At 62.4% G+C, this 53180-nt stretch carries 58 protein-coding genes and 2 tRNA genes (1 of these 60 running past the window's edge); 9 read left to right on the top strand and 51 right to left on the bottom strand.

The annotated features are described in order from the left end of the window. The 3 genes in view from GVL12_RS08865 to GVL12_RS08875 are tightly spaced (each overlapping or abutting the next) and all read right to left on the bottom strand, a layout consistent with a single transcriptional unit that may run on beyond the window. Positions 1-1638: the 5' portion of a cbb3-type cytochrome c oxidase subunit I gene (locus GVL12_RS08865; RefSeq protein WP_159912956.1), read on the bottom strand. The gene continues 870 nt to the left of window position 1, outside the view; only the first 1638 of its 2508 coding nucleotides appear in the window; it begins with the start codon at positions 1636-1638; the stop codon falls past the left edge of the window. Continuing rightward, the gene (locus GVL12_RS08870) at positions 1635-2558 is read right to left on the bottom strand and encodes a cytochrome c oxidase subunit II (protein WP_159912958.1); all 924 of its coding nucleotides are present in this window, start codon (positions 2556-2558) and stop codon (positions 1635-1637) included. Before GVL12_RS08870 ends, GVL12_RS08865 begins: the two co-directional genes overlap by 4 nt. Beyond that, positions 2555-2953: a cytochrome c family protein gene (locus GVL12_RS08875; protein ID WP_159912960.1), complete on the bottom strand. Its 399-nt coding sequence runs from the start codon at positions 2951-2953 to the stop codon at positions 2555-2557. The genes GVL12_RS08870 and GVL12_RS08875 overlap by 4 nt, the downstream gene beginning before the upstream one ends. A gap of 50 nt (positions 2954-3003) precedes the next feature. Between GVL12_RS08875 and GVL12_RS08880 the strand changes: the two genes are divergently transcribed. Beyond that, positions 3004-3858: a c-type cytochrome gene (locus tag GVL12_RS08880; RefSeq protein WP_159912962.1), complete on the top strand. Its 855-nt coding sequence runs from the start codon at positions 3004-3006 to the stop codon at positions 3856-3858. A 99-nt stretch (positions 3859-3957) separates the two neighbouring features. Here GVL12_RS08880 and GVL12_RS08885 read toward each other — a convergent pair whose 3' ends face one another. After that, positions 3958-4848: an AraC family transcriptional regulator gene (locus tag GVL12_RS08885; protein WP_159912964.1), complete on the bottom strand. Its 891-nt coding sequence runs from the start codon at positions 4846-4848 to the stop codon at positions 3958-3960. 180 nt (positions 4849-5028) lie between these two features. Here GVL12_RS08885 and GVL12_RS08890 point away from each other — a divergent pair, with 180 nt between their 5' ends. Continuing rightward, entirely contained in the window at positions 5029-7032 is a 2004-nt protein-coding gene (locus tag GVL12_RS08890; protein ID WP_200843612.1) for a tannase/feruloyl esterase family alpha/beta hydrolase, read from the top strand. A gap of 252 nt (positions 7033-7284) precedes the next feature. On the opposite strand, the gene GVL12_RS08895 is transcribed toward GVL12_RS08890, so the two are convergent. The 6 genes from GVL12_RS08895 to uvrC form a co-directional block, all read right to left on the bottom strand. Then, positions 7285-7360: transfer RNA gene (locus GVL12_RS08895), tRNA-His, on the bottom strand. A gap of 71 nt (positions 7361-7431) precedes the next feature. Next, positions 7432-9327, bottom strand: coding sequence for a SurA N-terminal domain-containing protein (locus tag GVL12_RS08900; RefSeq protein WP_159912966.1), 1896 nt, complete (start codon positions 9325-9327; stop codon positions 7432-7434). A 280-nt stretch (positions 9328-9607) separates the two neighbouring features. Continuing rightward, positions 9608-9683 (bottom strand) — tRNA-Val (locus tag GVL12_RS08905). A 15-nt stretch (positions 9684-9698) separates the two neighbouring features. Next, positions 9699-10094 carry an HU family DNA-binding protein gene (locus tag GVL12_RS08910; RefSeq protein WP_306770586.1) on the bottom strand — a complete coding sequence of 132 codons (396 nt, stop codon included), beginning with the start codon at positions 10092-10094 and terminating at the stop codon, positions 9699-9701. A gap of 164 nt (positions 10095-10258) precedes the next feature. Then, positions 10259-10828, bottom strand: a complete 570-nt coding sequence (pgsA, locus tag GVL12_RS08915; RefSeq protein ID WP_159912968.1) for a CDP-diacylglycerol--glycerol-3-phosphate 3-phosphatidyltransferase — start codon at positions 10826-10828, stop codon at positions 10259-10261. Between the two features lie 53 nt (positions 10829-10881). Then, positions 10882-12846: an excinuclease ABC subunit UvrC gene (gene uvrC / locus GVL12_RS08920; RefSeq protein WP_159912970.1), complete on the bottom strand. Its 1965-nt coding sequence runs from the start codon at positions 12844-12846 to the stop codon at positions 10882-10884. A 117-nt stretch (positions 12847-12963) separates the two neighbouring features. Between uvrC and earP the strand changes: the two genes are divergently transcribed. The 5 genes from earP to GVL12_RS08945 all read left to right on the top strand — a co-directional run bounded on the left by earP (position 12964) and on the right by GVL12_RS08945 (position 17702). Further along, complete coding sequence (gene earP, locus GVL12_RS08925) at positions 12964-14067, top strand: elongation factor P maturation arginine rhamnosyltransferase EarP (protein WP_159912972.1); 1104 nt, start codon at positions 12964-12966, stop codon at positions 14065-14067. Positions 14068-14201: 134 nt separating this feature from the next. After that, the gene (gene efp / locus GVL12_RS08930) at positions 14202-14756 is read left to right on the top strand and encodes an elongation factor P (protein WP_159912974.1); all 555 of its coding nucleotides are present in this window, start codon (positions 14202-14204) and stop codon (positions 14754-14756) included. 189 nt (positions 14757-14945) lie between these two features. Next, positions 14946-15152, top strand: a complete 207-nt coding sequence (locus GVL12_RS08935) for a hypothetical protein (protein WP_159912976.1) — start codon at positions 14946-14948, stop codon at positions 15150-15152. 68 nt (positions 15153-15220) lie between these two features. Next, on the top strand, positions 15221-16255 hold the full coding sequence (locus GVL12_RS08940; protein ID WP_159912977.1) for a phosphatidylinositol-specific phospholipase C domain-containing protein: 1035 nt from the start codon (positions 15221-15223) through the stop codon (positions 16253-16255). A 304-nt stretch (positions 16256-16559) separates the two neighbouring features. Further along, the gene (locus GVL12_RS08945) at positions 16560-17702 is read left to right on the top strand and encodes an esterase-like activity of phytase family protein (protein WP_200843613.1); all 1143 of its coding nucleotides are present in this window, start codon (positions 16560-16562) and stop codon (positions 17700-17702) included. Positions 17703-17712: 10 nt separating this feature from the next. Here the strand turns inward: GVL12_RS08945 and GVL12_RS08950 are convergent, their stop codons facing one another. From GVL12_RS08950 to rimO, 5 genes are all read right to left on the bottom strand, one after another. Further along, a complete protein-coding gene (locus GVL12_RS08950) occupies positions 17713-18084 on the bottom strand; it encodes a response regulator (RefSeq protein ID WP_159912979.1) in 372 nt (123 codons plus the stop codon). Positions 18085-18098: 14 nt separating this feature from the next. Further along, positions 18099-18647 (bottom strand): hypothetical protein, encoded by a 549-nt coding sequence (locus GVL12_RS08955; protein WP_159912981.1) that lies wholly within the window; start codon positions 18645-18647, stop codon positions 18099-18101. Then, positions 18644-19375 carry a methyl-accepting chemotaxis protein gene (locus tag GVL12_RS08960; RefSeq protein ID WP_159912983.1) on the bottom strand — a complete coding sequence of 244 codons (732 nt, stop codon included), beginning with the start codon at positions 19373-19375 and terminating at the stop codon, positions 18644-18646. Before GVL12_RS08960 ends, GVL12_RS08955 begins: the two co-directional genes overlap by 4 nt. Then, complete coding sequence (locus GVL12_RS08965) at positions 19372-21723, bottom strand: ATP-binding protein (RefSeq protein WP_159912985.1); 2352 nt, start codon at positions 21721-21723, stop codon at positions 19372-19374. The genes GVL12_RS08960 and GVL12_RS08965 overlap by 4 nt, the downstream gene beginning before the upstream one ends. Before the next feature lie 193 nt (positions 21724-21916). Continuing rightward, complete coding sequence (rimO, locus tag GVL12_RS08970; RefSeq protein ID WP_159912987.1) at positions 21917-23317, bottom strand: 30S ribosomal protein S12 methylthiotransferase RimO; 1401 nt, start codon at positions 23315-23317, stop codon at positions 21917-21919. Between rimO and GVL12_RS08975 the strand changes: the two genes are divergently transcribed. Beyond that, positions 23316-24959, top strand: a complete 1644-nt coding sequence (locus GVL12_RS08975; protein ID WP_159912989.1) for a recombinase family protein — start codon at positions 23316-23318, stop codon at positions 24957-24959. The two genes, rimO and GVL12_RS08975, sit on opposite strands and share 2 nt — an antisense overlap. 1 nt (position 24960) lies before the next feature. On the opposite strand, the gene GVL12_RS08980 is transcribed toward GVL12_RS08975, so the two are convergent. The 36 genes from GVL12_RS08980 to GVL12_RS09150 form a co-directional block, all read right to left on the bottom strand. Then, positions 24961-25476, bottom strand: coding sequence for a hypothetical protein (locus GVL12_RS08980; protein WP_159912991.1), 516 nt, complete (start codon positions 25474-25476; stop codon positions 24961-24963). 87 nt (positions 25477-25563) lie between these two features. After that, positions 25564-26319, bottom strand: a complete 756-nt coding sequence (locus GVL12_RS08985; RefSeq protein WP_159912993.1) for a hypothetical protein — start codon at positions 26317-26319, stop codon at positions 25564-25566. Between the two features lie 13 nt (positions 26320-26332). Next, a complete protein-coding gene (locus tag GVL12_RS08990) occupies positions 26333-26752 on the bottom strand; it encodes a hypothetical protein (protein WP_159912995.1) in 420 nt (139 codons plus the stop codon). Positions 26753-26853: 101 nt separating this feature from the next. Beyond that, positions 26854-27375, bottom strand: a complete 522-nt coding sequence (locus tag GVL12_RS08995) for a hypothetical protein (RefSeq protein WP_159912997.1) — start codon at positions 27373-27375, stop codon at positions 26854-26856. Continuing rightward, on the bottom strand, positions 27372-27980 hold the full coding sequence (locus GVL12_RS09000) for a lysozyme (protein ID WP_159912999.1): 609 nt from the start codon (positions 27978-27980) through the stop codon (positions 27372-27374). The genes GVL12_RS08995 and GVL12_RS09000 overlap by 4 nt, the downstream gene beginning before the upstream one ends. Continuing rightward, positions 27977-28267 (bottom strand): hypothetical protein, encoded by a 291-nt coding sequence (locus GVL12_RS09005; RefSeq protein WP_159913001.1) that lies wholly within the window; start codon positions 28265-28267, stop codon positions 27977-27979. The genes GVL12_RS09000 and GVL12_RS09005 overlap by 4 nt, the downstream gene beginning before the upstream one ends. Positions 28268-28334: 67 nt before the next feature. Continuing rightward, a complete protein-coding gene (locus tag GVL12_RS09010; RefSeq protein ID WP_159913003.1) occupies positions 28335-28628 on the bottom strand; it encodes a hypothetical protein in 294 nt (97 codons plus the stop codon). A 1-nt stretch (position 28629) separates the two neighbouring features. After that, positions 28630-29145 (bottom strand): hypothetical protein, encoded by a 516-nt coding sequence (locus GVL12_RS09015; RefSeq protein WP_159913005.1) that lies wholly within the window; start codon positions 29143-29145, stop codon positions 28630-28632. Further along, entirely contained in the window at positions 29142-30089 is a 948-nt protein-coding gene (locus GVL12_RS09020) for a hypothetical protein (protein WP_235033832.1), read from the bottom strand. Before GVL12_RS09020 ends, GVL12_RS09015 begins: the two co-directional genes overlap by 4 nt. Before the next feature lie 246 nt (positions 30090-30335). Then, entirely contained in the window at positions 30336-31055 is a 720-nt protein-coding gene (locus tag GVL12_RS09025; protein ID WP_159913009.1) for a hypothetical protein, read from the bottom strand. A 30-nt stretch (positions 31056-31085) separates the two neighbouring features. After that, positions 31086-31532 (bottom strand): tail fiber assembly protein, encoded by a 447-nt coding sequence (locus GVL12_RS09030; protein WP_159913011.1) that lies wholly within the window; start codon positions 31530-31532, stop codon positions 31086-31088. 10 nt (positions 31533-31542) lie between these two features. Beyond that, entirely contained in the window at positions 31543-37539 is a 5997-nt protein-coding gene (locus tag GVL12_RS09035) for a phage tail protein (protein WP_159913013.1), read from the bottom strand. 161 nt (positions 37540-37700) lie between these two features. Then, a complete protein-coding gene (locus GVL12_RS09040; RefSeq protein WP_159913015.1) occupies positions 37701-38093 on the bottom strand; it encodes a hypothetical protein in 393 nt (130 codons plus the stop codon). Beyond that, positions 38090-38554: a DUF1833 family protein gene (locus tag GVL12_RS09045; protein ID WP_159913017.1), complete on the bottom strand. Its 465-nt coding sequence runs from the start codon at positions 38552-38554 to the stop codon at positions 38090-38092. Before GVL12_RS09045 ends, GVL12_RS09040 begins: the two co-directional genes overlap by 4 nt. Continuing rightward, the gene (locus tag GVL12_RS09050) at positions 38551-38907 is read right to left on the bottom strand and encodes a hypothetical protein (protein WP_200843614.1); all 357 of its coding nucleotides are present in this window, start codon (positions 38905-38907) and stop codon (positions 38551-38553) included. The genes GVL12_RS09045 and GVL12_RS09050 overlap by 4 nt, the downstream gene beginning before the upstream one ends. Beyond that, on the bottom strand, positions 38908-41589 hold the full coding sequence (locus GVL12_RS09055) for a phage tail tape measure protein (protein ID WP_159913019.1): 2682 nt from the start codon (positions 41587-41589) through the stop codon (positions 38908-38910). It abuts the gene before it with no gap. A gap of 75 nt (positions 41590-41664) precedes the next feature. After that, the gene (locus GVL12_RS09060) at positions 41665-41907 is read right to left on the bottom strand and encodes a hypothetical protein (protein ID WP_159913021.1); all 243 of its coding nucleotides are present in this window, start codon (positions 41905-41907) and stop codon (positions 41665-41667) included. Positions 41908-41940: 33 nt separating this feature from the next. After that, positions 41941-42126 carry a hypothetical protein gene (locus GVL12_RS09065; protein ID WP_159913023.1) on the bottom strand — a complete coding sequence of 62 codons (186 nt, stop codon included), beginning with the start codon at positions 42124-42126 and terminating at the stop codon, positions 41941-41943. Between the two features lie 57 nt (positions 42127-42183). Next, positions 42184-42441, bottom strand: a complete 258-nt coding sequence (locus GVL12_RS09070; protein ID WP_159913025.1) for a hypothetical protein — start codon at positions 42439-42441, stop codon at positions 42184-42186. 29 nt (positions 42442-42470) lie between these two features. After that, positions 42471-42797 (bottom strand): phage tail assembly chaperone family protein, TAC, encoded by a 327-nt coding sequence (locus GVL12_RS09075; protein ID WP_159913027.1) that lies wholly within the window; start codon positions 42795-42797, stop codon positions 42471-42473. Further along, on the bottom strand, positions 42794-43288 hold the full coding sequence (locus GVL12_RS09080) for a phage tail tube protein (RefSeq protein ID WP_159913029.1): 495 nt from the start codon (positions 43286-43288) through the stop codon (positions 42794-42796). The genes GVL12_RS09075 and GVL12_RS09080 overlap by 4 nt, the downstream gene beginning before the upstream one ends. 64 nt (positions 43289-43352) lie before the next feature. Next, the gene (locus GVL12_RS09085) at positions 43353-43718 is read right to left on the bottom strand and encodes a DUF3168 domain-containing protein (RefSeq protein ID WP_159913031.1); all 366 of its coding nucleotides are present in this window, start codon (positions 43716-43718) and stop codon (positions 43353-43355) included. Beyond that, positions 43715-44164: an HK97-gp10 family putative phage morphogenesis protein gene (locus GVL12_RS09090; protein ID WP_159913033.1), complete on the bottom strand. Its 450-nt coding sequence runs from the start codon at positions 44162-44164 to the stop codon at positions 43715-43717. The genes GVL12_RS09085 and GVL12_RS09090 overlap by 4 nt, the downstream gene beginning before the upstream one ends. Beyond that, the gene (locus GVL12_RS09095; RefSeq protein ID WP_159913035.1) at positions 44161-44487 is read right to left on the bottom strand and encodes a phage head closure protein; all 327 of its coding nucleotides are present in this window, start codon (positions 44485-44487) and stop codon (positions 44161-44163) included. Before GVL12_RS09095 ends, GVL12_RS09090 begins: the two co-directional genes overlap by 4 nt. Before the next feature lies 1 nt (position 44488). Beyond that, positions 44489-44827 (bottom strand): head-tail connector protein, encoded by a 339-nt coding sequence (locus tag GVL12_RS09100; protein ID WP_159913037.1) that lies wholly within the window; start codon positions 44825-44827, stop codon positions 44489-44491. 7 nt (positions 44828-44834) lie between these two features. Further along, a complete protein-coding gene (locus GVL12_RS09105) occupies positions 44835-45056 on the bottom strand; it encodes a hypothetical protein (protein ID WP_159913039.1) in 222 nt (73 codons plus the stop codon). A gap of 35 nt (positions 45057-45091) precedes the next feature. After that, positions 45092-46270: a phage major capsid protein gene (locus GVL12_RS09110; protein WP_235033833.1), complete on the bottom strand. Its 1179-nt coding sequence runs from the start codon at positions 46268-46270 to the stop codon at positions 45092-45094. An 87-nt stretch (positions 46271-46357) separates the two neighbouring features. Then, on the bottom strand, positions 46358-47233 hold the full coding sequence (locus GVL12_RS09115; protein WP_159913043.1) for a head maturation protease, ClpP-related: 876 nt from the start codon (positions 47231-47233) through the stop codon (positions 46358-46360). Next, positions 47230-48486, bottom strand: a complete 1257-nt coding sequence (locus GVL12_RS09120) for a phage portal protein (RefSeq protein WP_159913045.1) — start codon at positions 48484-48486, stop codon at positions 47230-47232. Before GVL12_RS09120 ends, GVL12_RS09115 begins: the two co-directional genes overlap by 4 nt. After that, positions 48479-48643 (bottom strand): hypothetical protein, encoded by a 165-nt coding sequence (locus tag GVL12_RS26265; RefSeq protein WP_200843615.1) that lies wholly within the window; start codon positions 48641-48643, stop codon positions 48479-48481. The genes GVL12_RS09120 and GVL12_RS26265 overlap by 8 nt, the downstream gene beginning before the upstream one ends. 3 nt (positions 48644-48646) lie before the next feature. Beyond that, positions 48647-50365, bottom strand: coding sequence for a terminase large subunit (locus GVL12_RS09125; RefSeq protein ID WP_159913047.1), 1719 nt, complete (start codon positions 50363-50365; stop codon positions 48647-48649). Continuing rightward, a complete protein-coding gene (locus tag GVL12_RS09130) occupies positions 50358-50837 on the bottom strand; it encodes a phage terminase small subunit P27 family (RefSeq protein ID WP_159913049.1) in 480 nt (159 codons plus the stop codon). Before GVL12_RS09130 ends, GVL12_RS09125 begins: the two co-directional genes overlap by 8 nt. A 221-nt stretch (positions 50838-51058) precedes the next feature. Beyond that, positions 51059-51259, bottom strand: a complete 201-nt coding sequence (locus GVL12_RS09135; RefSeq protein ID WP_159913051.1) for a hypothetical protein — start codon at positions 51257-51259, stop codon at positions 51059-51061. A 360-nt stretch (positions 51260-51619) separates the two neighbouring features. Continuing rightward, the gene (locus GVL12_RS09140; protein ID WP_159913053.1) at positions 51620-51853 is read right to left on the bottom strand and encodes a hypothetical protein; all 234 of its coding nucleotides are present in this window, start codon (positions 51851-51853) and stop codon (positions 51620-51622) included. Positions 51854-52227: 374 nt separating this feature from the next. After that, positions 52228-52593, bottom strand: a complete 366-nt coding sequence (locus GVL12_RS09145; RefSeq protein WP_159913055.1) for a Gp49 family protein — start codon at positions 52591-52593, stop codon at positions 52228-52230. Between the two features lie 82 nt (positions 52594-52675). Continuing rightward, complete coding sequence (locus tag GVL12_RS09150) at positions 52676-52864, bottom strand: hypothetical protein (protein WP_159913057.1); 189 nt, start codon at positions 52862-52864, stop codon at positions 52676-52678. Positions 52865-52893: 29 nt separating this feature from the next. Between GVL12_RS09150 and GVL12_RS09155 the strand changes: the two genes are divergently transcribed. Next, on the top strand, positions 52894-53091 hold the full coding sequence (locus GVL12_RS09155) for a hypothetical protein (protein WP_159913059.1): 198 nt from the start codon (positions 52894-52896) through the stop codon (positions 53089-53091). Positions 53092-53180: the final 89 nt, after the last annotated feature.

Genomic DNA, 53180 nt, shown 5'->3' on the forward strand with positions numbered 1-53180 from the left:
GACGAGCGCCGGCCTGTGCCACAGGGGCGCGCGGGCTTCGATCTGCGGAATGCTGCGCACGCCATAGTCGCCCTGGGGCAGCCATTCGAGCGAGTCGGCGTTCCACGGGTTGCCGGGCTCGCGTTCGGGGCGCATGAGCGTGCGCACCAGATCGACCAGGCACAGCAACACACCGAGCGCGAAGAGATACGCGCCCGCGGTGGACAGCAGGTTCCATAACGTCCACCCGAGCCCGTCGGCATAGGTGTAGACGCGCCGCGGCATGCCCGCCAGGCCCGCGATGTGCATGGGGAAAAAAGCCAGGTTGAAGCCACCGAACATCAGCGCGAAACTCCAGCGCGCCACGCGTTCGGACAGCCGCTGGCCGTTGTACAGCGGCGCCCAATAATAGATGCCCGCGAACAGCGGAAACACCAGTCCGCCGACGAGCACGTAATGCAGATGGGCGACGACGAAATAGCTGTCGTGCGCCTGCCAGTCGAACGGCAGCACCGCGAGCATCACGCCCGTGAGTCCGCCGAGCACGAAGACGAAGTGAAAGCCCAGCAGGAACAGCGAGGGCGCAAGCATCTGTACGCGGCCTTTCCAGAACGTCGCGATCCAGGCGAACACCTGCACGCCGCTGGGGATGGCCACGGCAAAGCTCGCGACCGAAGTCACATGCAGCGCCAACGGCCCCAGGCCCGCGGTGAACATGTGGTGCATCCACAGCAAAAAGCTGATCACGCCGACGCCGGCCAGCGCCCAGACGATCGCGCGGTAGCCCACGAGCGGCGTGCGCGCCATCACCGGCACCATCATCGTCACCATGCCTGCGGCCGGCAGGAAGATGATGTAGACCTCGGGATGGCCGAAGAACCAGAACAGGTGCTGCCACAGCAGCGGGTCGCCGCCGCGCGCGGCAATGAAGAATGGCCAATCGAACGCACGCTCGAGTTCGAGCAGCAGCGTGCCCGCGATCAGCGCCGGGAACGCGAAGATCACCATCAGCGCCGCGACCAGCACCGCCCAGGCGAACAGCGGCATCTTCATCAGCGACATGCCGGGCGCGCGCGTGAACAGGATGCCTATGATCAGCTCGATCGCGCCCGCGATTGCCGAGATCTCGATGAAGCCAATGCCCAGCAGCCACCAGTCTGCGCCTATGCCTGGCGAATAGTCCTTGCCGGTGAGCGGCGGGTACATGAACCAGCCGCCATCGGGTGAGGCACCGAAGAAGATGGTGATGAAGAACGCGAGGCCGCCGATCGCATAGGCCCAGAACGCATAGGCCGACAGCCGGGGGAAAGGCAGATCGCGCGCGCCCAGCATATTGGGCAGCAGCCAGACCGCGACGGCCTCGACCACGGGCACGGCAAACAGGAACATCATCACCGAGCCGTGCATCGTGAACAGCTGGTTGTAGGTGCCTGCGGCCACGAGCGTGCTGCCGGGCAGCGCGAGCTGCGTGCGCATGATCAGCGCCAGCACGCCGGCGAGCACGAAGAACAGCAGCGCCGTCGCCAGGTAGTAGAGGCCGATCTGGCTGTTGTTCACGGCCGAGAGCCGGCGCCAGCCGACGGGCGGCTCCCAGGCGCGCTGCAGCGCCTGCAGCTCGCCCGCGGGACGCGGCAGCGAGTTGGGCAGTGCGCCGCTCATTGCAGCGAACCCAGCCAGTCGCCCAGGGCCTCAAGCGTCTGCGGGTCGAGTCGGTCGTAGGAAGGCATGCGTGCTCCAGGTTTGATCTGCTGCAGATGGGCCAGCCAGCGCTCACGGCCGTCGGCCGTATTCGCCAGCGTGCCCGCGCCCAGGTGCAGACGGCTGCCGAAATGCGTGAGGTCCGGACCCAGGCGGCCTTCGTCGCTGACACCGCGCACGGTATGGCAGGCGCTGCAGCGGTTGGCGAGAAATGCGTCGCGGCCTTGCATCTGGCGCGCCGTCGCCGGCGCAGGCGCGGGCCGGGACTGCGCCGCCAGCCAGAAGCTGAAATCCGGTGCTGCCATGCCCACCACGTGCAGCGCCATCTGCGCGTGCTGCTCGCCGCAGAACTCGGCGCACTGGCCGCGCCACACTCCAGGCTCGGTTGCCGTCACCAGCAGATGCTGCATGCGCCCGGGCAGCATGTCCATCTTTCCTGCGAGCTGCGGCACCCAGAAGCTGTGGATCACGTCGGCGCTGGTCAGCGCGAAATACACCGGCCGACCCACGGGAACACGGATTTCATTCGCGGTGATGACATCGACGCCGGTCACGGGGTCACGGTAGCGCACTTCCCACCACCACATGTGGGCCTTTACGGTCACGACCAATGCATTCGCGGGCGGCAACGGTTTCCAGGCAGGCATGCGCGGCAGCGCCCAGGTGAACAATGCGGCCAGCACCAGGCCCGGGAAGATCACGCCCCCGCCCAGAAGCCACAGGCGCGGACGCACTGCAGATGCGCGTGCGCGCAGCGACCAGGCCAGCAACAGCATCACGCCGATGAAGATGACGAGGCCGCCGGCAAACAGCACCCAGGTCACGGTTGCTATGGACTGGGCGGCATCTCCCGCCGCGGGAAGCATTCCGGCGGGCTTCATTCGAGCGAAAAAAGAAAGGCCGCCATGGCCCGGGCATCGGCGGGCGAGACGCCCATGCTGGGCATGGCCGTGCCGGGCACCAGGGACTGCGGCGCAACGATCCACCGGGCCAGCGTGTCGGGCCGATTGGGCAGCCGGCCCGCGATATAGCTGCGCTGGCTCCAGCCATCGAGGGGCTGGGACACCTGGCCGCGCGCTGCAGGTACCTCGGGAATGGCATGGCAGGAGCCGCACTGGTACTGCCCCACCAGTGCCCTGCCGCGTTCTATCGTGATGCGGTCCTGTGGGGTCGCCGACAGGGAATCATCTGGCCCCTGCGCGCCGGCTTCCCCGAGCACACAGCCCGCAAGCAGCACCGGCAACAGCGTAGGTGAAAAGGCATACCTGCGGCTCATTAGCCAATTCTGTCGCACAAATGAGGACAACTGCCGCAAAATCACAGCAGATGAGAAAAAACAAGCAGTTGCTGATCATTGCTGTCACGGCCATTGGACTTGGGCTTACAGCCGCCCTCACTGCAGTTGCCGTGGTGTATTCCGGCGCCTATGACATCTCTGCCACGCGCCAGCATTGGCAGGCCACTCATTCCTTGCTGGAGATCGCCATGCGCCAGTCGGTGCGCCAACAGGCCGCAAGCATCGAAGAACCGGCTCTCACCGATCCGCAAATGGCGCTGCGGGGTGCGGCCAGCTTCCACGACAAATGCGTGCAATGCCATGGCGCGCCCGGCGTCGCCCAATCTGCCATCGGCCTGAGCATGCAGCCCCTGCCCGGCCCCCTGGTGGATGCCAAACGGCACTGGCGCCCACGCGAGCTGTACTGGGTGGTGCGCCATGGCATCAAGATGACCGGGATGCCGGCCTGGCAATACCGGCTGGCCGACGCGGAAATATGGGATCTCGTGGCGTTCATGCAGCAGCTGCCGCAGCTCGACGCCATGCAGTACGCGCAATGGACCCGGCCCGGGCTGGCCACGCCCGCACGGGAAAGCCATGCACCGGCGTCCGCTGCGACATTCACCCCCGATGTCGAACGTGGGCGCCAGGCGCTGCACCAATATGCCTGCAGCGCCTGTCACACCATTCCCGGTGTCACCGGCTCGCGCGTCCACGTCGGCCCGCCGCTCAAAGGCATGGGCACGCGCACGCTGATCGCCGGCACGCTGGCCAATAGCCCGGCCAATCTCGCGCTCTGGCTTACCGCTACCCAGCAGGTCAAGCCCGGCACGGCCATGCCCCAGCTTGGCGTCTCATCGCGCGATGCGCAGGATATCGCGGCCTATCTTTCCACGCTGCGCTGAAAGCCGACGCCAGCGAAAAAACGCCCGGAATTTGCAGGGAGACAAGTCGACAGGGGCATCCTGGCTTCGGTGGAATTGCCGCGAAGCGCGCGGGGACTGTCAAGCCTGCCGCCTCCAAGATGACGGCGTAGTCCCAAACCGGCGCCGAAACTCCGTCGTGAAGTGGGCGTTGCTGGAAAAGCCGCAGTCAACGGCGATGTCGGCGACGGTGCGGTCAGGCTGTCGACGCAGCATTTGGCGTGCGAGATCGACCCGCCGCTCCATGACATAGGCGTGGGGTGAGAGCCCGAAGGTCGCCTTGAAGATGCGCGAGAAGTGGTACGGGCTCAGCCCGACAACACCGGCCATGCGTTCGACCGTCAGCGAAGCTCCCAGGTCGCAGTCGATGAAGCTCTTCAGGCGCTCACGCTCACGGGGATGGAGCTTTCCGCGTGCCTGCAACGCCTGAGCGGGATTCGAGCCGAAATGGCTGCTCAAGAGCCCCAGCAAGGCAATGGAGAGCCCCTGCGCGAACAGCGGGCCGTTCGGCGATTGGCTCGCGGCCTCCTTCCACAGCGTTCCCACGAGGTTGCAGACCTCGTCGTTGAACGTCTCGGTGCGCGTGGTTTCCAGCCGATAGTGGAAGGCACTGTCGCGCAGCAGACGCCCCAGTATCGCCCCTGTCAACTCCAGCGTGATGACCGACCCGCAGGTTCCCTGGTGCTGGATTTCGCTGAAGTGGGTTTCTTCAAACATCACTTCGACCATCCTGGGAGCGGTATAGCGCTCGAAGCGATGGATGCCGTCTCGATACCACCGTTTTCCGGCGCCCACGTTGACGATGGCAATGACCGGTTCGGGAAAGTAGACATCGCTGGCGATGTTCTCGCTGGGCAGTTCGAAGAGGTTGATTGGAATGCCCGTCCACTCAGGCGGGGGCCGGACGAGTGGCTCAGCGCCTGCATCCCAGCGCTCTGCAGGGACTGCCGCTGTATTGAAATCCTTCGTCACGCTTTTCCACCTTTCTATCCGGGCCGGCCTTGGGGCTGCCAGGAACAGCGACTGTACTGCCACGACATCGGTTCCTCACAGTGGGGCGATCACCTAGACGGGTGGAGCACGATTTCGAAAGTGACAGCACGGTCCTGGTAGCGCGTTGCCAGGGGGAAAACTAACCTTGTTCGAAGCGGCGTGGAGAAGGGGTCTGCCGAACCGGACGTTGCGCAATGTCATGCGAACTTGGCCAGGGGGCAGTTCGGAGCCTTCATCGCCATCGAGTCCATCCGCTTGGCGCAAGTGAGCCGCAAGGCCGAGGTCGATCTGGCCTGGCGGCCCACCTGCAATGGATCACTCAAACATCTGGAGACAAACATGCATCGCTCATCCCGAAACAAGGATGGTGTCACCCTGGGGGCCGCGGCTCTCGCAGCACTTTTCAGCCTGGTCGGCTGCGGTGGCAGCGATGGCGGCACAGCCGCCATTGACGTGCCCAAAGCGTTGACCTGTGACGACTCGATCAAGACTTCCTTCAAGCCTGACGAACTGACCTCGGTGCTCCTGGTCAGGTCGTTCAAGAAGGGCGACCCACTGCTGTCACCGAATGCCTTCGATCCGAACCCAGTGGCGTTGAACGACCTCTGCTTGGTGAAGCTGCTGGTCGGGCCTGGCAACCCCGGTCCCGCGGACGCACCCTCGACCTCGCCCGGCATAGGGATCGAAGTGTGGTTGCCGGCCAAAAATCGATGGAACGGTCGCTTTCATGCCACCGGCAATGGAGGATGGGCGGGCTCGGAGGAGTCCGATGTCATGAGGAACGGGTCTTCCGCCGTCGGCAATGACTACCGATTCGCAGCGGCGATTGCCGGGTCGGAGGGTTCCGTCACAGCCTCAGCCGACAACGGGCATCAAAGCGGACCAGGGGTGCAGAGCAATATGAACGGTTCATTCGCCATGAATCCGGATGGAACCATCAACACCACGCTGTGGAAGGATTTCTCCGAACGGAGTCTGCACGAGCTGGCGATCAAGACCAAGGCACTGACCGCCGCCTACTATGGTTCGGCGCCGAAGTTCTCGTATTGGGACGGAGGATCGACCGGTGGCCGCCAGGCGCTCAAGCTGGCCCAGGCTTATCCAGAAGACTTTGATGGAATCATCTCCGGATTCCCCGCCATCAACTGGTCCCGGTTCAGCACGGCAGCGATCTTTCCGCAAGTCGTGATGCAGCGCGACCTGGGAGGGTCGAGGCTGACAGCAGGCCAACTCGACCTGGTGTCGAACGCGGCCATCAACGCCTGCGACGTCGTCGGGGGCCAGCACCTGGGCTATGTTCCGGATGCGACTGCCTGCGCCTACGATCCGGCAAAGGATGCGCAGGTGATCTGCCACGCCAATGGCGGCAGCAATTCGACGCCCACCTGCGTCACCCCCGTTCAGGCAAACGCCATCAACAAGATGTGGTACGGGCAAACGACGGATGGGTCCGTGCCCAGCCCGGCGCTCGACAACGGTCTATCTACCAACCTGACCGGATTGCAGCGCTGGTACGGAGTGACCCGGGGGACTTCGCTTCTGGGGCTGGCAGGGGATCAGCCGAGCCTCATAGCGTTGCATCATGTGGCCGTCGAACTGCAGGACTCGAGGCTCGCGGACCCCAGCTTCAGGAATGCGCGGGGAAATGGCGCAGATGGCTGGAAACAGCTGACTTACCCGCAGTTGTCGGACGCGTTCGACCGCGGCATCGCCCTGCAGGCGTCGTTCGCCGACATCGATACGGACAACCCGGATCTGTCGGCCTTCAAGGCTCGCGGGGGCAAACTGCTTCACTACCATGGCGAGTCGGACCAGGTCATCATGCCGTTCGGGTCTGTGAACTACTACAACCGCGTTGCCAGCCGCATGGGCGGCTTCTCGGAGATTCAGGATTTCTACCGTTTCTATCTGATTCCGGGAATGGGACATGGCCCCGTCAACGGCACCTCGAATCCGGCTGCGAATCCCCCCCTTCCCGCTCCGGGCCAGATCTATGACTTGATCACGGACTGGGTTGAAAAGGGCATCGTGCCGGACCGCATCAACCTGTCTTCGCAGTCGAGCACGCCCGTATCGAAGAGCCGACCTATCTGCCCCTATCCGAAGAAAGCGACTTATGTGCAAGGGGATGCGAACATCGCGGCCAGCTACAACTGCATCTAGGTCGAAGTGATACGGCCCCACCGCAGCGTGCACTGGAAGCGATCGCCACGATCTTCCCGTGCAGCACCCTGGTGGCCTGATCGGCCTGCGCTTGACGCCAGCTTGCGCGTGGCGCCGCCACAAGGCGGCATGCCCGGCGTTCGGACAAATGGCGTTCGCCGCGCATGATCCAGATGATCATGCCGGCGGATTCCAACTTTCGCACCCGAAAACAAAACAAGGACCCGAAGGTCCTTGTTTTTACTTGCATTTTGGGGTGGCTGATGGGGCTCGAACCCACGACAACAGGAATCACAATCCTGGACTCTACCAACTGAGCTACAGCCACCGCAGAAGCGTCTATTCTAAGCCAAAAAATACCGCCCTATCGCGAGTTTCACGATTTGGCGGCATTAAATCTCAAGGACGGTCGACCTTCATCTGCACCTTGAAGCGGGCCTTGAGCATTTCATAGTAGGCAGCGCCTTCGGCGCCGGCCCACCACTGGGCCAGTTGCTGCTTCTGTGCGGCAACGATCTGCGCGTCCTGGGCCGGGCGTTCGACCACGGCATTGACCTTGACCACGGCATAGCCGAGGTTGCCGAGGTCCACGCCGGTCCAGACAGGCAAGGCATCCACGGAAGCGTGCAGCGCGGCGTCGATGACTTCGCGCGGCAGGTTCTGCGGCTGATCGCGACCGATCACGACGGCGCTGCCCAGGACGGCGCTGGCGGGCTGTTCCTTCCAGGCCTTGAGCTTGGCCTGGCCTTCTTCACGTGCCAGTTCCGCGGACTTCTGCGCCACATACAGCGCCTGCACCTTGTCGGCCACTTCTTCGTAGGCCAGGGTATGGGCCGGCGAATAGGCGACGACACGGCCTGCGACCATCAGGCCGGAAGCAATCTCGACGGCGTCGGTGTTGCGCTTGCTTTCCAGCGACTCGGGCGCAAACAGGGCTTCGAGGAAGCGCGGGTTGGCCAGCGGGCCCTGGGCGCCAGGGCCCGGAACGCGCGCCACGCGCTCGGCCTTGTGCACCGTCAGCTTGAGCTTTTCGGCCACGCCTTGCAGGTTGTCCGACTGCTCGTACACGCCATTGGCGAACTGCTCGGCCACTTCGGCGAACTTGCTCTGTGCCTGCTGTTCCTTCAGATCCCGCTCGAGCTGCGGGCGCAGCTCGGCAAAGCTGGGCTGGGGCGGCGTCTTGATGTCGGTCAGCTCAATGATGTGGAAGCCGAAATCGCTTTCGACCACATCGCTGATCTCGCCCTTCTTCAATGCGAAGGCCGCATCCTCGAAGGGCTTGACCATGGCGCCGCGGCTGAAGAAGCCCAGATCGCCACCGCTTTGGGCGGTGCCGCTGTCCTGCGAGGATTGCTTTGCGACCGCAGCAAAGGACTGCGGGTCCTTGCGCAGCTGCTCGAGCAGGGCCTGGGCCTGTTCACGCGCCTGGGTGCGGTCGGCGGCCGACGCGTCCCGGGTGGCGTTGATCAGGATATGGCTTGCACGGCGCTCTTCCTGGCCCGCGAGTCGCGCCAGGTTTTCCTGGTAGTAGGTGCGCAGGTCGTCTTCATTGAGCTCCATCGCGGCCTGCACGCTGGCCGAGTCGAGCACCACGTATTCGACGCTCGCCTGTTCGGCCTGCTGGAACCTGTCCGGGTGGGCCTTGTAATAGGCCTGCAGATCTTCGGGCGTGGATTTGATCCCGGCCGCGAAATCGCCGGCCTTGAACTGTGCCACCTGCACTTCGCGGCGCTGGTAGAGCGCGTCCATCGCCAGCTTGAGCTGGGTATCGGTCACGAACGAGGAATTCATCGCCGAGCCCATCACCTGGCTCAGCGACAGATTGCTGCGCAGATTGGCTTCAAAGCCTTCGGGCGTCATGCCTTGCGCGCCCACGAGCGCGCGATAGGCTTGGGCATCGAGCGTGCCGTCGGCGCGCTTGAGCTCGGCAATCGCCGGGATCTGCTGCAGGCTGCGCACCAGTTGGGCATCGCTGGTCACGAGGTGCATCTTCTGCGCCGCGGCCACGAGCACGCGGTCACGCACCATGCGCTCGAGCGTGGCGTAACGCGCCTGGGGCGAGTCCAGCAGCCGGGTATCGATTTCCGGATTCTCGGCGCGCAGCTGATCGCTCTCCATGCGGTGCGCGTTGTCCCAGTCCGATTGCTTGATCTCGTTGCCATCGACCCTGGCCACTGTCGGACTGGATTCCGAGAAATAGTTCTGGTCGATGCCAACGAAGATGAACGAGGGAATGATCAGCAAGAACAACAAGATCATCACGAACTTGGAGTGCTTGCGGATGGCTTCAAACATAGTCGATCTTTCTGTGGAAGCAATAAAAAAGGCGAACCCATGTTCGCCTTTGTACGGTGTGCGGAGCCAAAGGAACCTGACTGAGGAAGACAAGGGTCTGCCCCTCATCCATCCATCAACGACAAAGCCTGCCAACGACCCACGCTACCTTGGTGAAGGAAACTGCGCAGATTCTACCTGTTACGCCTGAAGGCCCAAGCAGCCGATGGCGCCAATGCAAAAGGAGGGCGAAGAAAAAGGGCCTGGATTGCTCCGGGCCCTTGATTTCATTTGCTTTGGGTGGTGGGTGCTGACGGGATCGAACCGCCGACCTACTCCGTGTAAAGGAGCCGCTCTACCGACTGAGCTAAGCACCCCCTTGCAACTGCTTGTCAGTTCAACGCATCTTTCAATGCCTTGCCCGGACGGAATTTAGGCACCTTGGCGGCCTTGATCTCGATCGTGGCGCCGGTGCGTGGGTTGCGGCCGGTGCGTGTGGAACGCTCACCCACGGTGAATGTGCCAAAACCGACGAGCGATACTGTACCACCCTTTTTGAGGGTTTTCTTCACTGCCTCGATCGTCGATTCCAGAGCGCGCGCAGCGGCGGCCTTGGAGATGTCGGCATTGTTTGCGATGTGCTCAATCAGTTCTGTCTTATTCACAAGAGGCCTCTCGAGAAATGGTGGATGGAATGTCGCAGCTGTGCGGAAACTGTGCAGTTCAAGAACCGTATCTTCCGGCCAGCCTGCAATCACCTGGGGTGAATGCGTTTCGGGCCATGCCATCGACCTTCCAAGTGTCAATGTTATCCGCTGCAATCCCAGCGGCTGCAGCGATTCTAGCTGCAATTGCACTGCCGCCCGGCGTCAGCGGCGGTTTTTGTGGCGCGCAGTCGCTAGAGGCTTCACGGATTGACAACCCGGGCCGGCGCGCGCCGGCTGCGGCCAATCTACCTGTCGACGCGTGCGCGAATTTCGGGCACGGCCTTTTGCAGGTAATAGACCATGGACCAGACCGTGAGCACGGCGGCAACCCAGATCAGCACATGGCCCCAGACGCCGGTGTCGATCACGCCGAGCAGCATCCCGTCATAGAGCAGGAAGGGAATGGCCACCATCTGCGCGGTGGTCTTGAGCTTGCCCAGCATGTGCACGGCCACGCTCTTGCTCGCACCGATCTGCGCCATCCATTCGCGCAGCGCTGAAATGGCGATCTCGCGGCCGATGATGATCAGCGCGACGAACACGTCGGCGCGCTGCAGATGCACCAGCACCAGCAGCGAGGCGCAGACCAGGAACTTGTCGGCCACGGGATCGAGGAAGGCGCCGAAGGAGGAGGTCTGGTTGAGCTTGCGCGCGAGGTAGCCGTCGAGCCAGTCGGTCGCGGCAAACACGATGAACATCAGCGTGGCAATCAGATTTTGCAGCGCCGGCTCCATAGGGGTGTAGAACACTCCCACGATCAAAGGTATCGCGACAAAGCGCGTACAGGTCATCAAGGTGGGGATGGTCAGAAACATGCTGCAATTGTGTCATGCGCCGAAGACCTTTACGAACAGCATCGAGGCCGGCCTCAATGCAATGCGCGATAGATGGTGTCCGCCAATTCACGCGAAATGCCTTCCACCTTCATCAGGTCTTCCACGCTCGCATCGGCCACGCCGCGCACGCCGCCAAAGCGCTGCAGCAGGCGCGCGCGCTTTTTCGGGCCCACGCCCGCGATTTCCTCGAGCTGGCCGCCGCCGATGCGCACCTTGGCACGCGCCGCGCGCATGCCGGTAATGGCAAAGCGATGGGCCTCGTCGCGGATCTGCGCGACCAGCATCAGCGCCGCCGAATCCTTGCCCAGATAGACCTTTTCCCGGCCGTCGGCAAACACCAGCTCCTCGAGGCCGACCTTGCGCCTGTCGCCTTTCTCCACGCCGACGATGCGCGAGACATCGAGCCCCAGCGCGTCGAACACTTCGCGCGCCATGCTGACCTGGCCCACGCCGCCGTCGACCAGCACCAGGTCGGGCAGGCGCGCCTGGCCCGCCGGGGGCTCGGCGCCGCCGGCCTCGCGCTGGGCTTCGGCGACGCGGCTGTAGCGGCGCATCAGCACCTGGCGCATCGCCGCATAGTCATCGCCGCCGGTGATGCCTTCGATGTTGAAGCGCCGGTACTCGCTGCCCTGCATCTTGTGGTGGTGGAACACCACGCACGAGGCCTTGGTCGCCTCGCCCGAGGTGTGGGAGATGTCGAAGCACTCGATGCTCAGGCTGTCGAGGTCATGCGTGGGCAGGTCGAGCGCCTCGGCCAGCGCGCGCGTGCGCGCCTGCTGCGAGCCTTCCTCGGCCAGCAGCCGTGCGAGCTGCAACTCGGCGTTGCGCTGCGCCATGTCGAGCCAGGCGCGGCGCTGCTCGCGCGGCTGGTGCAAGGCGCTGACGCGCACGCCGCAGGACTGCGACAGCGCCTTGACCAGCGACTTGTCGACGGCATGGCTGAGCACCAGCACCGGCGGCACGGGCACGCTGGTGTAGTGCTGGGCCAGGAAGGCTTCGAGCACCATCACTTCGACCGGCTGGGCCGGCGCGGCCTCGCCCTCTTCCTCGGTCTCGGCTTGGCTTTGAGCGTCATGCACGGCCGCGGCATCGCCCAGCTGCGACGGAAAGTACGGCCGGTCACCGAGGTGGCGACCGCCACGCACCATCGCCAGGTTCACGCAGGCACGCCCGCCCTGCACGCGCACGGCCAGAATGTCGACGTCCTTGTCCGACGTGGTCTCTATCGACTGCTGGTGCAGCACGCGCGCCAGCGCCGTCATCTGGTTGCGCACTTCGGCCGCCTGCTCGAACTCCAGCGCCTCGGAATGCGCGAGCATGCGCGCCTCGAGTTGCTGCAGCAGTGCCTGGGTTTCGCCGCGCAGCATGGCTTCGGCATTGCGCACGTCGATGGCGTAGGCCTCGGGCGAGATCAGGTCCACGCAGGGGCCGGTACAGCGCTTGATCTGGTAGAGCAGGCAGGGCCGCGAGCGGTTGGCGAACACCGTGTCTTCACAGGTGCGCAGGCGGAACACCTTCTGCAGCAGCTGTATGGTTTCCTTGACCGCCCAGGCACTGGGATACGGCCCGAAATAGCGGTTCTTCCTGTCGACGCTGCCGCGGTAATAGGCCATGCGCGCAAAGCGCTGGCCGGGCTGTGGCCCCTCGCCGTCGCGGCCTGCCACGCCCGAAATCATCAGATAGGGATAGCTCTTGTCGTCGCGAAACAGGATGTTGTACTTGGGGTGCTGCGTCTTGATCAGGTTGTTTTCCAGCAGCAGCGCCTCGGCTTCGGAGCGCACCACCGTGGTCTCCAGGCGCACGATCTTGCTGATCATGTGGCCTATGCGCGTGCCGCCATGGCTCTTCTGGAAATAATTGGCGACGCGGCGCTTGAGATTGCGCGCCTTGCCCACGTAGAGCAGCCCGCCCTCGGCGTCGAAGTAACGGTACACGCCCGGCAGTGAAGGCAGGGCTGCGACCTGGGCCAGCAGTTCATCGGAATGCATTTCAGACATGCCCCTATTGTGGCGGGCCGGCCGCGCCATTTCGCCCGGATTCTCCCGCGCCGGTGCGCGCGGCCCGGCCGCAGTACCATCGGCGCCCACCCTGCCCTTGTTTCAAAGCCTCTGCCCATGCCGCTGAACCGCCCCCTTCGCTGGGATATTTTTTGCCAGGTGATAGACAACTTCGGCGACGTCGGCGTCTGCTGGCGCGCCGCCGCCGAACTGGCCGCGCGCGGCCAGCAGGTGCGGCTGTGGCTAGACGACGCAAGCGCCCTGGCCTGGATGGCGCCCGCGCCCCACCCCGCAGGCCTGAGCGTTCACGCCTGGCCGGACCAGCGCGCGTTGCTGCCCGCCGACGGCGTGGGCGACGTGGTGATCGAGGCCTTCGGCTGCACGCTGCCCGAGCCCTTGCTGCAAGCCATTGCGCAGCGCCATGCCGAACAAGGCCGGGGCGCGGCGCAGACGCCGGTCTGGATCAATCTCGAATACCTGAGCGCCGAGCCCTATGTGGAACGCTGCCACCGCCTGCCCTCGCTGCTGATGAGCGGGCCTGCGGCCGGCCTCACGCGCTGGTTCTTCTACCCGGGCTTCACGCCGCGCACCGGCGGCCTGCTGCGCGAAGCCGCGCTCGGCCAGCGCCAGGCGGCGTTCGATCGCCAGGCCTGGCGCGCCGCGCGCGGCATTGATGACGCCACGCGGCTGGTCTCGCTGTTTTGCTACGAGCCGCCGGCCTTGCCGGACCTGCTCGCGCAGCTGCAGGCCGGCGCGCCGGCCAGCCACCTGCTGGTCACGCCGGGGCGCGCCGCGAACGCCGTGCGCGCCGTGCTGGCCCCGCAGCAGCCGCCCGCGCTCGCCTGCACCTGGCTCACGCCCTGCGCCCAGCCCGCGTTCGACGAAATGCTCTGGGCCTGCGACCTGAACCTGGTGCGCGGCGAAGACTCGCTGGTGCGCGCGCTCTGGGCCGGTCAAGCCTTTGTCTGGCAGATCTACCCCCAGCACGACAACGCCCACCATGCCAAGCTCGATGCGTTTCTCGACTGGCTAGAAGCCCCACCGTCGCTGCGGCTGTTCCACCATGTCTGGAATGGCATGCTCGGCGGCGTCGGCCTGCCGCTGGTCACCCCGCAGATGCTGGACGAATGGCGCGATTGCGCACAGGCCGCACGCGCACGCCAGTGGGTCCGGAGCGATCTCGTCAGCCAACTGCAGCAGTTTGTGGCAGAAAAAAGCTAAAATCTTCGTTTTACGCGCACGTGCTTAGCAAGCTGCGCCCTTATTTCCCCCCGCCGCGGAACATGTTTCGATGCAGCAGCCCTTGCGGCCGCGCAGCTGGACGCGTTGAGCGGCACAACCCCAGCAATCTAGCTATGAAAATCGCCCAAGAAATCCGCGCCGGCAATGTGATCATGCACGGCAAGGACCCCATGATCGTCCTCAAGACCGAATACGCCCGTGGCGGCCGCGGTGCAGCCACCGTGCGCATGAAGCTCAAGGCCCTGCTGGGCAACATGGGCACGGAAAACGTGTTCAAGGCCGACGACAAGATCGACAACGTGATCCTCGACAAGAAGGAGTGCACCTACTCCTACTTCGCCGATCCGATGTATGTCTGCATGGACGAAGAGTTCAACCAGTACGAAGTCGAAGCCGAGAACATGGGCGACGCGCTGAACTACCTCGAAGACGGCATGACCGTCGAAGTGGTGTTCTATGACGGCAAGGCCATCTCGGTGGAACTGCCCACCAGCGTCGTGCGCGAAATCACCTGGACCGAACCCGCGGTCAAGGGCGACACGTCGGGCAAGGTGCTCAAGCCTGCCAAGATCGCCACCGGCTTCGAAGTCGCCGTGCCGCTGTTCGTCGCCCAGGGCGACAAGATCGAAATCGACACCCGCACCGGCGAATACCGCAAGCGCGTCTGAGGCACTACTGTGGCCGCAAGGCCGCTTTGCCCCACAGGCTTCCTTCGGGAAGCCTTTTTTTTGCCTGCGAAAAGAATGGGCAGGGAACCTATGCGCGCCAGCGGCCACACAAAGTCAGCATCAGCGCCGCGACATGCGGGCACGGCCATGCCGCGACGCAGCAGTCGTCATTGCACAAGGAAGACAAAGATGGAACGCCGGCAATTGCTTTACGGATTCACCTCCCTGCTTTTTACGCCTTATCTGGTCGGGTGCGGCGCAGGACGCAATGCGCAAACGCTCAATGAAATTCTGGCGTCGCAGCTTGACTTGACCGTCATTCCACCCGAAGAGATTGACATCGCCTCTTCCAATCTGGAAGAAATCTACATCACCGACGAAGCACTCGTTTATTAATACAGGGGGTCATCGCCATGGCGATATCCAGTTCCCGTTGGATGGCAGCACTTGCAGACGAGGCTCCCATGACCGCTGTGTCCATTCCCGGCGCGCATGACGCCTGCTGCTATGACCTGACTGGAGTGGCGGAGCAGTTGATCAAATCCAAATGGGCGCCTTTGTTGGCCACCACTGCGACGCTTCCTCTCGCGGGAATATTGGGATTGACCGCTGCAGATTATGTAGTGCGCGTTCTCGCGCAGACGCAGACGCTCAACATCCGCCAGCAATTGGAGGCAGGCGTGCGCTTTTTCGATGTGCGCCCTTCGTTTGGCGAAGGCAAGGCGCTGCCAATTTACCATGGCATTGTGCGCACAAGAATCACATTGTCCGGCGTTCTGAATGAGGTCACGAATTTCCTGAACCAGAACAGGTCTGAATACGTTGTCCTGCGTCTCAAGGCAGAAAACGACAGTGTGGCATCGCATGTACGCACGGGTATTTTGCAAGAGTGTCTTGCGCCCTACAGCAATTACATCTCCACCCAGGGCTACGGCGTTATCCCGGTCAGCGCCGTGCGGGGCAAAATTGTATTGCTCATTCAGGACGTTGACGCTCTGCAAGCGCCGCTGCACTCCCAGGACTGGGGCGCGGTGTCAATTCAGGATGAGTACGAGATCAATGCCGACGAGAATTTCATCTCCACCATTGCCGAAGGCGCCTGCAAGGTCGGAAGGGCGCCCATCAAGGCAATCCTGGGTATTTTCGGCAAAAAAACCGGAAACTGGTGCGAGAACGTAGGAAAGAATGTTCCAAAGATATTCGTGCCCGACAAGGTCTTCGAACCAAAACGCGTCGCGATAAAGAACCATCACAGCCAATCCATTGCTCGCTCAGGCAGCGCTCTTTCGAAGTTCTCGATCAATTTCGTCTCCTGCGTGGGATCAGGCTCCGATATTCTTTTTCTTTCGCCTCAAGTTTGCGCCGACAAATTCAACCCGGGCATCAAGGATCTGCTTGCCAAAAGTGGAAACAGTGAGAAGGCGGGAATCGTCGTGATGGACTTCATCACCGAGGACCTGGCCAAAGGAATCTATCTTTCCAACAGGCTGGCAACGTAATTACTGCGCACGCGCCCCACCATGGGACCGCAGGCCTGTTGCGCGGCGGTCGCTGGGCCGTTTCGATGGATGGCACTGTGGCCGCAAGGCCGCTTTGCCCCCAGGCTTCCTTCGGGAAGCCTTTTTTTGCCTGACGCCAGCGCATTGCGCTGGCGTTCAAGCCAGCGGCCTGCTGACGGCCTGCGTTCCCGGCCCAGCGCAAGGCCTGCAGGCGCCCTCCGACGCCGGACTGTCGGCCGCTGTCATACGCTTGACGCTCGCGCATTGAACACTTCAAGGCTTTTTCAAGGAATGGAGTCCCCGCGTGAAGCATCTGACATCAAGCCCTGCGCTGCTCGCCATCATCGCCGCCCTCGCCGTCACGGCATGCAGTGGCGACGACGATCTCGAAGTGCAAATCCGCGCCTTGCGCGTGCTCGGTTCCGCGTCGCTGCCCACAGGAACGCTGTACCAGGGCGTGGAGTTCGGCGGCATCTCCGGCCTGGACAAGGCGGCCGATGGCACGTACTGGGCGATCTCGGATGATCGCGGTGGCGAGCGCGGCACGCCGCGCTTCTACAACCTGAGCATCGACTACGAAAGCAACAGCCCGGTCCAGGTGAAGATCAACCGCCAGCTGCATATGCTGCAGCCCGACGGCACAACGTTCTCTTCATCGGCCCGAACGGTAGACCCCGAATCCATCCGCCGCGCGCCCAATGGCAACCTGTACTGGACCTCGGAAGGCAACTGGAGCAGCGAGCCGTCGCAGCTGTACCAGCCCTTCCTGCGCGAGATGACGACCGAGGGCCGCTTCGTGCGCGAGTTCTCCGTGCCCGCGATGTACCTGTACCGCGACGACACGACGACCGGCGCGCGCAACAACAAGGTTTTCGAGGCGCTCGCGGTGGCCGAAGATGGCACGGTGTATGTCGCCAATGAAGACGCCCTGGTGCAGGACGGGCCGATCACCAGCATGCACGCCGGCAGCGTGGTGCGCGTGACCGCAATGGACCCGGCTTCCGGCAACGCGAAGGCGCAGTATGTCTACCGGTTGCCGCCCATCCCGGTCGATGCGGCGCCGGGCGCGGGCGCGGCGTTCGGCCCGGACAATGGACTCTCGGAGCTGCTGTCGATCGGCAGGAACCGCTTTATTGCCGTGGAAAGAGCGTTCGCCCCCGGCGTCGGCAACACCATCCGGCTGGTCGAAACCGAGATCACGGCCACCACCACGAACGTGCTTGCCGTGCCTTCACTGACCAGCGCCAGCTATTCGGCCATGGGCCGCAAGGTGCTGCTGGAAATGCCCATCACCCACCAGGGCATCAAGCTCGACAACATCGAATCCATCACCTGGGGCAAGACACTGGCCAACGGCCGCCGCACGCTGGTGCTCGCCGCCGACAACAACTTCACGGCCCGGATCCAGACCAATCAGTTCATCGTGCTGGAAGTAGTCACCGACTGAAGTGCACGCCTCAGGCGGCGCCGGCAAGCTTCTTGAAAGTCGCCAGCACCGCCGGGCCGTTGAACGGCTTGACGATCCAGCCCTTGATTCCCGCGGCCTTGCCGCGCTCCTTCATCGCGGGCGCATTTTCGGTGGTCAGCATCACGATGTTGACGGCGCTGTTGCGCAGATCGCTGCGCACTTTCTCGGCCATCGTCAGGCCGTCCATATTGGGCATGTTGACGTCGCACACGACCAGCTTCACCGACGGGTCGGCCGCAAGCTTGCTCAAGCCCTCCTTGCCATCCACGGCGTAGGCCACGGTGAGGCCGTTGCGCTGGAGAAAGCCGCCGACTTCATTGCGAACGGTGCTGGAATCGTCGACGACGAGAATCTGTGCCATGAGAGATACCTTGTTCAGAAAAATTCAAGTTCGCCGGTGACTTCTTCCTGCGCATCCGCATGCCATTCGAAGTCCATGGGCGCGCGATTGTGAATGCACAGGCTGGCGTCGATATGCAGTTGCGCATCGACCGCGACGCGCCAGTGGGTCGCGTGCGCATGCGGCAAGGCCGTCATGAAAGGCCCGCTGCGGCTGTCGATGATGTGGGGGGTCGACATGCCGGTGTGCGCAAAGAACCGCCCCATCTCGCGGTTGACCATGCCGCAGCACATGTTGCCGCGCTCCGACATATGGTCGCGCAAGGCCTGCGGCCCGGCGTCCTCCCCCTGGCTCTCGGGCGCGAGAAAGCGCATCGCGTCGCCGACCTTGGGGAAATGCAGCGCCATGACCAGCCGGAAAGTGTGGGACGCGATCATCAGCACCACCATCTGCGAGCCGGGATCGGGCGCGGATTGCGCCACCTGCGTCACTGCGGCGCGCTCACCCGAGGGCGTGGAAAAAGTGTTCTCGAGACTGTGAACGAACATGCGGTCCAGGCTCTCGCAAGCGCTGGGCGAGATCATGCGCACTCCAACGACAGCGCCGTGGCCTCGTTCCCCCTGCGGTTGGTCAGCTCCAGCCCGCGCACCGCACCCAGAATCATGCGGCCACCGGCCTGCATGTCCTGGAAGGTGGTGGTGGTGATCAAGTCGTTTTCGTAAAGCGTGCGCCGGTAGTCCATGGACAGCGCCTCGGCGCGCGCGGACAGGGAGCGCATTTCATTGGCCACGATGCCGAACCCGCGCCCGGTGGCCCCCGCGCGCGCGGACTCGATGGAGGCGTTGAGCGCCACCATCACCATCTGCCGCACGATCAGCGAGAACTCTTCGTTCTTGGCGTGCATGCCGCGGTTGTGCGCGAGCAGGACCGTCATGTCGGCATGCCAGCGCTCGAAGGTCATTTCAATGCCGTACAGATCGCGGATCGCGCCGGCAAGCTCGTGGGTATTGCCCTGCGACGCATCGAACGCCTGGTGGGCCTGCTGCATCACCGACTGCAAGGCCTGGGCATGGTCGGCCTGCAGCGCCGACTCGCGCGCCCGCCACTGCATTGCCGCTGCCTGGCCGGCAGCGCGCAAGCCATCGATTTCGGCGCGCAGGGCGTCGCATTCGTTCGCATGGCTGCACTCGGACTGCAGGACTTCAACCTGCGCCTGGCATGTGCGCAGATGGTTTTTCAACCGCCAGATACTGAAGCCCAGCGGCAGGCCGGCAAGGAGCATGCCGCCGACAAAAGTTGCAACCAGGCTCATGCCGCGACCACCGTTTCTTGCGCGTAGCGGATCGCCAATGCCGCGGGCAGCGTCAGCACGGTCTGGAAGCCGCGCACGGGATCGCCCTCGCGTCCCAGCAGCTGGATATCGATGCGCCCGCCCTGGGACTGGACCAGGCTGCGCACGGCGTCCATGCCCACGCCGCGCCCGGAGATGTCGCTCACCTGCCGGGCCGTGGAAAATCCGGGCAGGAAGATGTACCGGGCGATCTCGGCCTGGGACACCGCCGCCTCGGCATCGACCAGCTGCTTCTCGACCGCCTTGGCGCGGATGGCATTGAGGTCCAGGCCTTTTCCGTCATCGCCGGTGGTGATGTGCAATCCGTGCGCATCGCTGACAACGTCGATACGGATCTGCCCCGCCGCGGGCTTGCCCTTGGCGATGCGTGCCAGCGGTGTTTCGAGGCCGTGGTCCAGCGCATTGCGCAGCAGGTGCATGAACGTGTCCTGCAGCGCCGCGGCCGCGCCGCTGCGTATGCCCACGCCCGCGTCGGCAATGGCAATGCGCGGCGCCTCCTTGCCCAGCTCCAATGCGAGCGCGGGCAAGGCCGCAAGAACGTCCTTGAGCATGGGCCCCAGGCGCTGGGTGTCCAGGCGCTCGAGCGCCGAGCGGGTGTGCTGCACGGCCGCGGCGAGCACATCGCGGCTGTCGCCGTCTTTCACCTGCAGCCGCGCCAGCACGGCGTCCAGTTCGGCGCGGTCCAGGCGCAAGAGCTTGCCGGCCTCCGACCCTGGCTCCATCGCACCGCGGCCCAGCTTGTGGGTGTAGATGGCCGCGTACTCCTGCAGCGCCTGGCGCACCGTCTGCAGGTCGCCCAGCAAGGCCTGGGCATCCCAGTCCTTGTGCCCCATGCGCAAGGCCTCGTAGTCCTGCTCCACGCGGTGCACAGCATCCGTCAGCTGCTGCAATCCGTAGGTCCTGGCATTGCCCTTGATGGTGTGCATGTTGCGAAACAGCAGGTCGACCGCGGGCGCTGTCGCGCCGGCATCGGCTGCGTCGGTGCTGGTCACGGCATCCGCGCTCTCGGCTAGATAGCGCTGGCTGCTGGCCATGAACAGCCCGAATTTCGCCGGGTCCATGGCGAGAATCTCGCCGATGATGGCCAGCTCGCGCCCCTGCGCGCTCGCGGCCAGCGCCAGCTTGCGCAACTCGGTGACATCGCGCACGCACAGCAGCAGGCGCATGACGGTGCCGTCTTGCGCGGTGATCGGCGACCAGCTCAGATCCAGTATCTTGCTGGCGCCATCGGCGAACTGGCGCTGCACTTCCGTCGGCAGCAGGTGGCTGTTGAACTCGAAATTCATCGCGTCCTCGCCCAGGCAGGAGGACAGCGCCGCCGCCACCTGGGAGCGTGCGTCATCGCCCAGAGGGGTGTCCTTCAACACCAGGTCCATGGCGTCGCGTCCGGCGATCTCGTGGGTCTCGAGAATGCTCTCCAGGTATTCGGAGTATTCGTGGTGCACGGTGCCATCGGGCTGAACGCTCAGAATGCCCTGCGGCACGTAACGCAGCAGGGCCTGGATGTCCGCCGCCTTCTGCTTGACCAGCTCCGTGCTTTCCTCGATCTTCTCGACCATGGTGTTGAAGGCCCGCATGGAGCGGCCGATCTCATCGTCGCTGCGCACATCGAGCCGGTGCGTGAAATCCTGGCTCGAAGCGATCTGCGTCATCTTCGCCTCCATCTGCGCGATGGGGTGGATCACCTGCTTGTAGAGCAGCACGCCGATGAGGCCCAGCGCCAGCGCAGCCGCAGCGCTGATGGCCATGAGCGCGACCGCCGTGTCGGAAAGCTCGGCATTGAGCGTGTCGATCGCCTCATCCTTGCTGCGGCGCTTTTCCACCTGCACCGCATCGATCATCTGGCCTTGCTCGCGCAGATACTGGTCGACGGTCGCGCCCATGTTCGCTTCGGCCAGCTCCGTCTGGCCCGCGAGCTTGAACTGCGCGGTGTCGTTGATCGATGCAAAGTAGTTCTGCATGCTCTCCTGCGCGGCCTCGATCAGGCCGCGCTGCGCCTGGCTGTCGGCCTGGGCATGCTGCGTCTCTAGCGCCTGCGTCAGGGTTTCCTTCTTCGCATTGAGCTCTTCGAGCGCAATGCGCACCAGATTTTCATCGGCGGCCAAAAGCATCGCCAGCGCGGCGATCTGCACGTCCTTCAACTGCGTCATCAACTCGACCGACGCAATGGCGCTGGGCACCACGCCCTCGGTCACCTGCCTCACCTGTTCGGAGTTGCTGCGGGCCTGAATGACGGCGAAGCCGCCGATGACGGCCAAGGCCGCAAACACGAGCGTCACAAGCATGACGATGCGCTGCTTGATGTTCATTGCACATCCAATCTCTGGAGAAATAACCCAATCGAATGTTGCTAATTGCAACTTTGTGCGTTGAATTATTTCTGCCGGAGATTGCCGCTTTATGACATCAGCAAGATATCTTCCAGACCATGGCCTGCGCTGGCGATGGCGGAAATGCCGCGTTGCGGCATCCAGAGCGGCGCAAGCCGCCCCGGACGGGAAATCAGATCGGCACGCCGACCAGATCGTGACCTTGCGTGCCAACAATGCGCGCGCGCGTGAACTCGCCGGTCTTCATGGTCTTGCTGATCTTCTCTGGCGGCAGCAGGTGGACCACGCCGTCGATCTCGGGCGCGTCGGCATAGCTGCGGCCGACACCGCCCTTGCGGCCCAGGGCGGGTGCGGAGTCGACCAGCACCTGCATGGTCGAGCCGATGCGCCGGCGCAGGCGGTTGGCCGAGACTTCTTCGGCGACTTCCATGAAGCGCGCGCGGCGGGCCTCGCGCACTTCGATCGGCAGCATGCCGGGAATGTCGTTGGCGGCAGCGCCGTCGACCGGGCTGTAGGCAAAGCAGCCCGCGCGGTCGATTTCGGCGGCGCGGATGAAGTCCAGCAGGTGCTCGAACTCTTCCTCGGTCTCACCCGGGAAGCCGGCGATGAAGGTCGAGCGGATGATCAGGTCGGGGCACAGTTCGCGCCAGCGCTGGATGCGCTCGAGGTTCTTCTCGCCGCTGGCCGGGCGCTTCATGCGCTTGAGCACATCGGGGTGGCTGTGCTGCAGCGGCACATCGAGGTAAGGCAGCACGCGGCCCGAAGCCATCAAGGGAATGATTTCGTCCACGCTGGGGTAAGGGTAGACATAGTGCAGACGCACCCAGGCGCCATGCGGCTCGGCGAGTTCGCCCAGGGCCTGCACCAGCTCCAGCATGCGGGTCTTGACCGGCTTGCCGTCCCAGAAACCCGTGCGGTACTTGACGTCCACGCCATAGGCCGAGGTGTCCTGGCTGATGACCAGCAGTTCCTTGACGCCGCCGTCGAACAGCGCCTTGGCTTCCTTGAGCACATCGCCGATGGGGCGCGAGACCAGATCGCCACGCATCGAGGGAATGATGCAGAACGTGCAGCGGTGATTGCAACCTTCGCTGATCTTCAGATAGGCGTAGTGCTTGGGCGTGAGCTTGAGCCCGGCTTCGCCGAACGCGCCCGGAATCAGATCGAGGAAGGGATCGTGCGGCTTGGGCAGGTGGGTATGCACCGCGTCCATCACCTCCTGCGTCGCATGCGGGCCGGTGACGGCCAGCACGCTGGGGTGGATCTGGCGCACCATGTTGCCGCCGTCGGCCGAGGACTTCGCGCCCAGGCAACCGGTGACGATGACCTTGCCGTTTTCCGCCAGCGCCTCGGCGATGGTGTCCAGGCTTTCCTGCACGGCGTCATCGATGAAGCCGCAGGTATTGACGATCACCAGATCCGCGCCCTGGAAGGTCTTGGACGTGGCATAGCCTTCGGCGCTGAGCTGCGTGAGTATCAGTTCGGAGTCGGTCAAGGCCTTCGGGCACCCCAGTGATACCATACCTATACGCGGTATGTGATCTGATGACTTAGGTTGAATGAGGGTGTTCATGGGGAATATTTCTGGAAGTGGTCTTGTTTACAGCTACCTGCGCTTTTCCGATCCGAGGCAATCCGTGGGCAGCAGCACGGACCGACAGATTGCCTACGCGGCCAAATGGGCCGCAGAGCATGGACTAGACCTAGACACAAGCCTGACACTGCGCGATGAAGGCTTGAGCGCATACCACCAGCAGCACATTAAAACAGGCGCACTGGGTTTGTTTCTACGGGCCGTGGAAGATGGCCGCGTACCGCATGGGTCCGTACTGATCGTTGAAGGTCTGGATCGGCTTAGCCGCGCAGAGCCTATCCAAGCGCAAGCGCAACTGGCCCAGATTGTAAATGCTGGCATCACAGTGGTCACTGCAAGCGACGGGAAGACCTACAGCCGTGCGACCCTCAAAGACAATCCGATGGATCTCGTCTATAGCCTGCTGGTCATGATTCGAGCGCATGAAGAGTCGGACACCAAGAGCAAACGCGTCAAAGCCAGCATCCGTCGCATGTGCGAAAACTGGCAAGCAGGGACGTATCGAGGCCGCATTCGCCAGGGGAAAGACCCCCATTGGCTGAAAGAAACTGAAGATGGGTGGGAATTCATTCCCGAGCGTACCGCCGCAGTGCGTCGAGTGCTGACCATGTATCAAAATGGCATGGGCGGGCTCAAGATCATGGAAGTCATGGAGCGCGAAAATCAAGCGCTGCATGCTGGTTCCGCAAACAGCAGCCAGCAGGTCTATCGACTGATCAAGCAACACGCCTTGATCGGCAGCAAAGAAGTCACGCTGGACGGCGAACTTTTCCTGCTTGAGGGCTACTACCCCCCCATGCTCACACCCGCCGAGTGGGATGAGCTACAACGCATCGCCGGCAGCAGCGGGCGCCGGCGCACCAAGGGCGCCCTACCGCACATCATCACGGGGCTGGGCATCACCAGCTGCGGGTACTGCGGCCGACCAATGGCTGGTCAAAACCTGGCCACAAAGCCACGACTTCCAGACGGGCGTATTCGCGATGGCTACCGACGGCTGCTATGCGCATCAGCGGCGGCCTACGGCTCTGGCTGCCCGATACCGGGGTCCACCAGCGTCGCTCCTGTCGAGCGGGCCATCATGAACTACTGCAGTGACATTGTGAACCTGCAAGCACTCTTTGGCGTCGACCGCAGCGAGGAACCGCGCAAGCGCGTGCATCTGGCACAAAAGCAGGTCGACGACCTAAATGCCCAGTTGCTCAAGCTGACCGATGCGATGCTGGCCACGGCCGACGAAGGCACACCGCTGGTATTCGCGCGCCGGGCCCGACAACTGGAAACGGAACTGGCCAGCGCTGAAAAAGCGCTGACCCAATCCGAACGGGAGCTGGCCAGCGTGTCTAGAAAGGATCTGCATGGAGCGGACGAAGCCTGGCGAGCGCTGGCCGCAGGAGTAGAAGCGCAGAACGTCGAAACGCGCCTCAAGGCGCGTCAATTGGTAGCTGATACTTTCGAGCGCATTGTCGTGTTCCACCACGGCATTTCGCCCAGCCCCGATGCCGGCGAGCGCGATTACCACATCGATATACAGTTGATTGCAAAAGGTGGGGCCGCTCGCATGCTACGCGTGGACAGGGGCGGCAACTGGATGGCCGGCGAAGAGGTTGACGCTGATTAATTCAGCTACTCACCGACGAGTCATTGCTCTTGATCGCTGCTATTGCGGCATAGCACATCGAGACGACTTCCGCGCAAGAAACGCTCGCACTTCGGCCTAACTGCAGCGTCGTGATGCTCTTGAGTCGCGCGGGATTTGTCGGCAATCCCTGGGTCGTCATCTGCTCAGCAAGATCAGCAGCAGAAACGCCCGCTAGGCGCGCGAGCTGCTGGACTGCTGCTGCCACGTCGCGCGGGCCGACAAGCGGCGTGGCACGATCCGGCCACGACCAGCCCTCGCCCGTGCGTGGGCGCACTGCGGCCACTTCAACCCCATCTTTGAGCAGCACCGCCAGCCCACCGTGCTGAGCGCCGTCTCGGTCCCGGCTTGCACGGTCCCACGCAGCTTGCGCGCGCGGCAACCAGTCTGTCTTGCACAGCAATTCTTCGTTGAGATAAATTCGATATTCAGACATGCCCATCCTTTCAAAGCTGCCTATGCGGCAGTGGAACGGGGAAGCGGGGAATTTCTTCCCCATCAAGCTGCTTATTCAGCAGTAAAAGTGCAACTCGCGACCAAGTCGATAATTTGCTGAGCTGCCTATGCGGCAGTAGTTTGCACTCTATCACGACAATCGCTGCACATCGAGTCGGTGCAACAGCAGATGCCACATTGCAAAACTCATGTTTTGCCGAGACGCTGCGCCGTCGGCGGCGGTGTACTTGCGAAAGCTTTGCGGCAACACGCCGACCAGAGCAGCGGCCTTGGCCCCGGTGACACCCGTGAAGCTACCTTCCCCGACCACGTGCCGGATCTCCCATGCCGTCGGCGCGCGCCATTCGTCCGCATCGAGCGACAAAACATGGCCCGGCAGCAACCCGGCAATCCAGGCATGCGGTCGCAGGGCCGCCGGCGCGGGCGTCATTTCAGCCCGAACCCGGCGCACGGCATTGTGTGCAGCCGCCAGTCGCTCAAACTCATCCATCCCCATCGGCATCGACATCAGCGGCCGCGTCGTGGTCACAAGCCATGTCGGCCAGCGATCGTCAATAAGCCCCGATGCAAGGCCTGCGATCGGCGCCTCAGCTTCAAAGCCCCCCAGAACTCGCCCGGAGGCCTCTTCGACGAGTTGTACGAACATCGGAGACAATGCATCAGCCGAGACCGCCCGCCTTGCGGCCGGCTGGTGCCTCCGCTCGAAGTCCGAAATATCGCCGGAAAATTCCTCGCGAATTTCGGATCGAGCGGCCGTCTCGGGCAGATAATGCCACGCGAGTTGCTCATGTCCGTAGTACAGCACCCACTTAATCGATGGAACGCCGGCCAGCGTTGCGCACTGGCCAGCGCGGTATTCAAAAGCCCCGGATTGAAAATCTTGCATGACCGCGCCTTTTTCAGAAACCGACCAGGGCAGTGACGGCGGCAAGCTTATCGGCCGTCAAAAGAGCGCCGCGCTCAGCGTGCCAGCTGCCGACGTTCACGTCAAAGTAGCAGCTCAGGGATTCGCTGCGACTCAGCGTCAGGCCGTTGAAATAAACGCGGCGCTGGCTTCCATCTTCCGAAACCCACTCGCTTCCACCCTTTTCAATGAGTGCCGAGGCCATGTCTTCACGCACAAGTTGCTCTGGGTTGCTGTACTCGAGCCACAGGCGGTACGCGCGGGCTTGGAAAAGCTTGTGACCTCGGGCCAGGGCTGCGCCCTTGGGAGCGCCACGCATTGGGGCGCGGCCGTGGTTTTTGACTTCCGCTTCTGCGGCAGCAATTTCGTCTGCGGATGGCTCGATGCTGAGAAAGAATTCCTGCTTGTTCATCATGTTCATCTCCTTGGGAGGTACAGCGCTTGCTGGATTGCAGTGCCGATGAATGAATCATATAGCGCCAACGGCGCTATTGCAAGTTATTTTCAGATGCATCCCTAAATTTTCTTTTCATCTAACAGCACCCGGTCTGCCGCCACCTGCCCTTGCAGCGCCATCACTTCGGCATCGCGCTGCTCGACCAGGCCGACAAGCTCTCCAACCACTCCCGCGCCCTCTGCAACACGGGCTGCGAGTCGTTCGTGCTGATCTGCGAGATCTCGGCAGGCAGCGGCGTCACCTGCAAGCTGGGCGTTGCGGGTGGCGGCAGCGCGGATGTCGTGCTGCAGGCCTGCAATGCGGCCAGCATCAGCAGCGCGGGCAGCCTCCAGGCGCTGCAGGTCTTGGGTGTAGGCATGGGTATTTCCTTGTTGAGCGCCCGCGTGCGTGAGCAGCGCGCCAGCTTTCTTGGTGGTTTCGGCCTGGGCGGCCTGGGCCTGTGTGGCGATGTACTGCGACAGCGCCTGCTGGGCCCGGGCCTCGGTCACCTCGGCAGCGGCCAGGCGCAGGGTCTGCCAGAGCAGCGCGGCAGCAAGCGCCAAGGCCAGCAGTTGCCAGGCATGGGCTTTGATGCTTTTCATCGTGACGCCTCCAGCGCCGCAACGCTGAAATGCCCATCGCGACCCCATTCCGCACACAGCTCGGCAGTGGTGCCGCGGCGATCGACAAGGCCCGGCATGCGCACCTTCTGGCCGCTGACCGTGCCCAGCACCCAGCGCGGCTGCTGCGCGCAGGCCGCGGCAAGATTGCCGGCGTTGGCAAGCGTGCGCATGCTGCTGCCCGCGACTGCCGGTGCGCCCAGGTTGTAGATCATGTCGATGAAAGATGCCTGCACCCACACGTTGTAACTGTCCCAGTGGATGAACAGGCGGCGCGCGTCGCGCTCGGCGGCCTGGTAGAGCGGCAGCTCCAGGCGCTTGCAGTCGTCGGGCGTGTAGTAACGCCCCGGCACCACGCCGGCGCCGGTGACACCGTTGCAGACAGTCCAGGGCTGCCCCTTGCCGATCATGTCGCGGTACGGCACCCCGATGTGCCGCCCGCTCGACTCGTAGTGCGCGCCAATCTCCATCGCAATCTGTACGGCCGCCGACGGCTGGTCAGGATGACGGATGGCGTAAGTGCCGACGCCGGCGATGGTCGCGGCAGTGGCCACGGCCAGCAGGCGCTTGCGCAGGAAGTCTTTCATCGCATACCTCGCCATGCTGAGTACGCCGCGCCAGTGGCCGCGCCCACGCTGATGATGGCCGCCACCGGCTTGGCCACCTTCCCCACCCAGTTGAGCACCCGGAATGCACCCCGCATGGCATTGAAGAAATCCAGTAGGTCGGCAAGCTGCACCTTGAGCTCTTGCAACTCCCGGCGCTCGGCCGCCAGCTCGCGCTCAATGCCCGCCATGCGCTGGCTGCCCTCGCTGAAGCGCTGATTGACATGCTGCGCGGTCGTGGCCGGCAGCTCGTTTCCAAAATCGTCCATGGCCTCCCCCTTTTTTCACATTTCGGTCAACGCGGCCGAGCCTCGACCGCGCTGATTGATGCCCCTCTCAAAGGCGATTCCAGAAAATCCAGACGACAGAGCAAGCCGCTACTGGCACAACCCAGTCCAGCACAGACCCCGCAGTCCAGACAGCCGAGTCAAAGCCGCCCCACCACGGCATATCGATGCGCTTGCCACCCCCGAATTCAGCGATCCATCGGTACTCGGCCTGCGTGTGCTCGCGCGCCATCCACCAGGTGCAGGCCAGCGCGGCGCCCAGCCACCAGTTGCGGCTGGCCAGTCCGACCGCCACCTGGCAGGCCACGGCAATCAGCGCATGCAGCAAAGGCGTCCAATCCATTTCAGATCCCTTCTGCATAGACAAACAGCGCATCGAGATCCCAGCCCATGGCGTCGCCCAAGAGCACCACCAAGGCGTTATCGCGGCGCACCGTCGGGCGTGTGCGCAGCTCGAGCACAGCCCGCGCACGCTCGGCTTCGGGCAGCAGGTCGACCAAGGCAAAGAACTGCTCGTCGGTCTGGATGTTGTGTTGGTCGAACAGCGCAAGGCGGCACTGCGCCATGCTCACTTCCTGTGGGACGCGCAGCGGCTCGGACTCAATCGCAAAGACGCGCGCCGGATTGGCGGGCGCGGGAATCTCCCAATCTGCTAGCTCAGGAATCGAGGCGGTGAGGTTGACGTGGTAGCCCGGCAGCGGGGTGCGTTCAATCTCTTTCCCTTCGCCCGTTGCACGGTAGATCCTGCCGATGTCATCGACAGCCACCGTTCCGATGTATATCGGTAAAGAGCCATCTTCGACAAACAGGGCAAATGCGCCCAGGGCTTCAGCCCGTGATTCAAAGCGGAGGAATATCATGGTTGGGTCAACCTTTGGACTTGTGCAATAGGCAGGTCGGATTCATAAATACTTAAACGCGCCACATACCCCAAAACAAATCTACTGACTCCACTACTCTGCTGAGCTCCGATCGTCAGCGTATTCAACACATTACCGCTGTTCATCAAGCCAGTTTGAACAGGCCCGAACACGCCATTAAGAACACCCTGAAATGTGGAGCCATCAATCACCACCCCAACTCTATGAGAAGCATTTGATGCAGGAAATGCACTCAACAGTGTTCTAGTAAAAATACCCCCATCAGGACTTCGACCTACTAGAAATAGACCGTTGCTAGCCAGAAATACCCAAATGTATTCTGAGGAAGTGCTTAGCGTTTCAGGCGTTAGGCTGAATACATGTCGACGATCATTGGCTGAAGCGGATGGATAGCCAGCATATGAGTTGACCTCGGCGATAAAAGTCTTCTTCAAAGATGGCTGGATACCTATAACAGGATTATCTGCGGCGCGCGTCACTGCCGCCGTGGTAGTTGGGATGTCAGAACTAGCCACTGGCCCAGCCTCAATCTGGACATTAAACAAATCTACCGCATTGCCTTCTGTGTTGTAAAAAATGGCATTGGCATTATCAACTGTCGTGGTAAAAGTAAAATAATACTTTCGCCAAACGGGCGGCAAGCTAGGAGTGGCTATTATGGCACCACTGGAAGGATCCCTAACCAATAAGGCCGTTCCTGCGATTGAGCTTTTTGCCCAACAGGAAACTGTGTACACACCTGCGACTCCAAATCCTGCTAGTGATCGAATATTAGAATTCCCTGTGGAATTTCCAGAAGAAAGAGCGCCGACGACCGTGAACCCGTTAGAAGAACCATCAGGGGCAAGTACCCCTGACGTTATTTGTATTGCCCCATTAGCCTGCATCTTCCCCGTAGTAGTCCCCACCGTAGAAGTTGGCATGTTCGAAGGATAGGAAAGATTGGTGCTCGCCCCTTCCAGGAGAAGCCCCAGGCACTCTCCCGTGGTCTTGTCGTAGTCGATTCGCGGCACGCCAGAGGGCACCGACTCGAGCTTGCCAGAGGCCCCCCAGCGCGCAGCTGTGGTTGCTCGCGTGAAGGCAATTCGCGGGTCAGTGCGTCCACTGTTCGCAAAATCCAGCAGGAGGCTCGGCCGGATCGCTGGGAAATTCGGAATATTTGCCATATATCAACCCATAGTCCATGTTGTAGAGCGCACCACGCCGTCGTCGCCGCGCATGCAGAGTTTTAAAGACGTATTGCTGACAAACTCGGTCCAGACCGAGCGCGACTCAGCCGGATGCGACTGCATGGGCGTGAGCACGCCCAGCTGGTCCATAAATGCCAGCCCGCCGAGTTGCTGCACCGCAGGCACCTGGTCCGGGCCCGCACCTACCATGTTCAGCGCGATGCATGCTGCGGCCAGGCTGTTGAGGGCTGTCTGCGCGGCCACGCTTATGGGTAGCTTTTCAACCATCACCCCGGTCGGCGTACCGTCGGCGGCAATCTGCAGCCTCACCACGCCACCCGTGACCAGCTGCAGGATGTCGTTGCCCGGCAGGTTGATCCCCGTGTTTTCGTCCGCCGCCGCGCGCAAGCTGGGCGCTAAAGCGGCGCCTGCAGGAAACTTCCCCGCGCCCGCACCGTCGCGCACCGCCTGGTAGCTCGCCACCAGCGCCGCGGCCTGGGCGGCAAGATCCCGCAGATAGCCCTGGGTCGGCATGATGGCGTAGCTCTGCGCCGAGGCCGTGGACCCCTTGTAGTTCGGACTGATCCGCAAGCTCACGCCGCTGACGATCGAGGTGATCTCATACGACTGTCCATCGGGGCCAAGGAACGTTTCGCCCAACGCGGCGGCATCCACCCAGGAAGTGCCGGTGCCCGTCACCACATTGCTGTTGTTGGTCACCGCTACGGTGCCCGCTCTGTACCACGCCATTTATGCGCCCTCCACCGGCTCAACCGGCCATTGAATGTTGCTGGGATCAGGCTGCTCGGTTATGTCGCGCAACGCCTGTCGATAAGATTTCCACTGCTGGTCCAGAAGTTCGCTGCGTTCAGTGGCCCGAGCCACGCGCCAATCAGAAGCGCTCATGAGTTGATCGCGTCTCAGGCGAATGGCAGCCCAAGCGCTTTCCGCATTAAAAATCCATTGCTTCGCGCTGTAATCGAAATCGTGATGCGCACCGGGCTTCACTGGCAAGTCAACGATCTTCCCGGCAACCACATACTGCGTTGCGGGGTCGGACATTCCATAAACCACCCCATCCCCTTCTTGCATTTGAGAAAGAACCTGGTCAGCTAGAGCCGATCCAACCAAACGAATTTGGCCGAATGGCTTATATAAGGTGAATTGCACCATTTCGTTATTTTTGGCGTCACTCATTTCATTTCAACTATTTTTTACAGGCAATAATCGTCCAACTAAGGGCCCTAGGATTCTCCAATGGATCACTACTATCTGGCGCCCTAAGAGGGTGCCTTACAATATCAAAGGTGTGCGATCCAGCAGAGGCATTGACTATTAGTGTTATTGGATTCCTCGTTTGATTGTTCCAGGTTGCTCCGAGAGACCGTATAGTCGCGCCATTTCTACGAAGGATGCCTAAATCAGTATTCCCCAATGAGTATGAGACAGTAATTAGAATTGCGGCAGGACTGTCCACCGACACGGTGGCAGACACGCCATCACCATTTGCACTCTCAATAAATAGCGGCACCGTGACTGCGCTATCGGCAATATTTCCGGTAGTTACCACCTTGGATGCAGTCAACACTCCGCTAAAACTGCCAGAGGCGCCGGACAAATTTCCCGAAAATGTGGCATTCCCGTTGATTACCGTAAAACCTGGCATTTCGATTCGGCCGTCACTCTGCACAAGAAAATAGCGGCCGGTGTTGGGATTACCCAATAAAATCCCGTTCGGTCCAATCGCCATACCTCCGCCAGTACCACCGGGCCAGCCCCACCCTGTAAACGCCCCAGTCGTGAGGGTGTCGCCCCGCACAGTGATCCCGCCAATAACTCCCGCAGTGGCGTAGATCGTCCCGCGAACAATCACGCCAGAGAACTCGGCCACACCATCGGGCCGCAGCGTCCAGCCAGAGCTGCCCGCAACGTAGTTGGCGCTTTTCAACGTGCCGCCGATGACGCCGTTACCCGCCGTGAGCTGGCTCGCGCTAATCGCCGTCGCCTGGATGGTGTCGGCCACCAACGAGCCGAATCGCCCCCACAGCGCCGTCACGTTGTTGATGTAGACCGCATCCATATAGACGCCGGCCGGCACCACCACGCCATTGATCGTCTGGGCGGTGGTCTGCACCATGAAAGGCTTGACGCTGCTGGCTGCCGAGCCGTTGGGCGCCGCAATCCAGAAGCTGTTCGCCATCACGCCGAAGTCAATGAGCGGCCCAGCCGTCGCAGAGCTTGTGCCCGAAATCGCGAACCCGCCGACCACCTGACGCCCGCCCTGCGAAAGCTGCATGCGCACCGTGTACAGCGCGCCGAGGTGCCCGTCTGCGTTTGCACGCACGATCGCCTCCTGCTCAACTGCAGCGGTGGCAGCCGTCGCCGTCTGCTGCGCCGCTGCCGCCGCCGCCACTGCGTCCGTCGCAACCTTGTCCGTGACCGCCACCCAAGCCGTGCCGTTCCAGCGCTTGGGCGTGTTCGCACCGCCCGTCGTGTCGATCCACAGGTTCTGCGGCAGGCGGTCTGCCGCAGCCGGCGCCGCGTTCTGATACAGCACCTTGCCCTTCGCGCCGGCCGCATCCGACGCCGCCTGCGCGGCACCCAGCGCCGCCGTCTGGTTGCCCGAGACCGTGGCGGCCAACTGCTGCCGCTGCGCCGCCTCGGCCGAGATTGCCGTGGCGCGTGTTTGCGATTCCTGGGTGATCTGGGCCTTGGCTTCGGCCGCCGATTGCGCGGCCGCTGCAGCCGCCGCCACCGCGTCCGTCGCCACCTTGTCCGTGACCGCCACCCAAGCCGTGCCGTTCCAGCGCTTGGGCGTGTTCGCACCGCCCGTCGTGTCGATCCACAGGTTCTGCGGCAGGCGGTCTGCCGCAGCCGGCGCCGCGTTCTGATACAGCACCTTGCCCTTCGCGCCGGCCGCATCCGACGCCGCCTGCGCGGCACCCAGCGCCGCCGTCTGGTTGCCCGAGACCGTGGCGGCCAACTGCTGCCGCTGCGCCGCCTCGGCCGAGATTGCCGTGGCGCGTGTTTGCGATTCCTGGGTGATCTGGGCAGACAGCGACTGCTGGTTGCTATCCACACGCGCAGCCAGTTGCAACCGTGCCAGCGCCTCAGCCAGATCCGCCTGCGCGCGCACCGACTCTTCGCGCTCGAGGGCGGAGGTCTGGGCGCCCACCACGACAGCCAGCTCAAGCCGCTGCTGCGCTTCGGCGGCCAGGCCTTCCTGTATCGCCGCACTCAGTTGGGTGCGAGCGAACCCCAGCGCGTCAGCGGCCTGAATGCGGTTGGCTTCGCCCGTGAGGATGTCGCGCAGCAGCGCCTCTGCGGTCTTCTGCGCCTCACGCTCGTTGCGGTTCACTGCCGTCACCGTGGCGGTGATTGCTGGCACGTCCAGCACCGACAGGGTCAACTCGGCACTGCCCAAGCGCTCCTGAATTCCACCCTGATCCGCCTCATACTCCGCGCGCGTCACGCGCAACGCGATCTGCCCGTTCAGCGCGTCGAGATTCGCTTCTGCCGTGGTCAGGCGCACCAGCGCTTGCTGCAGCTCGAGCGCGCTGGCCTTGCTGCTGAGCGTGCCATTGATGCTGTCGAGTTGCTGGACCACCTCGATCATGCGAGCGTCCAGGCCCTCATACAGCAGCAGATCGGCGGGCGACAGCACGGCCTCGGCGATCTTGCCGTCCACATATGCGGTGGTTGCCTTGAGCTGCAGCTGGCCGTTCAGCGCATCGAGCAACACCTGCAGGTTTGTGACCTGACCATTGGTGACATCGAGGCCGTAGATCTTCACCTGGCCCGTGGTCGGGTCCACATAGACGCCTGCGTCCGTGATGCGCTCGAGCGCAGCATCGGCGGCCAGAGCAGCCTCGAGCAGACCCTTGGCCATGTCGTCCATATTGCCGCGCACCTGCTGATTGAGCGCGTCCTGGTGGACCGCCGCGTCCAGCAGGCTTTTGCCCAGCGGGCCGCCGTCCTGATCGATGCGGTCGATCATGTCCAGGCGATCGAGCACGATGGGGGCGAACAGGTCACGATCGATCTGCCCATCCAGCACCTCGCGCAGGCCTTCAATGTCCGCGCCAGTTTCCGCCGTCACGGGGCCTACGAATGCGCCCGACACGCCGTCGGCGGTGACATTGCGCGCCCAGACATACCAAGCGGCCGCAATCTCTGCGCTGAACGATACCGGCCCCCCATAGCTCTCGGCCATCTGACTGGCCTGCGCCTGGTCGGCGGTCTTGCCAGCCCACACCTCGGTGCGCGCATGGCCATGGCCCTGGGTATAAATCGGCGTATCCCAGGACACCATCACCGTGCTGAAGGCGCCCTCGGCCTTGAGCCCAACAACCGCAGGCGGCGGCGTCAGGTCCGGCTGCTGCACCTGCTCGAAGCTGTCGCCCAGGTTCGCCGCAAAGCGCACCACGCCGTTGGCCAACTGGCCCGCGGTGTCGATCGCGCGGCAGCCAAAGGTCCACAGACCGGCCTGGGGCCGCGTGGTCTCGAACTGCGCGCGGTAGACGTCGCCGGCTTCGCCCAGGGGCTGCATTTCGTCCCAGTCGGCCACGCTCAGCTGCACATCACCAGGCGCATACCGGATCTGCACGCCGGCAAACGCTGGCGGGCGATCGCCGACGTACTGCCATGCAAACCGGCGCAGGCCACCGGCCACGCTCTGCACCACGAAATCATCGACATTGCGCGGCGGCAGCTGGGTCATGCTGGTGATGTAAAGCACCGTGGCCGACTGCCCCACCAGGCCCGACGCGTTGAACGGGCGCACCTCGACCAGCCACTCGCCCGCGCCATCGATGCGGAACTCGGCACGGCTGCCCACGGCGTTGCCGTCGACCATCCGCAGCTCGGAGCCGTCGCGCCCAGCCCACACCTGGGCATGGTCGTAGTCCCCCTCCACATCCCACACCAGGCCCAGCGAATACCACTCGGTGTCGCCCTGCACATTGACCTTCTCGGTGATGCGCAGGTTCGATACCTTTGGGCGGCCCAGCTGCGGCAGGCTCGACTGGTTTGGCGCGGGCGTGTAGGTGCCGTTGAGCACGTAATCCCAGAACTCGGGGCCTTCAGGCACGCAGGTCACCTGGGCGCCCTTCAGATCGGCTTCGGGCTGCATGCCGACTACGCGCACGCGGTAGCCAGGTGTAGCCTTGAAGTCATAGCACCAGAGGGTGTCGTGGGCGGGGTTGTCAAGATCTGCACCGGGGAACTTCACGCCGGCGGGCCAGGCACCGACCAGGGTGACCCATTCGGACTCGGCCTCGAGCGCCTCGACCTGAAACACGCGATAGTCGCGCGCGCCGGGCACGCGCAGGCCGACATAGGCCTGCGGCATGGGCGGCACGGGTTCGTCCAGCTGCAGCACCACCTTGCCGCCCACGCGCTCGGCGTGCATCACACGGCCGCCGAAGCCCCATTGCGTCAGGTCGTGGCTGACCGACAGCACCGACAAGCGGCGATATGCCAGGTGCTCGATGTCGGCACCGAAGTCGATGGTCTTGTACTGATACAGCGACTGGGCCAGGTGATAGCGCGCCAGCACGGCGGCGTGGGCCTCGCTGGTCACGCCCTCGCTCGTGATGCGCGCGGGGCTGAGCATCGTGGTCACGCCGGGTGCGGCCACGCGTAGCGTCTGAGTCTCCCAGTTGCGGTCACGGTCGAGGTATTGGTACTCGATGCCATCGGCAGCGTTGGCCAGGTTGTAGGCCACCGAGAACGAGCCTTTGAGCATGTTGGCCATGTTGACCACGCCGCTCAGCGGCTGGCCGCTCGACACAAACACGGCAGTGGGCCGGCTGCCATCCGTCCAGCTGAACTCGCCCATGCCGGCCAGGGCCACTTCGTCGCAGAACTGGCCCAACGACATCGAGCCAGTGATCCAGCGGTCGTAGTTGTAGCCGCGCGCCGTGCAGTGCAGCATAAAGGCCTTCAGGCCCTCGATGTCGATCTGCTCGTCTGACATGCCGAAACCGAACTGCAGTCGCGGCACCCCGTTTTCGTCGGGCGCGTACACGCCGCGCAGCGTCTGCAGCAAGATGGCACCGCAGTTGCTCAAGCCTTCGGCGCGCGTGGTCGCAGTGATCCATTCCGTGCCGTTCCAGACCGGCAGCGGCCGCGCGCGATAGGTTGCGCGCAGCGTGTCCAGGCTGCCCGATATCTGACCGGTGGCTTTGATCTTGATACCGATGCGGCCCCACTGGCTGTAGTCGGTAGTGTCGGGCTGGATGCTCTTGAGCACGTTCCAGGTGAAATTGCACGCGTCCTTGCCGTCACCCTCGTTGTAAGTCGGCTTGCCAAGGCGCACGCGCACTTCATGCTGGCCCAGCGCCACGGACACGGTGTAGGTGCGACGCACCACATCCCTGGTCGCATTGGTCAGCGTGGTGCTCAGCGCCGGCTGCCAGGCCTCGCTGCCCACGACGCGTGTCTCAACGAACAATGGCACGCTGTTGACCAAGACATTGGCCTTGTTGTCCACGTCATACAACTGGCCCTCGATGTCCAGCTGCAGCGTCATGGTGTCGGTCGAGCTGGTGCGCGTCACCCACGCGCCATCGTTCTCGAGTTCGCCCCCGGCGATGCTGTCGACATTGCCGTACAGCGGCACGTCCTGACTGGGCATGCCCGAGAAGCCATTGAAAAACGCAGACACTTCCTCAAAACTGGTGATCGGCGTATCGCCAATCGCCAAATCAGAGACGCTGTGCACATTGATGCCGCCCAGCAGGATAGTGCTCAGGTACTGGTTTTCACCCTCGAACCAGGTATATGAATCGCTGGCAAGATCGGGCAGTACGCGCATCTCGCCCCACAGTGTCGGCAACGGCTCATGGGGGCGCTTTGTGTTGCGCCGGCTGCTCAGGCTGTGGACCTGGCGCGCGGCCGCAGCCTCGCCCATCTTGGGCACCTTGGGGCCCAGCACTTTGTTGATGAGCATGGAGCCGGCAACAAAGGTTCCCATGCCGATAACAGACGCCATCGCGCCCGTACCCGCCCAAAGCGCCAGCCCAGCTCCCATGGTGAACCAGGTGAGCGCGGCCATGGCCACAAGCTGCACCACCTGCTTGCCAACCGAAGCGCGACATGCGATCAGTTGGCCATGCTTTGGCCAAGTGCGCTTCCACATCGCACGCGGCACCATGGCGCCGCCGATCATTACCGTCCACGCGCCGGATTCAATGCCGGGCACATGCCGGCGCAGGAACGCCTCGAGCGTCTCGCCGGGCTGCAGGTCCGCAGGCACGTTGCGTTGACCGTCGCAGGTCAACGCATTGGGCGTGATGACCAGACGGCCACGGGAGTCCAGCAGATCGCAGGCCACACCATCCACAGCAGCCAGCTCAGCGTGATTCATTTCCATCGATAGAACCCTTCAAGCGTCAGCCCGGTGGCCGACAGATCCTGCATCCGGTGCAACACGCTTGCACCCAGCAAGGCAGTCGTGTGCAGCACGTATGGCGTGAAATTGAGAAAGAAGTAGGTGCCGATGTGGCCCGCCTGCGCAGCGCCGATTTCGCGCATCAGTACCGCATCGCCGTCCATCGGGTTGATGACCGGGTCGGCCAACTGCACGCTGTAGGCGGCGATCGCCGCGTCCTGCTCAGCCGGGCGCAGCGGCCGCGGACGCTTGCCCGGAAGCAGCACCTCGCGCCCGAAAAGCTCGCGCTGCACCAGCAGGGCCAGGTCGGCGCAATCCATGTGCCGCGCGTCGTAGGGGATGCCAATGAAGCGATCGACGTTCATGGGGAGATCCCCGGCAGCGTGAACTGATTCGCAACTTGCTTGCATGCGGACTGGCGCATGAGCGCGTCAACGCCGCAGGTCGCCTGCGCCGTGGCGCCGTTCACGGTCACGCCGGTCATCGGCAGCCAAAAAACATGTTCATGCACATCAGGCGTGTCACGCGCAACGATGATCAGGCGCGCCATGGTGGCCGTGCCGGGCAGCAAGCGCTCGAGCTCGTCGCTGATGCCTCGCCCCACGTTGTCCATGACCAACTTCATGCGCGGCGCGCTGCCACTCTGGTCCTCGGGCAGGGTGAAGCCAAACGGCAAGCCGATGTAATCCAACCCCTGGCTCACGAAGTCCTGCACGTCGTTGCAGATGCGCATGGGGCCGGAGAAACTGGGATTGGTGACCTCCAGCAGCTCGACATGGCCGACGTCGTTGGTGATGCGCTGATTGCGCTCTTGAAACAGCGTCATCGCAGGTACTCCAGGGTGACTTGCCGGCGCGCCCTGGCGTACTTCCCAGCCATCGGTTCCAGCTTGCCAATGTGACCATCCTTGAAGCGCATGGAACGCATCTGGCCGGTGCGCACATCTTTCACATCGAAGAACCCAATTCGCTCAATGGTTTCGAAATACCATTTCTCGAATTCCAACGTATCAGCGGTGCTCTTGAAGAAGAGGACGGCAGCGACTTCGGCCACAACCCGATACTGAGTGACGCGCATCTTCGCCAGGCCTTTTTCCACCGGAGACCTCTCAACGCCGGACTCATATTCCAAACCGGCACCGCTGAGCAAAATCTTCACGTAGCTTGGTAGTGCTGCCATTTACATTCCCATCTGCGCCCTTTGGCGCATAGCCTGTCCGTTGACGCCGTAATCGCCTGCGATTTGTCCGGCCACCGTCTCGACCGCTTTATTGACAAAGAAGTCGAAAATCTCTTCTCCGCCCGCACCTCGCCTGGTGGTGTGCTCAACTTCAGCGCCCACGTTGTTGTGAATATTGATGACTGGCGACCCTCGGCCCGAGCCATCAGATGCACGGGAGATGGCGGGGGTCGCACCCACAACGCCACCAGAGGAAAAGCCATTGCGAAGTGATCGCCGCAGAGTTTCGAAAGCAGTCGGCCCGCCAAGGGCGCGCATGTCCTCCTGAGACAGCACCCCTTCGCCTTTGTGAACGAGGCCGCCCGGCTCATATTTGCCGCCTGGTCCGGTGAAACCACCCCAGGAAAAATCTGGCAGCGCCGTACCAGAGACGTTCCCCCAGCCACTCACACCCGAAGTCACCGCGCCCGATGGCTGTACGCCAGCACCTGACAAAGCACCAAATGCGCTACTGAGAAACGACACTGCCGCCGCCCGGATCTGGATGCGGATAAGGTCGCTGATGATGCTGTTGGCTAAGCTCTTGAAGTCGGCCTTGCCAGTCATGGCAAACGACACCAGAGCATCCTCCATCCCCTGGAATGACGAGGTCGCCAGCGATTCAGCCTGCGCGAAAAGATTGGACGATTGGTCGGCGTAACTTGCCAGCGCACTTTGTGCGCCCAGGCGCCAGTCTCCCTGCCGGGCCTGCAGCTGGTCGTAGTAGTCGGTGAAAGAGGTGAGCGCCTTGCCCTTGAACTCCTCGATGCGGAGCAACTCGTCGTCGTATTGCTTCTGCGCACCCTCGCCCCAGTTCCCCGAGAACTGCGCAGTGCGCCGGGCGTCTTCCAGCCGGCGCACATCGGCGCCGTACTTGTCGTTGATCTGGTTGGCGCCGGCAAGACGCTCCTGCTCGGCACGCCCCATCCCCATCGCATCAAGAGCCCGCTGGTACTGCTGCACCGTGTCGTTCAATTCGCGCTGGGCCGCAATCTGCGACAGCGTGGCAGCGTTATCCTGCTGCCGCTGGGAGGTGGTGCGCTCCATCGCCAGCAACTCTTTGTCGAGGCCGGCATCAACCCGCAGCGCGGCGATCTTGGCCTTGTTCGCCAGAACCTGGCGGTCGCGGTCAAGCGCCTCCTTCGCACCGAGCCGTTGTGCCTGCAGACGTTCGTTCTCTTCCTGCAAAGCCTTTTCCTGGGCGGTACTGACAAGGTCAATAAATGAAAGCTTCGCCGCGTAGTATTCGCTTTCATCTACGAGGCCAGCGCGGCGCGTAGCTTCAAGAAGCTTCTCGGATGCTCCGTAGATCTTGGCGATCTCCGCGAACTTCGCGCGCACGGCCTCTATGTCATAGCGCGCCTGGGCGGCGGCTTCTTGAGCTGCCTTCTGCGCACCGCCCTTGTCGCCATCCTTGAGATTGACCACACCGGGGGCCTGCAGCTTCAGATCAGGAGCCATGACCGTAGATGCCGTGGGCGCCGCGATCTCGGCAAAATCTTTGAGCGCCTGGGATGCCGCAGCGGACTTGCCCTGGACCTCGGTGATTTTCGTGCGGACGTTGTCCAGCATGCGTTGGGTGTTCTTGTCGTCAGGATTCCTGCTCAATGCTTCCTGGAATCGCTCGGCCTTCGACACCAACTGGGTCAACTGGTGCGAGTAGCTGTCGGCTCCAGCCTTCAGCTTTCCAAACTCATCTGTCCCCATTACGACAGACAGCTTGTTCTTGGTATTGATGAAGGTCACCAGGTTGGCAGTGCCTCGAATCACTGCCGTGGATAGATCGACCATCCACCCAATCAAGGTCTGAAATGCAGCGCGGGTGCCTTCGCTTGCCAATGCAGAATTCAGGCCTTCGACACTGACTTTCATCTGCGCCATGCTCCCGCTGTCGCCCGTCAGAAGCCCATTGATGGTGTTCTGCAGCGCCTTCAGCGCGCCGCCGAAGGTGTCACGCGCCGCCGCTGCCGCACCTTCATAGGTCTCGTTGAGAGAGTCGAGCACCATCTGCTGCGCTTCGGCTATGCGCCCTGTGCGCTCAAGCTCCCGTGCAAGCTCAATTTGCGACTCGGAGAATTTGAATCCCTGCTTCTGCAGTGAGGCCATGCCCACGCTTGGCACGTCGAGGGCACGTCCCATGATCTCGGCAGAGGCCTTGATCTCGGAGCCGGTGCGCGCCGAGTGGTCCGCAGCTACTTGCAAGGCCGCCGGAAACTTGTCACCCACGATATTGGTGAATGCCGACAGCACCGTTTGCGCTTGGGTGATCTCGCCAGCAGAAATGCCCAGCGTGTCCTGCATGCTGTCGGCCATCTCATTGAGCCGATTCTGGCTAAAGCCCGCAGCATTCCCAGTCGACTTGAGCACAGCGGCCAGTTGGGCTTGCTCCTGCCCCGCCGCCTTGGTCTCGGCGATGAACTTTTGGAACACGGCACCCACCGTGATGCCCGCAAAGATGCCGCCGATGACGCTGCCAATCTTGTTCCACGCCTCTTCCGATTCCTTGGCTGCTTTGCGCTGCGCTGCGGAAATCTGCTTTGCCTTCTGGCCGGCAGTGCGCGCGGCACGGTCCATGCCGGACTCAAAACCACCAATCTTGGCGATCAGGTCGAGCGTGAGCGTGCCAAGGGAACGTGATGCCATTTTTCAATCGCCCATAAAAAAAGCCCACCGAAGTGGGCCGTGCCTTTACCGCCCCGCCAAGGCGGGAGGGGTCTGTTATTGCTGCTTAGCTTGCGCTCTGATCAGCTTCTCAATATTGTTTTCCATCTGGTTGAAAAAATCCCTCCGCTGCACTGCCGCCTTTTCCAGCTGCTGCACGCGATAGCCCACGTAGGGGATTACCGCGAAGGCACATGCCATGGCCGCCAGCGCGGCCTGCTGGGCCGCGCCGTTGACGAAAAACGATCCGACCAGGCAAAGCCCGCCGATGAAAGAGCCGATCAAAACAAGACTGCGCATATCCCCTCCGTATGGAGCAGCTATGCTACCGGATTAACGCCGCGGGCTGCCATCCAAGAACGTGCGGCTTGAGCTGCTATCCAGGCCCTCCGAGTCCGTCGACTCCAGCAGCATCTGCTGCAGCCTGTCGATGGTCTGCGCCTGGACCTGAATCGTTGTCGCCTGCGTGGCCACCGTCTCGATCAGCAGCTTTTGAGAATCGTTGTCTGACGCGCTCATATGCCAGTTCCTTCACTTTGTTGATCCACTCACGACGCGCGGCGCAACCGCTGCAGGTCATGCCCATTCCTTCATGGCGCGCGCCAAGGCCGCGGCGTCTGCACCGGCTGCGCTGTCGCGCGGCGGCAGGTAGTCGGAAAAATCACCTCGGCAACCGTTCGCACAGAACGCCGCAAGCGCGGCGCCCTGCTCTATACGCAGACCCAGATTCAGAGTTCCATGCCGCTCCCGATATTGCCGCCATAGGTCAAGTTCCTCACAGCTCAGCGCCTCTTTGGCCGCCGCGATGCTGGTGCCGCCGATGCCATTGAGCACCAACTCGCACCACACTTCGTCGTCGGCCGTCAGGCTTTTGGGGCGCTGGCTTCCTTCACTGCCTCGATCAGCGCCATGGCCAGGGAGGGCTCGAGCTGGTAGGCCTGCTCATAGCTCAACGACTCTTGCGTATCGCCCAACAGCACGCATTCGCTGAGCATCTTGGCCGAGCGACTGCGGTCTTCGCCCAGCGAGGCAACCCGCTCAAACGTGCCAAAGCTGCGACGGCGCACCCACACATCGAACTTATCGATGAGATCCTTGCCGGATGCATCCTGCCGCGTCCAAGTCACGGGCATCTTGACGGGTGAAGCCTCAACGAAGCCACCCTTTTCAGTGAGTTGATGCAGGTTCATGTCTTGGGCACCCACGAAGAACCGCCGCTGCGCTGGATGCTAGCCTGGGTGGTCACCACGGCGTTGCCCGCGAAATCGAACGGGAAGTCCGAAACATAACCTTCGAAAACAAACCAGGTGCGGGTAGCGGGCAGGACCAGCTCAGCCCCGCCGACTGCCACCGTGGGCGGGATGTTCACACCATCGCTCCAGCCGATGGCCCACTTGATCACCGAGTCGTCATCGGACTCGCTCAATTCATGCAGGCGCAGATGGCTCTCGTTGCGCGGGTCGGCATTGATCGTCAGGCTGGCCTGACCGGGGGTGCGAAGTCCCCGCTTGTAGGTCCGGCCAGCGACCTCTTCCAGACAGGTGTCCTCGATCTGTTCAGCGGGCGCGCCGCCGGGGTTGAATGCAGTGACGCACTCGATGTTCAGCACTTCAAAAGTGCCAGGCGCGCCATCTGCCGGGACCAGCGCGTAAACCTGCGTGCCTTGGGTGAGCATGCTCATGGTGCTTGCCTTTCAAAAACAAAAATGCCACCTCAAGGGGCGGCGGTTGCGTTGCTGACGATGGTCAGCGTGAGGTAATCCAGTCGAGCCGAAAGCTGCTTCGCCAACGTTTAGTCGCTGGGTCTTGAGACTCTCCCAGCCACAAAGTGATGTGCGCGTGCAACTCGATCGCATCACGCAGCACCTCAACGATGCGACGGGTGATAAGCGGGTCATCGCCATAGGCATCGACCTGCAATGTGAAGCTGTCGGCATCAGGGCGACCCGCCAGGTAGTTCTCAGGCGAGCCACCCACAACTTGCCAGACGGCATAAGGCAGCGGGCTGTTTTGCGGCGCCATGCCAAACAGATAGAAGCGCACCGGGCCAGCACCGAGCACAGCACGAACTGCAGCGTCGACAGCGACGACCTCGAAGATGGGGGCTGTCATAGCTTGTCCAGCCTTTTCCGCATTTCAGCGGCCACCGCGTCCGTAGCCAATTCGACGTTGGCTTCGAGCGCGGGCAGCATGAAAGGCTCGGCAGCCATCTTTTCGGTGCCCCACTCTTTCAAAAGCCAATGAGGGGTAGGCCCCTTGTCGCCTTCATCCGGGTTGCCTTTGGGAATAGGCCCTTTGGGAGTGGCGACGCCGACGCGGTAAGCCACATCGCCAGTAGATCGATAGAGCTTGCTCGCAAAGCGCGCCTGGATATTGCTGGCGATCTTGCGCCCCGTTCCCGGGTCATCAATGCCCATGGCGTTGGCTTTCGCCGCGCGCACCACCACCATGGAGCCCTTGCGCATGGAGCCCATCACCACCTTCTTGCGCATGTTGTTGGGCAACTGCTTGAGTTTGCCGATGGCCTGATCCAGGCCCTTGAGATCGAATTCCTTCATTGGCTCAGCTCCTCGCAAGGCAAGGTCAAAAAATCGCGGCCGCTGACTTTGTCGGGCAGCGCGCCCAGAATCCGATAGACCGCCGCGCCATGCAGCACTCGCATGCCCGGCTGAACACCTTGAAGGAATCGAATGGTTACTCGGTGGCCGACCGCAGACTGAGAGGCATGCGCGGCGATAAAGTCGCGCACGCTCAGCGGCTCCACGCTCGCCCAGATCCGGGCAAAATCCACCCAGTGGTCGAGCATGGCACCGGTTTGCGGATCCTGCGTCGGAACGTTGCGCTGCAGCGTGACGAAGTGGCGAAGTTGGCCCGCACGCATTTCACACCCCCAAACCGATGCGATAGGGCTGTAAAAGCGAGTGCGCGCCCATAGGAAGCTCCTGGGCCGATACGCCGATCGCACTGTTTTCGCGGTTGGCATACAGATGGCCAAGGATCAAAAGCACGGCCGCCTGCACGGCCCCGTTGATCACAATGGGCATTGCCTCGGGCGGCTCTGCAGCTGCCTCCAGCTCAGCTTGGGTTGCGTAAACGTTGCGATTGAGGAACTCGGCGGCCGTGGCCTCAGCTGCAGAGAGGTAGATCGCGATCAGGCTGTTCTCGCTATCACCTGCCACGCGCAGATGCAGACGCGCCTGCTCCAGTGTCACGATGGTCATACTTACCTCACTCCAGCTTAGGGCTGGGCTTGCGGCCTCGGCGCGGCGCATTCTCCACAGCAAATTCAGATGCCAGAGCTGCGGCCTGGCCATCGGGTGCCACAGCCACAAGGCCAAGCGCCAAGAACTGCGTTACCCGGCTGTCCGGGATGTCGAACTGCTCCGAATTCCAAGGGTTCTTGATCTCCCCCTCGAATTCGAATGACTTCAGTGCTTTGACTTTTGCCATTTGGAATAGAGGGCGGTTACCCGCCCCCGCCTTGTTTAGTCGCCGATGGCGACCAGTTGGCCTGTAACGAAGGCTTCGGGGCGGTACACCGCCAGCGCCAGGCGCTCTTCTGCGCGAATGGTGACCATGTTGTTCTCGAAGTCCTTGTCGTTCTCCGTGGAGATCAGGATTTCAACCGCCATGCGGTCGAATATCTGCGCTCCCAGCGAGAACGCGCCGGTCAGGAACGTGTTCTGCACGATGGCAGTGGTCTCCACCACAGGCAGGTTCCACAGTCGCGCCGGGGTGCCATCCTGGGGGCGGCCGACCAGGTAACGGCCCTGGCTGTCCTTTGTCAACTCGATAGCTGCCCAGTCGGTAGGGTGGAGCACCACACCGGAAGCCGGAAACTCAGCCAGGATCGCCTGCAGGATGGCCAGGCGGATGCGGTCAATGCGCTGCTCGCCAGTGACAGTGATGCCGGCGGGCGCCGCGTAGGCCGACGCCTGGGGGACCAGCCCCTTCAGGTTGGCGCCGGTGCCGTTGCCGTAGAGCAACTGGTTTTCTTCGGCCAGCTTGATGCCGTACTCGGCGCGGGCATTGATGTAGCTGCGCAGGGCCGGAGCGTCGTCCAGGATCTGGCGCGAGGCCTTGAACAGGTGGGCCAGCACGCGCACTGGCGCATTCTCCAGAGCAACGGTGATGTCCGAATAGGGCTTAGCAGCGCCTTCGGCCACAGGCGCGGCGGTGTTGGTGAAGCCAGATTCGCGCACGTACTCGACGTTGTTGCTGGCAGTTTGGCCGGGGGCAATCAGGTCACGGATGGTCAGGCGCTTCTCGGGAGGAGTGACAATGCCGTACTGGCGATCGGTCACGACCAAGCTGCCAGCGGAGGCCGTGGTGATGGCTTGGCGCGGCACTTCGATGCGACGCGAGCCACGGAAGGAGCTGTTCACGCCTTCCATCTGGGAGCTGTTCACGACCAGATCGCCAGCGGTCTGCGGGGCGTCCTTGCCGCCGTTATCGGGGCGGGCCATGGCCTGCTGCAGTTCCCGCATGTGCGCGTTCAGTGCGTTGAACTGTGGCAGGAGTGCGTCGACGGCTTGCTTGGTTTCCGCGCTGGATGCGCCCAGACTCTGGATCTCACGCTCCGTCTTCTCTGCGTACTGCTTCAGCTGATCGCCGGTCTGCTTCAGGTCGGCCTGGACTTGCTGGTAGGCCTGTTCTACATTCATGGGAGTCGGCATTTGGATGGTCTTTCTGCCCAATAGGCATAAAAAAACCGCCTCAGTGGGCGGCTGGCTTTCGGAAGGGATGCCCCGTCAGACCTTTAGCAGGCCCGACAACGACACAGGTGGCGCCACCATCAGCGGCGCCGGCTGGGCAGCGTCAGGCTTGCCCTTTCCGACAGCGTCATGCGTATCGGCACCAGCAGCGTCTGGCTTGCTGGCCTTGATTTGTTGGAACAGATGGCGGCGCTGGCTGCGTGGCACGCCCTGGCGGGCCATCAGTACGTCGATCTGACGCACTGCGTTTTGAGCGCCCTGGTCTTCGGTCTCGCGGATTTTTGACGGCTCCAGGATGGCATCAGCCCAGCCAGTCTCGACAGCGGCGGCGCCCCCTATCCATGTCTCCTTGTCCAGAAGCGCGGCCGCCTTTGCTTTGTCCAGGCCAGTACGCTCGGCATACAGATCAGCAGCCGCCGCATCGAAAGGCTCCAGCCAGTCTGCCGCCTCTCGCAGTTCGTGACGGTTGCCAATGACCACGACCCAGGAGTTATGCACCATCAACCAACCGGCGCGCGCGATCAGGATCTCATCACCCGCCATAGCGATAATGGAAGCGACAGAGGCCGCAATGCCCAGGATGCGCACTGTCACCTTGCCGCGGTGCATGCGCAGCAGGCTGTAGATGGCATTGCCCTCGAACATCGACCCGCCAGGAGAGTTGATGTTGACGATCACGTCTCGGTCACGCCCAATGGACCGCAGTGCGGCCTCAATGCGCCGGGCCGATGTGCCCTCGCCGGTCCAGGCGTCGTAACCGATGGGATCGAGGATGTTGATGACGTTATCACCTTCATCCTCATCCATGGCCAAGGCCGGGTTCCACTTCGACAGCGCTTGAGGCGACAGGTCGAACTCAATGCCGGTCTGGCCCCTCATTTGCGGCAGCTCGGGCAGTTTTTTCAGGCTCATGTTTGTTTCCCTCCGTCCTTACCAAGGTTCTGGAGCGTCGTCAGGTTAGTCTGAACGGTCAGCGCATCGCCACCATCCATCGGCGCCATATCTTCCAGAGCGCGAATCTCATTGCGCGTCATCACGCCGTTCTGCGCCAGCGTCGAGTAGTAGCTGGCACGTCCGGCGCTGTCGGCCCGCAGCAGCCCCTCCAGGTTGAAGCGGGCGTAAAAAAACCGCCTCTCGGGCGGTTCAAGCAGGTGCTTGTAGATCGCTTCCTCTATCCTCTTCAGAATCGGCCGCAGCGCCAGCGTGAGGAACAGGTCTTTCTGTGCTTCCGTACTCGTTGGCCAGGACGACTGTTTGTCGCCGTGGCCTATCAGGATCGGCGGGACCCCAAAAAAGCGGCAGACCTCCTCAACGCTGTAGGAACGGGACTCCAGCAACTGCGCATCAGCGGGGTCAACGCCAATAGGTTCAGCAGTCACGCCCTGCTCCAGCACCGGAGAGCGCCCGGCATTCATCGCGCCCGAAATGGTCTTGAGATATTCGCGAAACTCCTCACGCTGCTCGGGCTTCAGCACGCGGTCAACCTTGAAAGCGACAGTCTTGTGCAGGCCATTCTGGAACATGCTGTTCGCCGCGTCGTTGGCCGACATGGCCTGGCCGAAGGTGTTTGCCCCGTACTGGATGGCCGAAAGGCCCATCTGTCCATCCAGGGAAAACCCGGCGATGTGCATCATCTCGCGCCGACTGATCTCCTCGACCTTTCCGCTACGCGGGGTGTAGGTGTACTTTAGGCTGCCGTCGTTCTGCTGCTGCACCGCAATCCGGTCTGGCGACAGGACGTACAGCGCAGCGATGCGGCCAGCAACATGGCGCTTGCGCACATAAGCATTGCCGCGCAGCAGGATCGATGCGACCACCGCTTCCCAAAATTGCACCGAAGTGGTGTCAGCGTTCGGGCTGTGCTTCAGTATCTCGTAGAGCGGCACTTCCACGGCAGGCATAGGCTTTCGCCCATCCTGCCGGTAAAGCGTCAGAGGCAGCGTGGCAATGGTCTGTGAGATCAAGCGTACGCACGCCCACACCACCGGAAGTTGCATGGCGGTGTTTGTACTCACGATCTTCCCGGAGCTGTTGCCACCCAGAAAATCAGACCAAAAGCTGGAGTCTGTCAGGCGTATCGCCTTCCCAGACCAGTTACCCACCGCCGCCTGCACCGCGCTGGGCCGCGTCGCGGCTCGCGCCAGTGTTGCGGACAGCTTACCCATGCCTCATGCCCTTTCGCAGGAATCCGGCCGCCAGACTGCAAGAGCCCGCACCGGCCAGCAACGCCCAGCCCAAGCCCTGCAAAACGGCCACGCCGGCAATGAACAGGCCGATCCCGAGGACCGACAGCGCAAGAAAAACAATTGTCGTCTGATCCATAGGTCACACACTCATTGGGTTACGGATGGCATCCATGAAGTCGCCATCGCCGTCGTCAGTCGAAACAAGCAGGCGGCCGACACCCATGATCAGCGCCACCGCGCCGTCGATCTTGTTGTCGCTGCCCTGCTTGATAGGCCTCACCACATCGTCATTTCCTGGCAGCGTTTTGCCGATAACGTTCGCAATACACCATGTCATGATTGGGTTGCCGTCATGATGGAAACGCCCAGAGGCGATTGCTGCCTCGAGCTCCTTCATGGGGTCGCTCATGTTGGTGTAGTTTTGGGTGATGGTGATGGGCGTCAACCCCTCATCGTCGAGCTGGTGCGCCAAGTTGGTCGCGCCATGCGGATCTAGCGGCGACGACTGCACGGGGTTAAGGTGGTTGGCTTCTTTCGCCTCTTCCAAAATCTCCCGGTAGTCGATCTCCGCACCGTAGGTCTGCACAAGCAGTCCCGCGTTCACCCACTTCTGATAGCGCTCGGCCATGCGCCGGTTGTCGTTGTTGGCCACCGTGTCTTCGGGGACCCAGAACCGGGGTGCTACGCTGTAATAGTGACGTTTGCCTTCGATGTCCCTCCAGAACAGGCGTGCCATGCTGTTCATATCCAGCTTTCGCGCCAAGTCAAATGCCAGTACGCATGGCTGGCCCTCGAACCGCTCCAGCGTCAGCGTCGTGTCTTTCAGCGCCTCCCACTGGGCGACGTTGAAAAACCCGGTCTTGGCCGTGACCCACACGCCCAGGTGCTTGGTCTTGAAGGTGTTGGTGAAGCGGGCTTGCTGAATAGCTCGCCGCTGCTGACTCTCCAAGTACTCCGGATAGACTGACACACCGATGTTCGGATTGGCCTTGGCCAGAACTGCTGGGTCCTTCCAGTCGTCGCCCTCATCAATCGTCCACACCCAGCCGAACAGCTCCTCATTTGGCACCGTGCCCTCAAGCATTTCCAGAACTTCGCGGCGCTTGTCGTAGCACGGCCCCTCGATATTGAAGCCGGCCGTCGTGATCATGAACATCAACGGCTGCTTGCGGGCACCCATCCCGGTCAGCATCGTGGTGTAGAGCGCATCCGAGTCATGCTCGTGGTACTCGTCCACGATGGAGCACGAAGGACTCGCACCGTCACCAGGATTGCCGATGAGCGGTTCAAATCTGCTGCCGTCCGCCGGCTTGTTCAAATTCGACGCGTTGACCTCAATGCCTGCGGCCTCGATCAGCATGGGCGACCGCTTGACCATCAGGCGCGCAGGCCGGAAAACTTCCCAGGCCTGCTTCTCTGTCGTGGCGCCTGAGTAGACCTCGGCGCCGAATTCATCGTCCAGGCAGAACATCGCCAGACCGACGCCGGCGGCGATCACCGACTTCCCGTTCTTGCGGTTCACTTCCCAGTAGCTCTCGCGAAAGCGGCGCATCTTGTCGCGCTTGCGCTTCCAGCCGAAGGTGCAAGCCAAGCCGAACTTCTGCCAAGGCTCGAGCGTCACCAACTGGCGCTTAAATGCCCACTCCCCCTTTGTATGTGGCAGCAGTTCGATCAAAGCAATCTTGCGCTGGGCCTCCTTGGGGTCAAAGCAGTAGGGCCAGTCGTCATCCTTGGCGCGATCCAAGTCGTCCAGGTGACGCTGGCAGGCCAGGACCACGTAGCGGCACGCGGGAATCTTTCCTTTGACCACGTCCTTCGCGAACTTGAGCGCGGCGTCGACAGCGGGATATTTAGCCATTGAACAATGCGGCAAACGGATTGCCGCTCCCTTCTGGCTTCTTGCCGATAATCCGCTGGCGACTGGATGGATCTAGCCCTAGCATCCCGCCGTAGGTGGCCATCATCGCGGTCGCTTCCTTGAGCGCCGTGACCGCAGGATTCTTGATGACCCCGCCCATTGCGCCGGTCACGGTCACGCCGTTTTCTTTGACATCGACCTGGGCCATTCGAAACTGGTCATAGGCATTGCAGTAGACCTCGAGGTTCTGCACATCGGTCGCCTCAAGCACGCGCTCCCTGCACAGCAGCGGCGCCAGCGTCTCCCACAAGGAACGCCCGGCATCACCCATCCAAAACGGACAGTTAATATTTCGAACCAGGCCGAAGTCCGGCTCGACCTTATTCAGCGCCCGCTTGCCCGGGTTGCCGGCCAACTCTTTCTTGCCCGTGGGTTTCGGGCGGCGGCCAGAGCGCCCAGCAATACCTGCCATCGGGCCTCCGGTTTAAATTTCATTTTTCGCGGGTGCAAAAATTCACTTAGGGGCGCGGCTGTTTCATGGAGCCTTTTCAGACTTTTTACCCACCCCCCGCCCGTGCGCCGATTTTTTTGCCTAGAGGCATTGCCGTATCAGCTTTTTTTCGGCCATGGTTGTGCCCTATTTCGGCGTCGCTGGCAAATAAGCTAAGGACAAAAACAAGACCGCCAGGCCGGTCACGGGCGCGACGCCTTCACTACACACATAGGGCTCATCCCCATGTCCGCCTCGATGGCGCACTTCACTGCAATGGGATCAGCACCACCTCTAATTGCCTCAGCCATGAGGGCGTGACGATTCATGGTGCAAGCCACTGGCGACATCACCGCAGCAGCCAGAACCAGGAACCCGACGACGGTCACGATTGCATCCTTCATCGCCTTGACTCCTCTCGCTGCTTGTCACTGCTGTGGCAGGTCTGGCATAGGGACTGGAATGGCCCAGCCCAGAACATTTCGGGGTCACCGCGATGAGGCGTGATGTGATCGCACACCGTGGCCGCCGTCACCCTGCCCGCCTTCGCGCAGTACGCGCACAAGGGCTCGGCGGTGAGCTGCCGCTTGCGCAGGATGCGCCACTTGGTGGTGGTGTACCAGGCGCTGAACTGACCCGCACTACCGCGCTTGGCCTGCTGGGCCTGCTCCTGGTGCTGGTCGCAGTAGCCATTGGCATTGCGGTGGATGGCCTTGCAGCCGCGGTGCCGGCATGGCCTGCTAGGACGCTGGGGCATGAACCCCTCACATCCAGCTCTTGGCAACCCAGCCAGCGAGCAGAACTAGACCGGCAAGAACAGGCGGCAAGATGAATGCCTTGGCAACTGCGCCAGCGAAGCCGTCCTCGCTCCTGGGCTGCGCCTGGTATCCGTGCGCCGCCCGCAGCACCAGCGCCAGCCCGTATGCCTGCAGCAGGGTCAGCGCCGGCAGTGCAAACATCGGCACCATAAACCAGACCCACAGGAGAGAGAGCGTCAAGCCGGACCAGTAGCCCCCCCCCACACGATGGAGAGCGGGATTGCGGCCACGCTACCAAGCAGGGCTGCAGCAAAAACGCCTGGAGTCATCGAAGTCTTCATGGAAAGTTTCTTTCTGGAATAGGTGCCACCGCTGCGGGCAAGGCGTCCCTGGCGAGTGAGGCGTGGTGGATGCGCCCGAGCGGTGGCGAAATGGGTTAGAGGGATTGGCGAGCCTTGCGCTCGACCTCTGCCTTGCGGTCAAGAGCGGCGCGACGCAGAGAGGCCGGCATGGGGGAGGCAAGCCCACGCACCCATGCAACGAAGCGATCCCATAACGTGCAGCGGGCACGCTTGGCGCGTTGGAAATCGAACTCGGTCATAGGCGCGAACGGCTCAGGCGCCAGCCAGCTTGGTGCGCAGCTCATAGCCCATGAGCGGCCAGATCTTCTGCACGGCGTTGGCGCGCGCGATCTTGCGACCGATATCGGCGTCGAAGTTCTCGGGGCTGGCGCAGGCGCTTTCGCCGGTGACGGTGAAGCCATTGCCTAAGGTCAGCACGCAGAAGGTCAGCAAGTGCAGCGGCCCATCGGCTTCGATCTCGTAGTCGAAGCCATGCTTCTTGTGGGAATGGCCGTGCCGGCCTTCCGCAGCAGTGAAGTAAGTCTCGTCAGCGATGTTCGCTTCGATATCGTCAGGCGTCACGCGCGCGGCGGTCTTGCCCTTGGCTTGAATCTCTTGCTCGATTGCTTGGTCGCTCATGAAAGCTCCTGAAATAAAAAAACCCACCGAGGCGAACCAGGGCGGGCAGGTGCTGGGCAGCGCCAGCAAAGAAGCGGCGTATTCAGGCGGAGAAGACTTTTCCGTCTGACATGCGAGCGACGGCGCCGCCATAGGCCTTCATGAACCCAGCGCCCTTGCGAAGCGCCTCTATGTCAGCCTCCTGGGCGACCCATGCTGCAGCCGCATTGGCTTCTATATCGACCAAGACAGGGCCCAAAGCCCACATAAGAAAACGCTTGTACAGGCGCATAGCTCAACCTCTGTGTATTGAAATGTTTCATGTCTGCTATGTTCTGGATTCCGCAATCACAGGACCTAGACATGGCCTTAACTTTTTCACTCGCCTATAAAAACAATCCTGAAGACTTCGAGAAACGGGTTTATGCCCAGCTTCAAGCTCAGTCAATTGCCATAGCTGCTGCACTAGCACTCGCTGCCATGAATCACACCGGGTTTCGTGGAGGCATCAACTCTTAAGATGATGAAGCCATGAATAAGTCCAACAAGTTCTCTCCCGAAGTCCGTGAGCGCGCAGTGCGCATGGTGCAAGAGCACCGTGGGGAATA

The sequence above is a fragment of the Pantoea sp. 18069 genome (assembly GCF_902706035.1).
Lineage (GTDB): Bacteria > Pseudomonadota > Gammaproteobacteria > Burkholderiales > Burkholderiaceae_C > Comamonas.

Bases quoted from the DNA above. Each gene is read 5' to 3' on its own strand.
- GVL12_RS08985 (WP_159912993.1), bottom strand. From the start codon at position 26,319: ATGCAAGATTTTCAATCCGGGGCTTTTGAATACCGCGCTGGCCAGTGC.
- pgsA (WP_159912968.1), bottom strand. From the start codon at position 10,828: ATGTTTCTGACCATCCCCACCTTGATGACCTGTACGCGCTTTGTCGCG.
- GVL12_RS09145 (WP_159913055.1), bottom strand. From the start codon at position 52,593: ATGAGCGACCAAGCAATCGAGCAAGAGATTCAAGCCAAGGGCAAGACC.
- GVL12_RS09110 (WP_235033833.1), bottom strand. From the start codon at position 46,270: ATGAATGTAGAACAGGCCTACCAGCAAGTCCAGGCCGACCTGAAGCAG.
- earP (WP_159912972.1), top strand. From the start codon at position 12,964: ATGCCGCTGAACCGCCCCCTTCGCTGGGATATTTTTTGCCAGGTGATA.
- GVL12_RS09150 (WP_159913057.1), bottom strand. From the start codon at position 52,864: ATGCGCCTGTACAAGCGTTTTCTTATGTGGGCTTTGGGCCCTGTCTTG.
- rimO (WP_159912987.1), bottom strand. From the start codon at position 23,317: ATGAACACCCTCATTCAACCTAAGTCATCAGATCACATACCGCGTATA.
- GVL12_RS09020 (WP_235033832.1), bottom strand. From the start codon at position 30,089: ATGCCAACTTCTACGGTGGGGACTACTACGGGGAAGATGCAGGCTAAT.
- GVL12_RS09050 (WP_200843614.1), bottom strand. From the start codon at position 38,907: ATGGCAGCACTACCAAGCTACGTGAAGATTTTGCTCAGCGGTGCCGGT.
- GVL12_RS09015 (WP_159913005.1), bottom strand. From the start codon at position 29,145: ATGATATTCCTCCGCTTTGAATCACGGGCTGAAGCCCTGGGCGCATTT.
- GVL12_RS09125 (WP_159913047.1), bottom strand. From the start codon at position 50,365: ATGGCTAAATATCCCGCTGTCGACGCCGCGCTCAAGTTCGCGAAGGAC.
- GVL12_RS09010 (WP_159913003.1), bottom strand. From the start codon at position 28,628: ATGGATTGGACGCCTTTGCTGCATGCGCTGATTGCCGTGGCCTGCCAG.
- GVL12_RS09075 (WP_159913027.1), bottom strand. From the start codon at position 42,797: ATGAACCTGCATCAACTCACTGAAAAGGGTGGCTTCGTTGAGGCTTCA.
- GVL12_RS09005 (WP_159913001.1), bottom strand. From the start codon at position 28,267: ATGGACGATTTTGGAAACGAGCTGCCGGCCACGACCGCGCAGCATGTC.
- GVL12_RS09115 (WP_159913043.1), bottom strand. From the start codon at position 47,233: ATGAGCCTGAAAAAACTGCCCGAGCTGCCGCAAATGAGGGGCCAGACC.
- GVL12_RS09030 (WP_159913011.1), bottom strand. From the start codon at position 31,532: ATGAGTGACGCCAAAAATAACGAAATGGTGCAATTCACCTTATATAAG.
- GVL12_RS09085 (WP_159913031.1), bottom strand. From the start codon at position 43,718: ATGACAGCCCCCATCTTCGAGGTCGTCGCTGTCGACGCTGCAGTTCGT.
- GVL12_RS09130 (WP_159913049.1), bottom strand. From the start codon at position 50,837: ATGGCAGGTATTGCTGGGCGCTCTGGCCGCCGCCCGAAACCCACGGGC.
- GVL12_RS26265 (WP_200843615.1), bottom strand. From the start codon at position 48,643: ATGGATCAGACGACAATTGTTTTTCTTGCGCTGTCGGTCCTCGGGATC.
- GVL12_RS09080 (WP_159913029.1), bottom strand. From the start codon at position 43,288: ATGAGCATGCTCACCCAAGGCACGCAGGTTTACGCGCTGGTCCCGGCA.
- GVL12_RS08975 (WP_159912989.1), top strand. From the start codon at position 23,316: ATGGGGAATATTTCTGGAAGTGGTCTTGTTTACAGCTACCTGCGCTTT.
- GVL12_RS09040 (WP_159913015.1), bottom strand. From the start codon at position 38,093: ATGAACGTCGATCGCTTCATTGGCATCCCCTACGACGCGCGGCACATG.
- GVL12_RS08870 (WP_159912958.1), bottom strand. From the start codon at position 2,558: ATGAAGCCCGCCGGAATGCTTCCCGCGGCGGGAGATGCCGCCCAGTCC.
- GVL12_RS08940 (WP_159912977.1), top strand. From the start codon at position 15,221: ATGACCGCTGTGTCCATTCCCGGCGCGCATGACGCCTGCTGCTATGAC.
- GVL12_RS08900 (WP_159912966.1), bottom strand. From the start codon at position 9,327: ATGTTTGAAGCCATCCGCAAGCACTCCAAGTTCGTGATGATCTTGTTG.
- GVL12_RS09105 (WP_159913039.1), bottom strand. From the start codon at position 45,056: ATGGCAAAAGTCAAAGCACTGAAGTCATTCGAATTCGAGGGGGAGATC.
- GVL12_RS09065 (WP_159913023.1), bottom strand. From the start codon at position 42,126: ATGAGCGCGTCAGACAACGATTCTCAAAAGCTGCTGATCGAGACGGTG.
- GVL12_RS09135 (WP_159913051.1), bottom strand. From the start codon at position 51,259: ATGAAGGATGCAATCGTGACCGTCGTCGGGTTCCTGGTTCTGGCTGCT.
- GVL12_RS09100 (WP_159913037.1), bottom strand. From the start codon at position 44,827: ATGACCATCGTGACACTGGAGCAGGCGCGTCTGCATCTGCGCGTGGCA.
- efp (WP_159912974.1), top strand. From the start codon at position 14,202: ATGAAAATCGCCCAAGAAATCCGCGCCGGCAATGTGATCATGCACGGC.
- GVL12_RS08955 (WP_159912981.1), bottom strand. From the start codon at position 18,647: ATGATCTCGCCCAGCGCTTGCGAGAGCCTGGACCGCATGTTCGTTCAC.
- GVL12_RS09155 (WP_159913059.1), top strand. From the start codon at position 52,894: ATGTCTGCTATGTTCTGGATTCCGCAATCACAGGACCTAGACATGGCC.
- GVL12_RS08965 (WP_159912985.1), bottom strand. From the start codon at position 21,723: ATGAACATCAAGCAGCGCATCGTCATGCTTGTGACGCTCGTGTTTGCG.
- GVL12_RS09095 (WP_159913035.1), bottom strand. From the start codon at position 44,487: ATGCGTGCGGGCCAACTTCGCCACTTCGTCACGCTGCAGCGCAACGTT.
- GVL12_RS09045 (WP_159913017.1), bottom strand. From the start codon at position 38,554: ATGACGCTGTTTCAAGAGCGCAATCAGCGCATCACCAACGACGTCGGC.
- GVL12_RS08910 (WP_306770586.1), bottom strand. From the start codon at position 10,094: ATGGCATGGCCCGAAACGCATTCACCCCAGGTGATTGCAGGCTGGCCG.
- GVL12_RS08950 (WP_159912979.1), bottom strand. From the start codon at position 18,084: ATGGCACAGATTCTCGTCGTCGACGATTCCAGCACCGTTCGCAATGAA.
- GVL12_RS08990 (WP_159912995.1), bottom strand. From the start codon at position 26,752: ATGATGAACAAGCAGGAATTCTTTCTCAGCATCGAGCCATCCGCAGAC.
- GVL12_RS09120 (WP_159913045.1), bottom strand. From the start codon at position 48,486: ATGGGTAAGCTGTCCGCAACACTGGCGCGAGCCGCGACGCGGCCCAGC.
- GVL12_RS08880 (WP_159912962.1), top strand. From the start codon at position 3,004: ATGAGAAAAAACAAGCAGTTGCTGATCATTGCTGTCACGGCCATTGGA.
- GVL12_RS08960 (WP_159912983.1), bottom strand. From the start codon at position 19,375: ATGAGCCTGGTTGCAACTTTTGTCGGCGGCATGCTCCTTGCCGGCCTG.
- GVL12_RS08980 (WP_159912991.1), bottom strand. From the start codon at position 25,476: ATGGGGAAGAAATTCCCCGCTTCCCCGTTCCACTGCCGCATAGGCAGC.
- uvrC (WP_159912970.1), bottom strand. From the start codon at position 12,846: ATGTCTGAAATGCATTCCGATGAACTGCTGGCCCAGGTCGCAGCCCTG.
- GVL12_RS09000 (WP_159912999.1), bottom strand. From the start codon at position 27,980: ATGAAAGACTTCCTGCGCAAGCGCCTGCTGGCCGTGGCCACTGCCGCG.
- GVL12_RS08995 (WP_159912997.1), bottom strand. From the start codon at position 27,375: ATGAAAAGCATCAAAGCCCATGCCTGGCAACTGCTGGCCTTGGCGCTT.
- GVL12_RS08935 (WP_159912976.1), top strand. From the start codon at position 14,946: ATGGAACGCCGGCAATTGCTTTACGGATTCACCTCCCTGCTTTTTACG.
- GVL12_RS09090 (WP_159913033.1), bottom strand. From the start codon at position 44,164: ATGAAGGAATTCGATCTCAAGGGCCTGGATCAGGCCATCGGCAAACTC.
- GVL12_RS08875 (WP_159912960.1), bottom strand. From the start codon at position 2,953: ATGAGCCGCAGGTATGCCTTTTCACCTACGCTGTTGCCGGTGCTGCTT.
- GVL12_RS09060 (WP_159913021.1), bottom strand. From the start codon at position 41,907: ATGCGCAGTCTTGTTTTGATCGGCTCTTTCATCGGCGGGCTTTGCCTG.
- GVL12_RS09055 (WP_159913019.1), bottom strand. From the start codon at position 41,589: ATGGCATCACGTTCCCTTGGCACGCTCACGCTCGACCTGATCGCCAAG.